Origin of the sequence: Shewanella oncorhynchi (assembly GCF_030848765.1) — a bacterium.
Taxonomy (GTDB): Bacteria; Pseudomonadota; Gammaproteobacteria; order Enterobacterales; family Shewanellaceae; genus Shewanella; species Shewanella oncorhynchi.
In genome coordinates this window covers 4152342-4210012 of record NZ_CP132914.1, presented here as the reverse complement: position 1 = coordinate 4210012, position 57671 = coordinate 4152342, and the positions used below count along the sequence as shown (strand labels likewise).

54 protein-coding genes, 1 other RNA gene and 2 pseudogenes (1 of these 57 only partly in view) are annotated in these 57671 nt (G+C 45.3%); 34 read left to right on the top strand and 23 right to left on the bottom strand.

What is annotated here, in order from left to right:
• Positions 1 to 92 precede the first annotated feature (92 nt).
• The 5 genes from RA178_RS18715 (at position 93) to aroG (ending at position 4938) form a co-directional block, all read left to right on the top strand.
• Positions 93 to 431, top strand: a complete 339-nt coding sequence (locus RA178_RS18715; RefSeq protein WP_028761800.1) for a P-II family nitrogen regulator — start codon at positions 93 to 95, stop codon at positions 429 to 431.
• A gap of 10 nt (positions 432 to 441) precedes the next feature.
• Positions 442 to 1692 carry an ammonium transporter AmtB gene (locus tag RA178_RS18710; protein ID WP_028761801.1) on the top strand — a complete coding sequence of 417 codons (1251 nt, stop codon included), beginning with the start codon at positions 442 to 444 and terminating at the stop codon, positions 1690 to 1692.
• Between the two features lie 178 nt (positions 1693 to 1870).
• Positions 1871 to 2209, top strand: a complete 339-nt coding sequence (locus RA178_RS18705; RefSeq protein ID WP_173496710.1) for a hypothetical protein — start codon at positions 1871 to 1873, stop codon at positions 2207 to 2209.
• A 128-nt stretch (positions 2210 to 2337) separates the two neighbouring features.
• Positions 2338 to 3531 carry a tetratricopeptide repeat protein gene (locus tag RA178_RS18700; protein WP_131525190.1) on the top strand — a complete coding sequence of 398 codons (1194 nt, stop codon included), beginning with the start codon at positions 2338 to 2340 and terminating at the stop codon, positions 3529 to 3531.
• Positions 3532 to 3882: 351 nt separating this feature from the next.
• Positions 3883 to 4938, top strand: coding sequence for a 3-deoxy-7-phosphoheptulonate synthase AroG (gene aroG / locus RA178_RS18695; RefSeq protein WP_131525191.1), 1056 nt, complete (start codon positions 3883 to 3885; stop codon positions 4936 to 4938).
• A gap of 103 nt (positions 4939 to 5041) precedes the next feature.
• Here aroG and RA178_RS18690 read toward each other — a convergent pair whose 3' ends face one another.
• Positions 5042 to 5218 carry a hypothetical protein gene (locus RA178_RS18690; RefSeq protein WP_105250227.1) on the bottom strand — a complete coding sequence of 59 codons (177 nt, stop codon included), beginning with the start codon at positions 5216 to 5218 and terminating at the stop codon, positions 5042 to 5044.
• Between the two features lie 472 nt (positions 5219 to 5690).
• Here RA178_RS18690 and RA178_RS18685 point away from each other — a divergent pair, with 472 nt between their 5' ends.
• The gene (locus RA178_RS18685) at positions 5691 to 7487 is read left to right on the top strand and encodes an ABCB family ABC transporter ATP-binding protein/permease (protein WP_173496711.1); all 1797 of its coding nucleotides are present in this window, start codon (positions 5691 to 5693) and stop codon (positions 7485 to 7487) included.
• Positions 7488 to 7566: 79 nt separating this feature from the next.
• Entirely contained in the window at positions 7567 to 7824 is a 258-nt protein-coding gene (locus RA178_RS18680) for a hypothetical protein (RefSeq protein WP_105250225.1), read from the top strand.
• 108 nt (positions 7825 to 7932) lie between these two features.
• Here RA178_RS18680 and RA178_RS18675 read toward each other — a convergent pair whose 3' ends face one another.
• The 3 genes from RA178_RS18675 to RA178_RS18665 form a co-directional block, all read right to left on the bottom strand.
• Complete coding sequence (locus RA178_RS18675; protein WP_105250224.1) at positions 7933 to 8142, bottom strand: hypothetical protein; 210 nt, start codon at positions 8140 to 8142, stop codon at positions 7933 to 7935.
• 151 nt (positions 8143 to 8293) lie between these two features.
• Positions 8294 to 9784 carry an FMN-binding glutamate synthase family protein gene (locus tag RA178_RS18670; protein WP_263197674.1) on the bottom strand — a complete coding sequence of 497 codons (1491 nt, stop codon included), beginning with the start codon at positions 9782 to 9784 and terminating at the stop codon, positions 8294 to 8296.
• Positions 9785 to 9795: 11 nt separating this feature from the next.
• Entirely contained in the window at positions 9796 to 10413 is a 618-nt protein-coding gene (locus RA178_RS18665; RefSeq protein WP_263197675.1) for a histidine phosphatase family protein, read from the bottom strand.
• A gap of 226 nt (positions 10414 to 10639) precedes the next feature.
• On the opposite strand from RA178_RS18665, the gene RA178_RS18660 reads away from it, so the two are divergent.
• From RA178_RS18660 to RA178_RS18650, 3 genes are all read left to right on the top strand, one after another.
• Entirely contained in the window at positions 10640 to 11266 is a 627-nt protein-coding gene (locus tag RA178_RS18660) for a DUF5610 domain-containing protein (protein WP_306683303.1), read from the top strand.
• A 124-nt stretch (positions 11267 to 11390) separates the two neighbouring features.
• Entirely contained in the window at positions 11391 to 12140 is a 750-nt protein-coding gene (locus RA178_RS18655; protein ID WP_173247453.1) for a ferredoxin--NADP reductase, read from the top strand.
• Between the two features lie 92 nt (positions 12141 to 12232).
• The gene (locus tag RA178_RS18650; protein WP_131525196.1) at positions 12233 to 12829 is read left to right on the top strand and encodes a glutathione S-transferase N-terminal domain-containing protein; all 597 of its coding nucleotides are present in this window, start codon (positions 12233 to 12235) and stop codon (positions 12827 to 12829) included.
• A 14-nt stretch (positions 12830 to 12843) separates the two neighbouring features.
• Here RA178_RS18650 and RA178_RS18645 read toward each other — a convergent pair whose 3' ends face one another.
• Positions 12844 to 13245, bottom strand: a complete 402-nt coding sequence (locus RA178_RS18645) for a hypothetical protein (protein ID WP_263171750.1) — start codon at positions 13243 to 13245, stop codon at positions 12844 to 12846.
• Positions 13246 to 13465: 220 nt separating this feature from the next.
• Between RA178_RS18645 and RA178_RS18640 the strand changes: the two genes are divergently transcribed.
• The 5 genes from RA178_RS18640 (at position 13466) to RA178_RS18620 (ending at position 20302) form a co-directional block, all read left to right on the top strand.
• Entirely contained in the window at positions 13466 to 14473 is a 1008-nt protein-coding gene (locus RA178_RS18640) for a Fe(3+) ABC transporter substrate-binding protein (protein ID WP_306683299.1), read from the top strand.
• 76 nt (positions 14474 to 14549) lie between these two features.
• The gene (locus RA178_RS18635; RefSeq protein ID WP_263181899.1) at positions 14550 to 16181 is read left to right on the top strand and encodes an ABC transporter permease; all 1632 of its coding nucleotides are present in this window, start codon (positions 14550 to 14552) and stop codon (positions 16179 to 16181) included.
• Complete coding sequence (locus tag RA178_RS18630) at positions 16181 to 17260, top strand: ABC transporter ATP-binding protein (protein WP_306683298.1); 1080 nt, start codon at positions 16181 to 16183, stop codon at positions 17258 to 17260. The genes RA178_RS18635 and RA178_RS18630 overlap by 1 nt, the downstream gene beginning before the upstream one ends.
• A 145-nt stretch (positions 17261 to 17405) precedes the next feature.
• Positions 17406 to 19118 carry a gamma-glutamyltransferase gene (ggt, locus tag RA178_RS18625; protein WP_173496717.1) on the top strand — a complete coding sequence of 571 codons (1713 nt, stop codon included), beginning with the start codon at positions 17406 to 17408 and terminating at the stop codon, positions 19116 to 19118.
• A 248-nt stretch (positions 19119 to 19366) separates the two neighbouring features.
• Positions 19367 to 20302: a Dyp-type peroxidase gene (locus tag RA178_RS18620; protein WP_306683295.1), complete on the top strand. Its 936-nt coding sequence runs from the start codon at positions 19367 to 19369 to the stop codon at positions 20300 to 20302.
• Between the two features lie 73 nt (positions 20303 to 20375).
• Here the strand turns inward: RA178_RS18620 and RA178_RS18615 are convergent, their stop codons facing one another.
• Positions 20376 to 21278 carry a LysR family transcriptional regulator gene (locus tag RA178_RS18615; RefSeq protein WP_105250212.1) on the bottom strand — a complete coding sequence of 301 codons (903 nt, stop codon included), beginning with the start codon at positions 21276 to 21278 and terminating at the stop codon, positions 20376 to 20378.
• Positions 21279 to 21384: 106 nt separating this feature from the next.
• Here RA178_RS18615 and RA178_RS18610 point away from each other — a divergent pair, with 106 nt between their 5' ends.
• Entirely contained in the window at positions 21385 to 22017 is a 633-nt protein-coding gene (locus RA178_RS18610; protein ID WP_306683292.1) for an NAD(P)-dependent oxidoreductase, read from the top strand.
• Positions 22018 to 22164: 147 nt separating this feature from the next.
• Here RA178_RS18610 and argR read toward each other — a convergent pair whose 3' ends face one another.
• Complete coding sequence (gene argR / locus RA178_RS18605) at positions 22165 to 22635, bottom strand: transcriptional regulator ArgR (protein ID WP_006080175.1); 471 nt, start codon at positions 22633 to 22635, stop codon at positions 22165 to 22167.
• 294 nt (positions 22636 to 22929) lie between these two features.
• Between argR and mdh the strand changes: the two genes are divergently transcribed.
• The gene (gene mdh / locus RA178_RS18600; RefSeq protein ID WP_105250210.1) at positions 22930 to 23865 is read left to right on the top strand and encodes a malate dehydrogenase; all 936 of its coding nucleotides are present in this window, start codon (positions 22930 to 22932) and stop codon (positions 23863 to 23865) included.
• 95 nt (positions 23866 to 23960) lie between these two features.
• On the opposite strand, the gene RA178_RS18595 is transcribed toward mdh, so the two are convergent.
• Complete coding sequence (locus tag RA178_RS18595) at positions 23961 to 24359, bottom strand: thiol-disulfide oxidoreductase DCC family protein (RefSeq protein WP_306683289.1); 399 nt, start codon at positions 24357 to 24359, stop codon at positions 23961 to 23963.
• 266 nt (positions 24360 to 24625) lie between these two features.
• Between RA178_RS18595 and folM the strand changes: the two genes are divergently transcribed.
• On the top strand, positions 24626 to 25372 hold the full coding sequence (gene folM / locus RA178_RS18590) for a dihydromonapterin reductase (protein ID WP_306683287.1): 747 nt from the start codon (positions 24626 to 24628) through the stop codon (positions 25370 to 25372).
• A gap of 58 nt (positions 25373 to 25430) precedes the next feature.
• Here the strand turns inward: folM and RA178_RS18585 are convergent, their stop codons facing one another.
• The 3 genes from RA178_RS18585 to RA178_RS18575 form a co-directional block, all read right to left on the bottom strand.
• Positions 25431 to 26129, bottom strand: a complete 699-nt coding sequence (locus tag RA178_RS18585; protein ID WP_306683285.1) for a 5-formyltetrahydrofolate cyclo-ligase — start codon at positions 26127 to 26129, stop codon at positions 25431 to 25433.
• A gap of 9 nt (positions 26130 to 26138) precedes the next feature.
• A non-coding RNA gene (ssrS, locus tag RA178_RS18580) (6S RNA) lies at positions 26139 to 26319 on the bottom strand.
• 117 nt (positions 26320 to 26436) lie between these two features.
• Positions 26437 to 26739 (bottom strand): cell division protein ZapA, encoded by a 303-nt coding sequence (locus RA178_RS18575; RefSeq protein ID WP_105250206.1) that lies wholly within the window; start codon positions 26737 to 26739, stop codon positions 26437 to 26439.
• A gap of 235 nt (positions 26740 to 26974) precedes the next feature.
• Between RA178_RS18575 and RA178_RS18570 the strand changes: the two genes are divergently transcribed.
• The 6 genes from RA178_RS18570 (at position 26975) to gcvP (ending at position 35011) form a co-directional block, all read left to right on the top strand.
• Positions 26975 to 27550: a UPF0149 family protein gene (locus RA178_RS18570; protein ID WP_105252998.1), complete on the top strand. Its 576-nt coding sequence runs from the start codon at positions 26975 to 26977 to the stop codon at positions 27548 to 27550.
• Positions 27551 to 27729: 179 nt separating this feature from the next.
• Positions 27730 to 28971 carry a 2-octaprenyl-6-methoxyphenyl hydroxylase gene (ubiH, locus tag RA178_RS18565; protein WP_306683281.1) on the top strand — a complete coding sequence of 414 codons (1242 nt, stop codon included), beginning with the start codon at positions 27730 to 27732 and terminating at the stop codon, positions 28969 to 28971.
• A 42-nt stretch (positions 28972 to 29013) separates the two neighbouring features.
• A complete protein-coding gene (locus RA178_RS18560) occupies positions 29014 to 30237 on the top strand; it encodes an FAD-dependent monooxygenase (RefSeq protein WP_306683279.1) in 1224 nt (407 codons plus the stop codon).
• A 253-nt stretch (positions 30238 to 30490) separates the two neighbouring features.
• Complete coding sequence (gene gcvT / locus RA178_RS18555) at positions 30491 to 31585, top strand: glycine cleavage system aminomethyltransferase GcvT (protein WP_306683277.1); 1095 nt, start codon at positions 30491 to 30493, stop codon at positions 31583 to 31585.
• A gap of 25 nt (positions 31586 to 31610) precedes the next feature.
• The gene (gene gcvH / locus RA178_RS18550) at positions 31611 to 32000 is read left to right on the top strand and encodes a glycine cleavage system protein GcvH (protein ID WP_011845766.1); all 390 of its coding nucleotides are present in this window, start codon (positions 31611 to 31613) and stop codon (positions 31998 to 32000) included.
• A 122-nt stretch (positions 32001 to 32122) separates the two neighbouring features.
• Positions 32123 to 35011 carry an aminomethyl-transferring glycine dehydrogenase gene (gcvP, locus tag RA178_RS18545; protein WP_306683273.1) on the top strand — a complete coding sequence of 963 codons (2889 nt, stop codon included), beginning with the start codon at positions 32123 to 32125 and terminating at the stop codon, positions 35009 to 35011.
• Positions 35012 to 35230: 219 nt separating this feature from the next.
• Here the strand turns inward: gcvP and RA178_RS18540 are convergent, their stop codons facing one another.
• The gene (locus RA178_RS18540; protein ID WP_306683272.1) at positions 35231 to 37465 is read right to left on the bottom strand and encodes an ankyrin repeat domain-containing protein; all 2235 of its coding nucleotides are present in this window, start codon (positions 37463 to 37465) and stop codon (positions 35231 to 35233) included.
• A gap of 254 nt (positions 37466 to 37719) precedes the next feature.
• A complete protein-coding gene (locus RA178_RS18535; RefSeq protein WP_126492743.1) occupies positions 37720 to 37860 on the bottom strand; it encodes a hypothetical protein in 141 nt (46 codons plus the stop codon).
• A gap of 185 nt (positions 37861 to 38045) precedes the next feature.
• On the opposite strand from RA178_RS18535, the pseudogene RA178_RS18530 reads away from it, so the two are divergent.
• A pseudogene (locus RA178_RS18530) lies at positions 38046 to 39023 on the top strand (transposase).
• A gap of 315 nt (positions 39024 to 39338) precedes the next feature.
• On the opposite strand, the gene RA178_RS18525 reads toward RA178_RS18530, so the two are convergent.
• Complete coding sequence (locus RA178_RS18525; RefSeq protein WP_306683270.1) at positions 39339 to 40025, bottom strand: hypothetical protein; 687 nt, start codon at positions 40023 to 40025, stop codon at positions 39339 to 39341.
• Positions 40026 to 40343: 318 nt separating this feature from the next.
• Between RA178_RS18525 and RA178_RS18520 the strand changes: the two genes are divergently transcribed.
• On the top strand, positions 40344 to 41159 hold the full coding sequence (locus RA178_RS18520; RefSeq protein WP_306683268.1) for a substrate-binding periplasmic protein: 816 nt from the start codon (positions 40344 to 40346) through the stop codon (positions 41157 to 41159).
• Positions 41160 to 41219: 60 nt separating this feature from the next.
• On the opposite strand, the pseudogene RA178_RS18515 reads toward RA178_RS18520, so the two are convergent.
• Positions 41220 to 41288, bottom strand: a pseudogene (locus RA178_RS18515) (DUF3297 family protein); the annotation flags it as partial.
• 269 nt (positions 41289 to 41557) lie between these two features.
• Between RA178_RS18515 and thrS the strand changes: the two are divergent.
• On the top strand, positions 41558 to 42754 hold the full coding sequence (gene thrS, locus RA178_RS18510) for a threonine--tRNA ligase (protein WP_306683266.1): 1197 nt from the start codon (positions 41558 to 41560) through the stop codon (positions 42752 to 42754).
• 189 nt (positions 42755 to 42943) lie between these two features.
• On the opposite strand, the gene RA178_RS18505 is transcribed toward thrS, so the two are convergent.
• The 3 genes from RA178_RS18505 to RA178_RS18495 all read right to left on the bottom strand — a co-directional run bounded on the left by RA178_RS18505 (position 42944) and on the right by RA178_RS18495 (position 44869).
• Positions 42944 to 43474: an SMI1/KNR4 family protein gene (locus tag RA178_RS18505; protein ID WP_263256298.1), complete on the bottom strand. Its 531-nt coding sequence runs from the start codon at positions 43472 to 43474 to the stop codon at positions 42944 to 42946.
• Between the two features lie 388 nt (positions 43475 to 43862).
• Positions 43863 to 44108: a DUF3297 family protein gene (locus RA178_RS18500; RefSeq protein ID WP_006080205.1), complete on the bottom strand. Its 246-nt coding sequence runs from the start codon at positions 44106 to 44108 to the stop codon at positions 43863 to 43865.
• 137 nt (positions 44109 to 44245) lie between these two features.
• On the bottom strand, positions 44246 to 44869 hold the full coding sequence (locus tag RA178_RS18495) for a short chain dehydrogenase (RefSeq protein ID WP_131523768.1): 624 nt from the start codon (positions 44867 to 44869) through the stop codon (positions 44246 to 44248).
• A gap of 99 nt (positions 44870 to 44968) precedes the next feature.
• On the opposite strand from RA178_RS18495, the gene RA178_RS18490 reads away from it, so the two are divergent.
• Together RA178_RS18490 and RA178_RS18485 are read left to right on the top strand one after the other, a co-directional pair.
• Positions 44969 to 45853, top strand: coding sequence for a LysR family transcriptional regulator (locus tag RA178_RS18490; RefSeq protein ID WP_306683248.1), 885 nt, complete (start codon positions 44969 to 44971; stop codon positions 45851 to 45853).
• 166 nt (positions 45854 to 46019) lie between these two features.
• Positions 46020 to 46421, top strand: a complete 402-nt coding sequence (locus tag RA178_RS18485) for a ribosome recycling factor family protein (RefSeq protein WP_306683247.1) — start codon at positions 46020 to 46022, stop codon at positions 46419 to 46421.
• Between the two features lie 31 nt (positions 46422 to 46452).
• On the opposite strand, the gene RA178_RS18480 is transcribed toward RA178_RS18485, so the two are convergent.
• Together RA178_RS18480 and RA178_RS18475 are read right to left on the bottom strand one after the other, a co-directional pair.
• On the bottom strand, positions 46453 to 46632 hold the full coding sequence (locus RA178_RS18480; RefSeq protein WP_198571902.1) for a DUF6435 family protein: 180 nt from the start codon (positions 46630 to 46632) through the stop codon (positions 46453 to 46455).
• Positions 46633 to 46838: 206 nt separating this feature from the next.
• Positions 46839 to 48503: a methyl-accepting chemotaxis protein gene (locus RA178_RS18475; RefSeq protein ID WP_105250188.1), complete on the bottom strand. Its 1665-nt coding sequence runs from the start codon at positions 48501 to 48503 to the stop codon at positions 46839 to 46841.
• 284 nt (positions 48504 to 48787) lie between these two features.
• On the opposite strand from RA178_RS18475, the gene RA178_RS18470 reads away from it, so the two are divergent.
• Together RA178_RS18470 and RA178_RS18465 are read left to right on the top strand one after the other, a co-directional pair.
• The gene (locus RA178_RS18470; RefSeq protein ID WP_263169463.1) at positions 48788 to 49018 is read left to right on the top strand and encodes a hypothetical protein; all 231 of its coding nucleotides are present in this window, start codon (positions 48788 to 48790) and stop codon (positions 49016 to 49018) included.
• Between the two features lie 258 nt (positions 49019 to 49276).
• Complete coding sequence (locus RA178_RS18465) at positions 49277 to 51466, top strand: OsmC domain/YcaO domain-containing protein (protein WP_306683245.1); 2190 nt, start codon at positions 49277 to 49279, stop codon at positions 51464 to 51466.
• A gap of 160 nt (positions 51467 to 51626) precedes the next feature.
• Here RA178_RS18465 and RA178_RS18460 read toward each other — a convergent pair whose 3' ends face one another.
• Positions 51627 to 52535, bottom strand: a complete 909-nt coding sequence (locus RA178_RS18460) for a GGDEF domain-containing protein (protein WP_105250186.1) — start codon at positions 52533 to 52535, stop codon at positions 51627 to 51629.
• Positions 52536 to 52933: 398 nt separating this feature from the next.
• Between RA178_RS18460 and RA178_RS18455 the strand changes: the two genes are divergently transcribed.
• Both RA178_RS18455 and lgt read left to right on the top strand, forming a co-directional pair.
• Positions 52934 to 53404 carry a cupin domain-containing protein gene (locus RA178_RS18455; protein WP_306683244.1) on the top strand — a complete coding sequence of 157 codons (471 nt, stop codon included), beginning with the start codon at positions 52934 to 52936 and terminating at the stop codon, positions 53402 to 53404.
• A 217-nt stretch (positions 53405 to 53621) separates the two neighbouring features.
• Positions 53622 to 54401: a prolipoprotein diacylglyceryl transferase gene (lgt, locus tag RA178_RS18450; RefSeq protein WP_306685427.1), complete on the top strand. Its 780-nt coding sequence runs from the start codon at positions 53622 to 53624 to the stop codon at positions 54399 to 54401.
• Positions 54402 to 54484: 83 nt separating this feature from the next.
• On the opposite strand, the gene RA178_RS18445 is transcribed toward lgt, so the two are convergent.
• Positions 54485 to 55402 (bottom strand): alpha/beta hydrolase, encoded by a 918-nt coding sequence (locus tag RA178_RS18445; protein WP_306683242.1) that lies wholly within the window; start codon positions 55400 to 55402, stop codon positions 54485 to 54487.
• A 412-nt stretch (positions 55403 to 55814) separates the two neighbouring features.
• Here RA178_RS18445 and RA178_RS18440 point away from each other — a divergent pair, with 412 nt between their 5' ends.
• A complete protein-coding gene (locus RA178_RS18440) occupies positions 55815 to 57176 on the top strand; it encodes an MATE family efflux transporter (protein ID WP_306683241.1) in 1362 nt (453 codons plus the stop codon).
• Between the two features lie 27 nt (positions 57177 to 57203).
• Here RA178_RS18440 and RA178_RS18435 read toward each other — a convergent pair whose 3' ends face one another.
• Positions 57204 to 57671, bottom strand: partial view of a DUF4274 domain-containing protein gene (locus tag RA178_RS18435; RefSeq protein ID WP_306683240.1) — the 3' portion only. Its footprint extends 138 nt past the window's final position; only the last 468 of its 606 coding nucleotides appear in the window; its start codon lies beyond the right edge, outside the window; its stop codon occupies positions 57204 to 57206.

Here is a 57671-nt window from a genome sequence, read left to right as displayed (position 1 = left end):
ACCAATAATAATCAATAGATTAAATTGTTGGCCTAATGATTGAATTACCTTTGATACAAGTTAATAACAATCGCGTTTTTTTGGAGGTCAGGATGAAACTAGTCAGCGCTATCATCAAGCCGTTTAAGTTGGATGATGTCCGTGAAGCTATCGCCGGAATTGGTATTGAGGGCATGACGGTGACCGAAGTGAAAGGTTTTGGCCGTCAGAAAGGGCATACAGAGTTGTATCGCGGCGCCGAGTATCAGGTGGATTTTTTGCCAAAAGTAAAACTAGAAATTGCCACTAAGGCTGAAAATCTCGACATGTTGATTGAGGCCATTACCACTGCGGCCCATACGGGGAAAATTGGTGACGGTAAGATCTTCGTCGTTGATTTAGAACATGCTATCCGTATCCGTACGGGTGAACTTGATACTGAAGCGCTATAAGGGGCTGACAATGGAAGAATTAACGAAATTAGGCGGCACAGTCACTGAACTACGCTTTGCACTCGATACCTTTTACTTTTTGATTTCTGGCGCTTTAGTCATGTGGATGGCGGCGGGATTCGCTATGTTAGAAGCGGGTTTAGTTCGCTCTAAAAATACCACTGAAATTTTAACTAAGAACGTTGTGCTGTACGCGATTGCCTGTGTGATGTATCTGTTGGTTGGCTACAACATCATGTATGTGGATAACACTGAAGGTGGCTGGTTACCGTCAATTGGCACCTTAATTGGTTCGCAATCAGCAGATGCGAGCCATGCATTAGAATCTGACTTCTTCTTCCAAGTTGTATTTGTGGCAACGGCGATGTCAATTGTCTCTGGTGCTGTGGCGGAACGGATGAAGTTGTGGGCTTTCTTGTTCTTCTCTGTGGTGATGACAGCGGTTATCTATCCAGTAGAAGGTTATTGGACTTGGGGCCAAGGTTTTATCGCTAAACTGGGCTTTGTAGACTTTGCTGGTAGCGGTATTGTGCATATGACGGGGGCGACCGCGGCGATTGCTGGCGTAATATTGCTCGGTGCGCGTAAGGGTAAATACGGGCCTAATGGCCAAGTGAATCCTATTCCAGGCTCTAACTTGCCAATGGCAACCTTAGGTATGTTTATTCTGTGGATGGGCTGGTTTGGCTTTAACGGCGGATCGCAATTAATGGTGTCGGATGCGGCGAATGCAAGCTCAGTGGCGAAAGTGTTTGTGAATACCAATACTGCAGCGGCTTTTGGTGCCATCTCAGCTCTTATCGTGTGTAAGATGATTTGGGGTAAAGCGGATTTGACCATGATCCTTAACGGTATTTTGGCTGGATTAGTGGCGATTACGGCAGATCCTCTCTCGCCTTCATTGTTAATGGCGGGTGTGATTGGTTTAGTGGCGGGCGGCGTGGTGGTGTTCTCGATTGTGGGCTTAGATCGCATTAAGATCGACGATCCCGTCGGTGCGATTTCAGTACACGGTGTGGCTGGTTTCCTCGGCTTAATGTGTGTGCCATTATCCAATGCCAATGCAACTATTACCGGACAGTTGACGGGCGCAGCGATCATTTTCACTTGGGTGTTCTGCTCATCATTTGCTGTCTGGTATGTGATTAAGATAACCATGGGGATCCGTGTGACTGAGGAAGAAGAATACAACGGTATGGATGCTTCTGACTGCGGTATTGATGCCTATCCTGAGTTTGTTACGGTCAAAAATGCGGGCTGATTAAACTTGCACATTAATGCGTGATTCACCTTGATGCTTAGCTTGGATCGAGGGATAGTGAAGCAGAGCCTAGGCTCTGCTTTTTTATGGGTAATCACTGTGATTGAAGTTTAAGCACAGGGTCATAAGCTTAATTACTGAGCCATTCTGTTTTCTTGCATAAATTAAGGAGTGTTCTATGAGATTGAATATAAAAACAATAGGTCAATTTTTGCGACTAAGTCTTATCGTCATTTCTGGCTGGATATCGGTTTCAGCCTTTGCAGGAGAAGTGATCGTTAATCGCTCAAGTGAGCCTGTCGATGCCTTTGCCGTGCGTGATCAAGTGCTCAAGGATTTTGAATGGCAGGAGTCGCTTCGTCGCCAGCAGCAAATCCAAATTCTGCAGGCTTTACCCTTAGGTTGCGTTACGGTCATGAAACCCTATCGACATTTTACCTGTGGAGAGCATAACTATCGGCCGTATGATTATCAGCAGCGTGAGTTATACATAGAAGTTGACCGACCTTCGCAATAGTTAATTCGTTAAATTATTTGCGATTATTTTCAATCGATCGCGATTATCATTTTTTTGTAACCATTTTATGTCGTCTTTTTCGCCATTTGTAATAAGCTCAAATAGGAGCTAATGGTGTGGGAGGACGTATGTCGAAACTATTCCGAGCCGTATACTTGAGTACGATCTTGAGCGTTGTATTCAGTCAATTGTTTGCTTGTAGCTCGACGACCATTGAGCCTAATCCGTCGGATCTTGAGTCGTTACTTGCCGATTCACTGTTTACCCCTGTGGCCGATATTCCTTCTGTTGCGGATATTTTTTATCTGCCACCCGAGGTCGTGACAGACGTAAAACGTCGCTATGGGATATACACTTTGTCACACAATAACAACATGTTAGCCAATGAATGGTTAGCTAGTTATATCAATGCGAGTCAAACCAATAGCGCTAACATTGATTTTCGATATAAAGATAATCTGACCCAAATTGCCCGTGAAACCTATGCCCAAAGGGCGGGTAATTGCATGTCTTTAGTGGTCATGACTTCTGCGTTAGCGGACATATTGAATGTGAGTGCTGAGTATCAAGATATTGCGATAGAACCGGTATGGGATAAGCAAGGTGATTTCTATTTAATCAATGGGCATGTGAATTTACGCTTACTTCCACCTGAAAACGCACATTCAGTTTATGTGTCATCTACCGCAGTTTTAGTGGACTTTATGCCAGAGCGAGCTCTACGGGGATACGGTAAAACCCAAGTGGATCGGCAGACCTTAATCAGCATGTTTTACAACAATATGGCGGCAGAGTCTTTGGTGAACGGTGATTTAGACAGGGCCTATGCCTTGATTAAAGTGGGTTTAAAAGTCGGCCAGTTTGTTCCTTCACTCAACACGCTCGCCATTATTTACCGGCATAAAGGTGATGAAAAGCGGGCCGAACAGGTTTATCGCTATGCACTCAAGTTTGATGCGAAAAATCTGACAACGCTTTATAACTTAGCCTTGATTTTAGGGGAGCAGGGGCGGCTTGATGAATGGGCCGAAATTAATAAAGTGCTTGAATTAGCGCGAATACGTAATCCCTATTATTACTATGACATGGGGCAGCAAGCCTATGATGAGCATCAATACGATGAAGCCTTGGCTTGGTATCAAAGGGCGTTGGCAAAAGCGGATTATCGTCATGAGTTCTTCTTCGGTTTATCTAAAACCTACTGGGCGCTGGGGGACGAAAAGCGTGCCAAACTGAATATGGATAAAGCCTTGGCTTTGAGCCGAGATGAGTCAGAGCGTCAACGCTATCAGAGCAAGTTACAAGTCATGTTACAGCATTAGCATTTGCCCGCTCTTTTCTATAGAGAGCTGGCCATCAATTAAGCTTATTACGGGTAAACATCTTTGCTTGCTAACATAGGGCGCCTAAATACACTTGCAGCAAATATGTTTATTCCTTTTTATCCGCCATATTCGATTTTGTTCATCAAGGCTGTGAGTTAGCTGGCATATTTGAATTTTGATTTTTTTTAAATATATTAAAACAATAAGTTATATTTGATTTTTTGAAATGGAGACAACTTGGTTGCATTGGCGCCTGAGACTCGATAAATTGAACTCAGTATTGCAGTTGAGATCCCTTATCGCAGCGATAGAAATAGCCTAAAACACCAGCGTTGGAGCAGTAAAATTATGTATTACCAAAATGATGATGTTCGCATTAAAGAAGTAAAAGAGTTACTTCCACCTATCGCGATTCTTGAACGATTTCCTGCTTCCGAAAAAGCCTCTGCGACTGTGTTTAATGCGCGTAATAGTATCCATAATATTCTGGCTAAGTCTGATGATCGTCTATTAGTGGTGATTGGGCCTTGTTCTATCCACGATCCCAAAGCTGCGTTGGAATATGGACAGCGTTTGGTCTCACTGCGTGAACGTTATAAAGATCAACTCGAAATTGTGATGCGAGTGTATTTTGAAAAACCAAGAACCACAGTGGGTTGGAAGGGGCTGATTAACGATCCTTACATGGATAACAGCTTTAAACTCAATGATGGTTTACGCACCGCCCGTAAATTATTAGTGGATTTGAACGACAGCGGTATGCCAACTGCGGGTGAGTTTCTTGACATGATCACCCCACAATATATGGCTGATTTAATGTGCTGGGGAGCCATTGGTGCCCGTACGACAGAATCTCAAGTACACAGAGAGTTAGCCTCGGGTCTTTCTTGTCCGGTCGGTTTTAAAAATGGTACTGATGGCACGATTAAAGTTGCTATTGATGCGATAGGTGCTGCCAATGCACCACACCATTTTTTATCTGTGACTAAGTTGGGCCATTCGGCGATCGTTTCGACTAAGGGCAATCCTGATTGCCACATTATTTTACGGGGTGGCCGCGAGCCCAATTATAGCGCGCCGCATGTCACTGAGATTAGCCAGCAATTGTTAAAAGCAAAGCTTGCCGACAACATCATGATCGACTTTAGCCATGCTAATAGTAGTAAAGAGTATCAACGTCAGTTAGTGGTTGCTGAAGATGTAGCTGGTCAAGTGGCGGCGGGAAATACTGCTATTTTTGGTGTTATGGTAGAAAGCCATTTAGTGGAAGGTCGTCAAGATCTTATTGAAGGTCAAGAGTTATGCTATGGGCAGAGTATTACCGATGCGTGTATTGGTTGGGATGATACCGAGCGTCTGTTAGCCATTTTGAACCAAAGCATTATCGAACGCCGTCAGGTTTAATTATCTGCTCGAGCGAACATAAACCGCAACTATACCTGAGTTAGCCGTTAACGATTGCGGGTTAAGTAAAAACAAAGGCGCTATCCCGGCGCCTTTGTTTTATCTATTTATTGCTTATTTCAACAATGTATTCATTTGCTTTGGCTAAGCTACCAAAGGCGGCAATAAGGTTGTTTCTACCTTTATCTTGTATCTCTGGATTGCCTGATTCGATCATCATCCACACCCAAGTTTGGATCAGTGGTAATGGCGGGTATTGAACTTTAGCGGAATCCAACATAAAGCTTCCTTTGATCTTAATTTAATTTGTTTGTCTTAATGTTCTCGCTAGAACTTGGGCGTATGAATCGCAAAATCTAGCGCGTAGAGGTTAACAAATTCTATTGATTTGTATAACCGCCTCCATGGCATTTTGGGCAAAACTGCAAAAATAATCAACAGCAGCAACTCTGTGCCAAGTCTTCTTCCATTGCACTCTTATCCTCCTACATACGGCTCTGAGGTTAAGTAAAACGGTACATGCCTGAACACAAATCAGTATAAATTCATTTATTGTGAATACGCCAGTGTAATGCGTAAGTATGATGTTTTGACTTTAAATGCAATCAAAATAGCAGCTGAGTATGTCGTGAATAAGTCTATTTGTCTGTCAGGAAAATCTGATTGATTTTATTCAGACTTTGCTAGTTTCGCTTAGCTTATGTTCGGTGTGAACTGTTACAATTGGCATAACTCATTCAAGGTTATGTCTTATGCGCCCAACGTTATATTTTGAAGGTCCAGTCGATAAATTAAACTGGCACGTCATGAAACTGCTTTGGCCTTACTTATTGGAATACAAAGGCCGTATTGCGCTGGCGATGTCATGCCTCATCATCGCTAAGCTGACCAGCGTGGCTCTACCTTTTATTCTGAAGCATTTGGTCGACACCTTAGATGCCGATAAAACCGCGCAAGCCCTCAGTGTGCCCGTAGGATTAGTGTTGGCCTATGGTGCGGTACGTTTACTAACGGCGATTACGGGGGAGATCCGCGATACCTTGTTTGGCCGCGTAACCGAGCGGGCGATCCGCCGTTTAGGCTTAGCAGTATTCGACCATTTACACCGACTTGACCTCGATTTTCATCTAGAGCGCAAAACCGGCGGCCTCTCCCGTGATATTGAACGCGGCACCAGCGGCGTGAGTTTCCTCATGCGTTTTATGGTGTTCAACATAGTGCCGACCTTGCTCGAAATTGTCATGGTGATTGGCATTTTCTTCTATAACTACGGCATTGCGTTTGCGGCAATCACTTTTGTTGCTGTGCTGGCTTATATTATTTTTTCTGTGGTCGCGACCGAATGGCGTACTGAGTATGTACGTGATGCGGCCAAGGCTGACTCGTTATCGAATACCCGCGCCATCGACAGCTTGCTGAACTATGAAACGGTAAAGTATTTTAATAATGAGAAGTATGAGTCGCAGCGCTACGATCAAGCGCTCGAACAGTGGGAAGTCGCTAAGCGTAAAAACCGTTTATCTTTGTTTGCGCTCAATGGCGGACAAGCTGTGATTATCGCTCTGGCGATGACAGCTATGATGGCGCTGGCGGCGTACCGAGTCACCTATGGCGATATGACCTTAGGTGATTTTGTATTGATTAATGCGTTTATGATGCAGCTCTTTTTACCCCTTAACTTCTTAGGTTTCGTGTATCGCGAAATTCGCGGCGCCTTAGCCAATATTGAGCGCATGTTTAGCCTGCTCGATAAGCATCCCATGATAGTCGACTCACCCCAAGCACTCGATTTTCAGCCTACTAAGGGTGAGCTGGTATTTGAAAACGTGAATTTTAGCTATGACGAGCGGCAAATTCTGCGGGACGTGAGTTTTAAGGTTGCTGCGGGAAAAAAAGTGGCCGTAGTCGGCGATAGTGGTGCTGGTAAGTCGACGCTGATTAAACTGCTGTTTCGATTTTACGATGTGGACCAAGGCGCGATTAAAATCGATGGACAAGATATCCGTCATCTGACGCAAGATGCGCTGCGACGGGCCATCGCTATCGTGCCGCAGGATACAGTGCTGTTTAACGATTCATTAGTTGAGAACATACGTTATGGTCGCCCGGGCGCGACGGATGAAGAGGTGCGCAACGCGATTAAACTGGCGCACTTAGAGCAATTTATTGCATCACTTGCCCTTGGTTGGGACACAAAGGTGGGTGAGCGCGGCTTAAAGCTATCTGGCGGAGAAAAACAGCGGGTCGCGATAGCAAGGGCCATTTTGAAGGGCTCGCCCGTGCTGGTGTTTGATGAGGCTACATCTTCACTCGATAGTCGCTCCGAGCAAGCTATTTTGTCGGCACTGCGGGAAGTCGCTAAGGGGCACACTAGCCTAGTGGTGGCTCATAGGTTATCGACCATAGTCGATGCCGATCAAATAGTCGTATTAAGCCAAGGAGAAATAGTTGAGCAAGGTAATCATCAGACTTTGCTGTTGGCAAATGGTCTCTATGCCAAATTATGGCGGATACAAAATGAGCAACAACATACTCCTCTGAGCAGTTAATAGCGTAATACAGTTCAGTCTTTATTCAGCTTCGGCTCTCTATACTCAATGCCAACACATCAATCGGAAGAGATCTGGCATGGAAAATATTACACTGAGAGCTAATATTGAAGGCAAAGAAGAAAAAGTCGCCACTGATTGGTATGCCATCATGGCGACATTGAAAAAACGTGGTGTTGATTATGATTCATTGCAACGCATTCATGCTGAGTTGAACGCGGGCCTGTTGGTTACCACTCGGCGACTTACCTTGGCTAAAGTCAATCCAGAAATGGTGCTGGCAGGTGTGATCCGCGATATGAACGCGCCGACAAGTGACTTTATGGGTATGCGTTAGGTGTGTTCGCTAGTGCTTTAGTACAGCTTGGGTGAGAACGTCCGAGAATAGAGGTGAGCCTCTATTCTTGATGCTCTAGAGAGACTCCAGAGATAAAATATGGCTGAATTAAGCTACGCCGTTCAGCTTCCCCGCTTTCCAACCTTCACATAAAAGATTCAATTTAGGTACTGACTCATCTATCAAAGTGAGTCGAATGATCTGCCCTTCGCGAAAACACACCAGTTCACCTTCGATCTCGGTCAGGCGATTACAGCTCTTACAGCTAGTGCTTACAGTTTTACTGGCGGGCAGTTGGCTTACGAAGCTAGATTTCAAAGTGTTTCCTTAAGTTCAATTGTGGGTAAGACATTTGAATAATGTCTCACGTCACGGATCTTACCTCTTTTGTGATACGCATTCAAATATACCTTATGTAAACCCTATATAGACGAAAGTTGTATTCGCCATTAACCGCGAGGGTTCGCGGCTACTTATCCATATGTGCATAGTATTTATCGAGTGAAATGGATAAACCGCTATCGAGCACAATTCGGACATGTGAAGGTTTGAGTTGTCTTGGTTCTGTCACTCCGCAAGAGTGCGCAATTAAGGCTAAGTCATGGTGTAAATTATGATTATAGTTAGCAACACGAGCCGATTTATCCCTAGGATCGAGTCCTTGTTGTAGCTTGGGATTGTGCGTTGTGATGCCCGTTGGGCAGGTATCTCTATTGCACTGTAAGGCTTGAATACAACCGAGGGCGAACATATTGCCACGGGCCGATGCGATGAAGTCTGCACCTAATGCCAAAGCCCAAGCGACTCTTGATGGCACAATAAGTTTACCCGAAGCGATGACTTTGATGCGTTTACGTAAGCCTCGTTGGATCAAGACATTAACTAGGATAGGTAAGCTTTCCTTCAGTGGTAATCCGACATAATCCATTAAAGGTTGTGGTGCAGCGCCTGTGCCACCATCGGCACTGTCTAAGGTAAAGAAGTCGGGGGCAGAGTCTTCGCCACGACGTTCGATTTCATCACATAAATCTTCGAGCCACTGTACGTCACCGAGTACGGCCTTAATGCCCGTTGGTTTACCAGTAACTTCACGTACTCGTTCAACCATATCCAAAATATCGTTCACGGATTTGAATTCAATATGACCATTAGGGCTAATAGAGTCATAACCCTGAGGAATACCGCGAATATGGGCAATTTCAGCCGTGACTTTGATCCCTGGTAAAATGCCACCTTTGCCCGGTTTAGCTCCTTGACTCATTTTAATTTCGAACATTTTGACTTCGGGATGAATGGCTATCGACTTGAGCTTTTCATCGTCTAAATGTCCTTGCTCATTACGTACACCGTATTTGGCCGTTCCAATTTGAAAGACGATATCGCAGCCACCTTTTAGATGATAAGGGCTCAAGCCGCCTTCACCTGTGTTAAGCCAGCAACCCGCCTGCGCTGCACCGTGGGAAAGGGCGGTAATTGCTGGGCGCGATAGAGCCCCAAAGCTCATGGCTGAAATATGACAAATGGCTTGAGTCGTATAGGGTTGGCGGCAATTGGTGCCAATTGTCAGTGGATGAATGGGTGTGATCTCTTCATCTTGGGTTGGGAAGGCGGTATTCATAAACATAACAGTACCGGCTGTATCCAAGGGGCGAGTCGAACCAAAGGCGATAGTTCTATCGACATTTTTAGCGGCGCGGTACACCCAGCTGCGTTCAGCACGGTTGAAGGGCAATTCTTCCCTGTCTTGGGCGAAAAAGTATTGTCTAAAGAACTCGCCTTGTTTCTCGAACAGATACCGAAAGCGACCAATTACAGGATAGTTATGTCTTACCGCTTGTTTGGTCTGCATTTTATCTGCGATATACATGTAAATAACCGCGAGTACTGCGAGTCCTATTACAATCAAAAACAGCCCTGAAAATAGATCGAGTCCCCACATAAACCAATTGAGTTCACTCATGTTATTTATCCTTATTCTTGTCCGTAACGGGTGGCGATCAAGCTCGCAGGTTGGTCATCATTAAGAGAGAGTAAAAACAGCTGGCTATAGTCATCTTCGCTGATCGCTTGGATCTCAGGTCCACCAAGGGCTTTAATGATCAGTGGGACAGTGTTTGAATGCCCAACGATGAGTGTATTGCCCTTTACAGCATGCACTTGTTCGACAATGTGTTGAATATGTCCTTCGATAGGTTTGGCTGCTTCTACTATCGTCACAGGTAAATGGCGATCCTCGGCGATGGGCGCGAGTGTTTGCTGGGTTCTTAGGTATTGAGTCGCAATAAGTTGCGACAGCGGCGTGCGGCTCAAGGCAGTGATCAGTGATGTTGCGCGCATTTCTCCCTTGGGTGATAACTGCGGGTTATTGGCTGGCGTGTCGGCTTTTTCGGCATGTCTGACTAAAATAATTAGTCTGCTCTCCGCATGAGCTTGGCTAATGGGAGTAAAGCCGAGGCAAGTGAATATGACGAGGCTTGTTAGCAGGCTAAAGCGTTTCATATTGATGACTACATTATGCTTAAAATAGTGCTTAAGGATTAGTGTAAACCCGTGAAAGCGGAAATGACTCAAACTGCGGCCTGCTGCCATGGTGTAACATCCTTTTCTATTGGCTTATGTCTAAGCTCAGCGATAGTAATGATCTGCATTGCGGTGGGTTGGCGCTTTATGCACCTTATTAAAGAATGAACCCACTTAATTTATGTGGGCCTTATCATGGCCTTGTGGTCAGATGGTACTTCAATTCTAAAAATTACTAAAGCTGGTTAAATTTTGGTCGATAATTAAGTCGACCCGAATTGAATGGATAGTCATCATGGAAATCAATAAACCCCCTCAAGTGCAAAGTACTCCTTTGCCACAGAAAAAATATGCTGAAAACACGGCGTCTAAGGGCACCGACGTGAGTGATTCGAAGGACGCGAAAGCCACAGAAGTAACCTCGAAGCAAACCGCGCAGCAAACGAGTAAGCAGCTGATGAATCAAGCGATTTTATCGGCACAGCAAGATGTGAATATCAAGTCAGGCGATCAGTCTATGGCCTTGCTTTATCGCGCAGCGATAGAGTCGATTAATAAAGAATTAGCGCCCACTATGGGCGAGAACGCGATTCAGACGGCTTACGATAATGGCGTAGATACTTCTCCAGAAGCGACTGCAGATCGTATCGTGAGTTTTGCGACGCAGTTTTTTAGCATTCACCAACAACAAAATTCGGGTATGAGTCTAAGTGATCAACTCGATAGCTTTATGGGGATTATTGGCGGTGCCATCGACAATGGCTTTAAAGAGGCTAAAGATATTCTGTCCGGCCTTAAAGTATTGCAGGGTGATATTGCCGATGGTGTCGATAAAACCTACAGCTTAGTGCAAGAGGGGCTGCAAGCCTTTAGAGATAGCTTTAACAAGAAGACTGATGAGACAGCATCGAGTCCGAGTTAATACCTCAGTATTTTCAGTTCTATATTCAGTGTTATAGTCATAAGCCCCTTATATAAGGGGTTTTTGTTGTGCAGAAAAAAGTCTATGCTGGAAGCCTATTTAACGTTTCGCTTGAGGGCAAGTTATGTGGATTAGGGGACAAGTGATAGAACGTATTGATTGGAGTGATAAGTTATTCTCATTGCGCATTGCTGCCGAGTTAGCTCCATTTATTCCTGGTCAGTTTATCAAGTTAAGTCAAATGCAAGATGATAAGCGTGTGGCTAGAGCCTACTCCTTAGTAAATTCTCCCGATAAACCCTATGCCGAGGTGCTCGCCGTTGCGGTAGAGGATGGCCTGTTATCGCCTCAATTACACAACCTTGCAATAGGCGATGAAATTGAAATTACCTCAACCGCGACCGGTTTTATGACCTTAGCTGAAATACCTAAGGGGGAACTCCAAGGGAAGCATTTGTGGTTTTTAGCCACAGGAACAGCGGTAGGGCCATTTTTGTCTATGCTCGACACCGATGAACCTTGGGAGCGTTTTGAAAAAGTCGTGCTTGTGTATGGCGTGCGCGAGGCACAGGATTTGGCATATCTTGATAAGCTGCGTAATTTAGAACGTAAATACCCTGAACAATTTTCATTAGTCTTGAGTGTGACCCGTAAACCCTTTGCCGATGCTTTGCAGTGCCGCATTCCCGAGGGGATAGTCTCGGGTGAAATCGAAAAAAAGGCAGGATTAACCTTAAACGCAGCTGACTCTCAAGTTATGATCTGCGGCAATCCGGGTATGATTAATGGTGCGCAAGCCGCTTTACTCGATAAAGGGTTAGTGAAGAATTTACGCCGTGCTCCTGGGCAAATTACCGTTGAAAAATACTGGTAATCTCAATTTTACATAGAAGGCGAGAGTAAACTTGTTTCCGTTCTTGCCCCTAAAAAGCCATAGCGTTTAATGCAAACAAAAGGAAATTTTTGATGAAGTTGTTAAGTTCTCAAGCTTCGCCCTATGCCCGTTGTGTAAGAGCCTTAATCCAGTATCTAGGGATTAACAATATTGAAGAGCAGTTAGTTAATCCCTTTGAAAACAGCGCCGAATTACTCGATGCTAACCCGTTAGGACAGATCCCGTGTCTTATTACCAACGATGGTGTAGCACTATTCGATAGTGAAGTGATCATGCGTTACCTAGATGCAGAGCTTGGCGATCGTAAGATGTTTGGGATCTCAAATAATAACTGGGTGCTGGAGTGTCAGTATTCTTTAGTCAAAGGCTTAATCGATAGCGCGGTGAAATTACGCCAAGAGCAAATGCGTGAAGAAGAAGGCGTGAGGTCAGTATTTTGGACTGCACGTTTTGAACAAGCACTGCTGCGCGGCCTTATGCAGATTGAGCTTCAAACTGTGATCACCCAAACCACGATTCAAGCACCGCAATTAGCCTTGATTTGCTTACTCGATTATGTGGATTTTAGACATCCAGAGCTAGATTGGCGTAAGGTTGCACCTGCGACAGCACTTTGGTTCAGTGAAATGCGTGATTTACCTGCATTTATTCAAACTCGTCCCCAATAATCCGCAGAGGATGCTCAACCGTCGGTTGCGCGTCTTCCTTTTGGCCTATCACGGCGATTTTGTTCACCAAAAGCGCCGAATAACTCACGAGTAACCCCATATTCTACTCTGCGATCATTGCCTAGCTGTCGCCTGTCTTCATGGTGTTGATAGCGGCATTGGCAGTTTGCCATAGTGCATTCTTCCATCGGAATTTCGGGCGCATCTTTCGATAAAAATCGTTTTCCAGAAAGCGCTTCAATCTGCTCACAGCAACTGCCGTTATTCACTATGCTCACACTGTGAAAACTGTGAGTTTTATTAATACTGGGATCTGCAACTTGAGAAGAGTGTTTATGTCTTTTGGGACTAGTATTGAGTTTGAATAAGCCAAATAGCGCAATTGCGGCTACGCCTAGCAGCAAAACAGTTAACATAACGCCTCCTGAAAGCATTTTAATCAAATTAAGGTTCAGTTTAGTTTGATTTGAGATAATCTCAAATTTTCAGATTAATGCCATTAAAAACATAAAGTTAATTAGCCGCTTGCTCTCAAGTTCCGTATCTATTACTCTTGCGAAACTGATAAGCATTATCATTAATGCGTTAGTGTTCTAATTTTGCAGAACACGTCATCACTTTGGGGAGAATTCGGTAATGAAATGGGTAACTTGCGCGGCTGTTTTTGGGTTAATGTCGGTTGGGCATTCAGCGAATGCAGATGATAAATTAACCGTTTATTCTTATCGCCAAGCTTTCTTGGTAGAGCCTATCCTGACGCATTTCACCGAAGAAACTGGTATAGGTGTGAATTTGGTATTTGCTAAAGACGGTATTGCCGAGCGTCTCGTCCGTGAAGGCCGTTTATCCCCAGCGGATCTTGTGCTGACGTCTGATTTTTCACGTTTAGTTGAATTAGTGGATAAAGATCTAACCTCTCCAGTCAAAAATCCCCTGCTAGAGAGCAATATTCCTGCGCAGTATCGCGATCCCGATGGCCAGTGGTATGCCCTGACTATGCGGGTGCGAAATCTCTATACAGCCAAGGATCGTTTAGGCCAGCAGCAATTGACCTATGAAGAATTAGCCGATCCCAAATATAAAGGAAAGATTTGTACTCGCAGTGGTAAGCATCCATACAACATAGCGTTAGTCGCATCTATGATTGCTCATCACGGTGAAGCTGAGGCAAAAACTTGGTTACAAGGCGTGAAAACTAATTTAGCCCGCAAACCTCAGGGGAACGACAGGGGGCAAATTGCCGCAGTAAAAGAAGGTGTGTGTGAGATCGCCATTGGTAATAGCTACTATTACGGCAATATGTTGCAGGATCCTGAGCAAAAGGCGATTGCCGAAGCTGTGACGCTCAACTTCCCGAACCAAGCTGACCGCGGTGCCCATGTGAATGTGTCTGGTATGGTACTCACTCGCCATGCGCCTAATAAAGCCAATGCGATCAAATTGATGGAGTTCTTATCCGCCGATGTGGCTCAAAAGGCCTATGCCGATGTGAATATGGAATATCCAGTGAAAGCCGATGTGGCACCTTCATCTTTAGTGGCCTCATGGGGTAAGTTTAAGTCAGATCAATTGCCCATTTTTAAGTTGGCAGAATATCACCAAGCGGCGGTTAAGCTATTAGATGAAGTGCAGTTTGATCTCTAGCTCCAGTGCTAGCGACAAAATGCAGATTTAGGTTATCAGCGCCAGTGATTGGCGCTGTGACTTTTTAAGGATTGACATGATTTTAGGATTAGCCAGAAGCTGGTCGCTTGCTGGTTATGCCGTGGCCGCCTTGCTGGTATTGCCACTATTCGCGTTGATATTTCAAGCTTTTCAGCCTGACGAAGCCGTGTTTGGGCACTTGATGGCAACGGTTCTGCCGACATATATCATTAATAGTTTATTGCTGATTTTCTGGGTGAGTCTGGGGGCGTTATTACTTGCGTTACCCTGCGCTTGGTTGATGGCTCGTTGTGACTTTGTCGGCAGGCGATATTTGCAATGGGCGCTATTATTGCCCCTTGCTATGCCTGCGTATATTGTTGCCTACGTCTATACCGATTTACTCGATTATGCGGGGCCAGTGCAGCGCGGTCTTCGTTCGATATTTGGCTGGGACTCACCGCAGGATTATTTCTTCCCCGATATTCGTACCTTAGGCGGTGCGGCGTGTATGTTGTCGCTGGTATTGTTTCCCTATATTTATCTCTTGGCACGTACCGCTTTTATGGAGCAATCCTTAAGTTTGGCGCATGCTTCGCGCATTATGGGCTGTTCACCGTGGCAAAGTTTTTGGCGTTTATCTTTGCCTATGGCAAGGCCTGCGCTCGCCGTTGGGGTGGCTTTAGTGGCGATGGAGACGGCCGCTGATTTTGCAACGGTTAACTATTTTGCCGTGCCTACCTTAACGACAGCCGTGTACGACACTTGGTTGGGTTATGGCAATTTGACCGCCGCCGCTAAGTTATCGGCGATTATCTTGCTGGTAGTGTTTAGCCTGATTGGATTTGAGCGTTTTGCCCGTCGTAAACAGCAGTTATTCCAAAAACAATCACGTATACAAGTCACTGACTTGTATCGACTCTCGATGACTCAAACCTTGGTCGCACTGAGCTTTTGCGGCATGCTATTGCTATTAGCCTTTCTGTTACCTTTCGGGATTTTATTATCCTATGCGATTGGTTACTTTGAACAAAGCTGGGATAAGAGTTTTTGGCAATTGAGTCTTAACAGCCTCAGTCTTGCGCTGATCACCAGTTTACTCTGTTGCTTAATCGCCTTACTGCTTATGTTCGTTCGCCGGATAAGCCCAAGACAGAGTGATGCTTTGCCCTCACGGTTAGCTTCGACGGGCTACGCCTTACCAGGCACTGTGCTGGCTATTGGGGTATTAGTGCCTTTAACTATGCTAGATTTTGCGATTAACGATCTGGCGGATCTTGTCGGCATAGCAGGTCCTGGTCTTATCCTTACAGGCAGTGTGATTGCATTGATTTTTGCTTTTTGTGTACGTTTCGTGGCAATTGCGATTGGCAGTGTTGAAAGCAGTTATAAACGCATCTCGCCATCGCTAGACATGGTGAGCCTGACCATGGGGCAAACTCCTCGGCAACTTTTGCGGCGGGTGCATTTGCCTTTACTTGCTAAGGGATTGTTTGCGGGCGCTTTATTGGTGTTTATCGAAAGCATGAAGGAACTGCCCGCTGCGTTATTGCTGCGGCCTATCGGCTTTGAGAATCTTGCAACTTATGTATTCCAGTTTGCGTCCGATGAAAAACTCGAGCACGGCGCATTAGCTGCTATTGTGATTGTACTAGTGGGTTTAGTGCCGCTTATTTATTTAAACCGTTCATTGGAGCATCACAGCTGATGACAAGTACGCTCAAGCTTAAGCAAATTCATAGCGATTATCAGGGCCAGCAAGTACTTAAAGGTTTGAGTTTAACGCTCGCCCAAGGGGAAATCCTGGCGTTGTTAGGCCCAAGCGGTTGTGGCAAGACGACCTTATTACGTGCGGTTGCTGGATTACAGGCCATAAGCCAAGGTGAAATCCAGATTAATGGCCGCATAGTGAGTGGCGATAGCCAGTTTGTACCTAGCGAGCAGCGCGGCATCGGCATGATTTTTCAAGACTATGCGCTTTTCCCTCATTTGACTGTGGCGGAAAATATCCTCTTTGGGGTGGCTAGATTGTCGGGCGCAGAACGTCAGGCACGTTTGGATGAAATGCTAGCCTTGGTCAAACTTGAAGGGTTGGCACAGCGTTATCCCCATGAATTATCTGGCGGTCAGCAGCAGCGAGTTTCGATTGCGCGGGCACTTGCCTATGAGCCGCAGTTATTGCTGCTCGATGAGCCTTTTTCCAATATTGATGCCCAAGTGCGCTACGAGATGATGGCGGAAATTCGCAGCATCTTAAAACAGCGTAATGTCAGCGCGGTGTTTGTTACTCATAGCAAGGATGAAGCCTTTGTATTTGCAGATACTTTAGCCATCTTTAATCAAGGCATCATAGTGCAGCATGGTAGTGCCGAAGCTTTATATGCTGCCCCAAACAGCCGCTATGTGGCGGACTTTTTAGGTAGCGGTAATTACTTACCTGCAGCAGTGTTTGATGGGCACAGTGTTGTCACTCCCATAGGTCATTTAACCAGCCTCACGCCATTAAATTTGCCGAGCGAGTTCAGCGGAACAGTATTCTTGCGACCACAGCAATTGACGCTCAGCGCCGATGAACAGGGCGTAGGTACTATCACTGAGCGACGTTTCTTAGGCGCCTTTTGTCATTATTGGGTCAAAATTGAGGCCGCTTCCCATGCTTATTATGTGGAGGTGCGTAGCCAAATGATGCAGCTAAGTATCGGTCAAAAGGTTGGGGTAACGACTGAGCCGCATTCGCTTGTGCTGTTTGAATCTTCAGCATATTCAAACTGTGGGGGCCCAATCTAAGCGATGAGTATTTATTCAATGCTGATATAGCATAGCCAACTAAAGTACGACATTTTTGCTTACGTTAAACTTGGGTCTATGCGGTATTGGTTGGTGATATTTTCGACCATCCTTGCTACTTTTATCCTCCGGTTTTGGAGGAATTATGATAAAAACAATAAATTCAATTTGCACCCTCGTTATTGTAGCAACGGCAATATCGTCTTCAGGAGTGATGGCCATGGATAGGATCACAGGTAAAGCCTTCGCAACGCGATCAGAAGTGTATGCAACCCAAGGGATGGCGGCGACCAGTCAGCCTTTAGCCACGCAAGTCGCTATTGATATACTCAAACAGGGCGGCAGTGCGGTCGATGCAGCGATTGCCGCTAACGCCATGTTAGGGTTAGTCGAGCCAACGGGCTCGGGTGTCGGCGGGGACTTATTTGCTATCGTCTGGAGCGCAAAAGATAAACGCCTCTATGGTCTTAATGCATCGGGGCGCAGTCCCAAATCCTTAAGTTTAGAAAAGCTTAAATCCCTCGGATTAGACTATTTACCGCCGCTTGGACCTTTGCCTGTTTCTGTACCGGGCACTGTGGACGGTTGGTATGAGCTGCATAATAAGTTTGGTAAATTAGCTATGGCTGATAACCTCGCGCCTGCCATTCATTACGCCCGTGATGGTTTCCCTGTGTCAGAGTTGATTGCCTATTACCTTGATGGCAGTGGTAAAAAACTGGCTAAATTCCCCGGTTTTAAAGAAACCTATATGCCTAATGGTAAGATGCCTACCGTAGGGGAAATCTTTAAAAATCCCGCGCTTGCTAACACCTATGAGAAAATTGCCAAGGGCGGCCGCGATGCTTTCTATAAAGGTGATATTGCCAAAAGTATTGATAAGTACATGAAATCCCAAGGTGGTTATTTAAGTTATGATGACTTAGCGAGCCATACTAGCGACTGGATAGATCCCGTTTCGGTGAACTACCGTGGTTACGATGTGTGGGAACTGCCACCTAATGGTCAAGGCATTGCGGCGCTACAAATCTTAAAAACTATGGAGCCCTTTAATGTGGCTGCCATGGGCTTTAATAGTCCTGAATATGTTCATCTATTTGTCGAAGCAAAGAAACTCGCCTTTGCCGACAGAGCTAAGTTTTATGCCGACATGGCCTTTAATAAAGTGCCCGTTACTGAGCTTATCTCACAGAAATATAACTATGATCGCGCTAAGTTGATTGACCCTACAAAAGCCGCCAAGAGTGTCGATGCGGGTAATCCAGCGTTGCAACATGGCGATACTGTGTACCTGACTACCGCTGACAAAGATGGCAACATGGTGTCACTCATTCAGAGTAATTACCGTGGTATGGGGTCAGGGATGACACCACCGGATCTCGGCTTTGTGCTGCAAGACCGCGGGCAAATGTTTGATTTAACGGAAGGGCGTTTTAATACCTACGCACCGGGCAAGCGTCCATTCCATACCATTATTCCGGCTTTTGTGACCAAAGACGGTAAACCTTGGCTGAGCTTTGGGGTGATGGGCGGCGCGACTCAGCCACAAATGCACGCGCAGATTGTAATGAATCTGATTGATTTTAAAATGAACTTGCAAGAAGCGGGCGATGCCCCCAGAATTTTGCATATGGGGTCAACCGAGCCCACAGGCGAAGTGATGAAGGATGGCGGCTACGTCAGTTTGGAATCAGGTTTTCCGGTAGAAACCCGTCGTGAGTTGATTAAGAAAGGCCATGTACTGCGTGATGGACTTGGGGAGTTTGGTGGCTATCAAGCCATTGGATTTAATGCCGAAACCGGCGTATATCGTGCGGCCTCTGAGAGTCGCAAGGATGGTCACGCCGCAGGCTATTAACACTAAGATAAATGCTAAGGTAAACTCAACACTGAGTGAACCTGACGTCATTGATTCGATTTAACTGATTGGCGAGACTTTAATGGTCTCGTCAATTTTTATGTTTAAGGGTCTGGGGTGGGATAATGCTCCGCTATTGGCATTATCATAAACAGATCAGAGCAAACTGTGCGTTAGTTAATGTCATTTTTAGGTAAAGTTGCGGATAATATTGCCGAAAATGAATTTAGAAAAAGGGTGATAACCAAATGGATATTCAAAATATGCCGCGTGAACAGTTGGGTGTGTGTGCAGAGGGGAACTTACACAGTGTCTATTTGATGTTTAATGCCAATGACAATGTCGAGTCGCAATTACGTCCCTGTCTTGCCAACGTTGCGCAGTATATTTATGAGCTGACAGATCAATATTCCGACAGTGCATTCAATGGTTTTGTTGGTATTGGTGCTAATTATTGGGATAGCCTCTATCCTACTGCTCGCCCAGAACTGCTTAAACCTTTCCCTGCGATGCAAGTGGGCAGTCGTGAAGCACCTGCAATTGAATATGATTTATTCGTGCATATTCGCAGTGATCGTTACGATATTCTGCATTTAGTGGCTAATGAAATCAGCCAAATGTTTGAAGATTTAGTGGAGTTAGTTGAAGAAGAGCGTGGCTTTAGATTTATGGATAGCCGTGATTTGACTGGTTTTGTCGATGGCACCGAAAACCCTAAGGGGCGCCACCGTCAGGAAGTGGCACTTGTGGGTGATGAGGATACTGAGTTTAAGGGTGGCAGCTATATTCATGTGCAAAAATATGCCCATAACTTGAGTAAGTGGCATAGGTTACCAGTTAAAAAACAAGAGGATATAATCGGTCGTACTAAGCAAGATAATATCGAGTATGAATCTGAAGATAAGCCACTGACCAGCCATATTAAGCGCGTTAATCTTAAAGATGCCGCTGGTAAGTCAATGGAGATCCTGCGTCAGAGTATGCCCTATGGTTCGCTGAAGGAGCAGGGATTAATGTTTATCTCTAACTGCCGCACGCCAGAACATTTTGAAAAGATGCTGCATAGCATGATGTTTGGTGATGGCGAAGGCAATCATGATCACTTGATGCATTTTACTAAGGCGATGACAGGTTCATCTTTCTTTGCCCCCGCACTGGATTTTATGCTGCAGTTCGACGAATAAGCTTTCTATAATCAAGCCGAATTAGTATCAATCGAGACGCACTTAAGCTAACGCCTAAGTGCGTTTTTTTATGCTAATGCGCGGGAACCCATTTTTTGATATCGAGCTGCCATTGCAGGGCGGTGAAATCGATAAAGGCGCGCACTAGATTTTGCTGATAACTGCGGGACAAATATACCGCCCACAAGGTTTGGCCTGGTGTCGTAAATTCGGGTAGGACTTCTTTGAGTTGACCACTGGCAAGGTATTGGTTAGCTAAGTCACAGGGTAAACGCACTATGCCATGTCCACGTAGCGCCGCACTGACCAACACTCCCATATCGTTAGCCCTAAGATTCCCTGTAACTTTGACGTGCTCGGCTTGCAGTTCTTTTAGAAAAGGCCAGTTTTGTTGCGCTGAGTGTATGAGGCAGTTGTGGGCCAACAGATCAATGGGTTCGAGGAGTGGCGTTGCGCTATCAAGATAGCTCGGCGCCGCGCAAAGTACCGCATCTATGGTCATCAAACGCCGAGCTATGAGATTCTCATCGGGTTGCTCGGTATAACGTAGCGCCACGTCGACTCTTTCATCTACCAATTGCGCAAAACTGTCCGACATCACCAGTTGAATGTTGACCTTAGGATGCATTTTAATAAAGCGATCGACGACATCAAACAGACTGTGCTGCCCTAGGCCAATAGGCGTAGCGATACGAATACTGCCTACCAGTTCACTGTTATGGCTGTGGGCACGACTCTCCATGGCAGCAACTTCACTTAAGATCCGCTGGCAAAATTGTAGCGCTTCCTCACCCTGCAAAGTCAAGCTGGCGCTGCGCGTGGTGCGGTGTAATAAGCGTAAACTCAACCACTGCTCCACTTCTTGAATATGACGGGAAACCTGCAGGCGGCTGAGGTCTAAATGTTCGGCAGCTTTGGTAAAGCTGCCACAGTTTGCGACTTCGACGAAACTGCGTATTGCGGCAATTTTATCCACATTAGTATCCTATATTGAAACAATCATGCTCAATTATTGATGTTTATTAGGTGAAAAACTGCAAGTAAACTGGATCCAATGTAAATCATCTGAGTGGGACAATGAAATGAAAATCGCAATTTTAGGTGCAACGGGTTGGATTGGTGGTGCAATTTTAAAAGAAGCACAGAGTCGTGGACACCAAGTGACAGCGTTAGTGCGTGATCCAAGTAAGTTATCCGTGGCTGACGTGGCAGTACGTGCCGTGGATTTAGAGCAGCCATTGGTCGCCGATACCTTTGCTGGCGTAGATGTCGTGATTGCCGCCGTTGGTGGCCGCGCCCAACAAAATCATGGTCTAGTGGCGAGTACGGTTCAGCATTTACTGGATGTGCTGCCTAACGCTAACGTGTCACGTTTATTGTGGGTCGGTGGTGCTGGGAGTTTAGAAGTGGCGCCGGGTGTGACGCTGGTCTCTAGCCCAGATTTCCCTGCAGCATATAAAGATGAGGCGTTAGCTCAGGGTGAAGCCTTGAAGGTATTGCGTGCGGCGCAAACGGCAATCAATTGGACGTTTGTGAGCCCAGCGGCTGAGATTTATCCCGGTGAGAGTGAAGGCCCGTACCGTCTTGGTGGCGATAGCTTCTTTACCGATGCTAATGGTCAAAGCCGTATCTCTGTAACCGATTACGCAAAAGCCATGGTAGATGAAGCCGAAAAGGGCGCTCACCCAAACCAGCGCATCAGTGTGGCTTACTGATATCGTTATAGTTGAGTTAGATATTGTGAGTTAGATATTGTGCTTGAATGTGTAACGTAATCGGGACAATGGCCAAATAACCAGCGCGGTATTGCACTTCAAAATGTATTGATAATATAGAACAGGTCAGCTCACTGACCTGTTTTTTTATTCTGCATAATTGAATAAAGATTTGATGGTTTCTAAGGTATCGGCGATATCTTGGATGCTCGATGGGCAAATGAAGATAGTGTCGTCACCGGCAATCGTACCCAAAATGCCTTCTGGTTTACCAATAGAATCCAACAAGCGGGCAATCAGCTGCGCGGCACCTGGGCTAGTTCGCACGACGATCATCGCTTGGTTGTGATCGACGTCGAGTACCAAATTCTTCAGTGGGCTACCCGCGGTGGGTACGCCTAATTCGGCTGGTAAGCAATACACCATCTCTTGCTTAGCGTTGCGAGTCCGCACTGCGCCGAACTTGCTGAGCATGCGCGATACTTTTGATTGGTTAATATTACCAAAGCCTTCAGCTTGCAAGGCGGTGACGATTTCACTCTGAGAGCCAAAGCGCTCTTCTTTTAAAATCGACTTAAAAATTCTAACAAGGTCATCCTGATTCTTGGTCGTTTGCATAATATTATTATTCGTTATTCAAAAAAACAGGCCCATTTTGAATATTTTTAGAAAAATTGTCAACAAATAACCAGATTGGTTGAATAAAAATTCACTAAGCCCCAGTGGTTAAGCGTTTGTAGGGGGCGTAAAAATCCCAATTTGAGTAATTGTTCTACATTGCTTTTACGTTATTCCGGAATTCTTTTGTCCCACGACTAAGGGATAATTGAAATTGTTGTGACATTCCAGTAATGTGGCGCCAACGCAAATTAGATCCATGTCACACATATCCGAGAAATAACGGAGATAACTATGAAAGTTGCTGTACTTGGTGCTGCTGGTGGTATCGGCCAGGCTCTTGCCCTACTGTTAAAAACTCAATTGCCTGCGGGTTCACAATTGTCTCTATATGATATCGCACCGGTAACTCCGGGTGTTGCGGTTGACTTGAGCCACATTCCAACTGCTGTTGAAATCAAAGGTTTTGCTGGTGAAGATCCAACGCCTGCCCTAGTGGGTGCTGACGTTGTTCTAATTTCTGCTGGTGTTGCGCGTAAGCCTGGTATGGATCGTTCAGATCTGTTCAATATCAATGCCGGTATCGTTCGCAACCTGATCGAAAAAGTAGCGGCAACTTGCCCTACGGCTTTGGTTGGCATTATCACTAACCCAGTCAACACGACCGTAGCTATCGCTGCAGAAGTGATGAAAAAAGCGGGTGTTTACGATAAAAACCGTCTGTTCGGTATCACGACTCTAGACGTGATCCGTTCTGAAACTTTCATCGCCGAATTAAAAGGCCTGAACGTTGCTGACGTTAAAGTCAATGTGATCGGCGGCCACAGCGGCGTGACCATTCTGCCATTACTGTCTCAAGTTGAAGGCGCGACTTTCACTGACGAAGAAGTGGCAAGTCTGACGACTCGCATCCAAAACGCGGGTACAGAAGTGGTTGAAGCTAAAGCCGGTGGCGGAAGCGCGACTCTGTCTATGGGTCAAGCGGCTTGCCGTTTCGGTCTGTCTCTGGTTCGTGGTCTGCAAGGCGAAGCTAACATCGTTGAATGCGCCTATGTTGACGGCGGCAGCGAGCATGCTGAATTCTTCGCACAACCTGTGCTGTTAGGCAAAAACGGTATTGAAAAAGTACTGCCTTACGGTGAAGTGAGTGCATTCGAAGCTAACGCTCGTGATTCTATGTTAGATACGCTGAAAGGCGATATCAAACTAGGCGTTGATTTCGTTAAATAATCTTTCGGATAATCTTTTTAGATTATGACGAATTAAAAACGGAGCCATTGAGCTCCGTTTTTTTATGCCTGCGTTTTACTCTTTCTAAAGCTCATTCAGCGGCGCTTAGTGGGAATTTGGCAGTTATCATCGCAGCGGGCTTTGCCCGTCAGTAAATAAGAGATGCGATATCTGTGTTTTGCGAATCTGAGATAGCACCAATCGGCCACAGTTTTAATCATGGGCAGGCGTAACAGTTGGATCCAGGCGCGCGTCCCTGTCAGTGCCCACGCTTTACAAGTGACATCTAACCCGAGTAACACTTCGCCCGTTGCGGTTTCGCCATGTAGAATCGTATTGGCGTAGTCTTTATTGATATGGCTGAAGCGCTCACTAAAGTCTGGCGCATTTAAATCCTCAAGCGCAATCAAGTTCTTCGGATCGCGCGCTTTCAGTTGGCGCATTTCGGCGCTACATAATGGACAATTCCCATCGTAAAAAATCCGCAGTTCCATCGGTATTACCTCTGATGACTTGATCACAATACTTGGTCTAAGCTCTTGGCTTGAGTACTTAAGCTTGGTTTTCTTCTACCCTATACGCAGAAGAAAGGGTTTTAGATCGAAGCGATTGTAGAACGGATCAGCATCTCATTTGGCTTTTTGTTAGGTTAAATTCAAATGAGTACAGTAACATCTTGGTTATTCATCAGTTTAACTTGATTGCTGATTTTTCAGTGAACAAGGTAAAGCCTGACAAATAACGACTCAAAAGGATAGGTATGACATCTCCCATCATAATCACAGGCGTGGGTAAACGCATAGGTTACGCCTTAGCCAAACATTTTCTCGCCAAAGGTCAGCAGGTGATTGGTACCTATCGCAGCCATTACGCTAGCATAGATGAGCTGAACGCCTTAGGCGCGACTCTGTATCCCTGTGATTTTTATGACGATACTCAAGTGCGATCCTTAATTGCTGAGTTAGCTAAATTGCCGCAAATTCGCGCCATTATTCACAATGCCTCTGACTGGCTGCCTGATCCTGTGCTTACAAAGAATGAGTCTTTAAAGAGTACCACTTTTGCGCCGAGCCAAGTGCTGCAGCGCATGATGCAAGTGCATGTGAGCGTACCCTATCAGTTGAACTTGGCCTTAGAGGCGCAGCTACGTGCGGGTGCTGGCGATGAAATCGGCGGCAGTGATGTGATTCATATTACTGACTATGTGGCAGAGAAGGGCAGTCAGAAGCATATCGCCTATGCTGCCAGTAAAGCCGCGCTGCACAATATGACGCTATCCTTTGCCGCCAAATTTGCGCCCGAGGTCAAAGTGAATTCGATTGCGCCAGCGATGATCCTATTTAATGCGGGTGATGACGCAGCCTATCAGCAAAAAACCTTAGCCAAAGCGCTGTTGCCGAAAGAGGCGGGGAATGAGGAGATTATCGACTTAGTGGAATATCTGCTGAATAGCCACTACGTCACCGGTCGTTGCCATAATGTCGACGGCGGCCGGCATTTAAGGTAGAGATGGCTCTAGAACGCCACTGCATGGCTGTAGAATCTAGCTTCTAGATCCTTCTTTTTCAAAATGTCAGTACCCGACTTGGGGTGATGATAAATGGCAAAGGCACATCCCAATACTCGCAGGGTAAACTCGTCACTTGCTGACAGTCGTGGGCGTAACCCATAGGCAAAGGTTTACCTTTAAGCTGCCAGTTTGCCAGCGTCCTATCGTAATAGCCGCCGCCCATGCCCATACGATTTCCCATTAAATCAAAAGCCACTAAGGGCGTGATAACAACATCTAACTCTGTCACTGGGATAATGGCGCGCACATCTAATTTAGGTTCTAAGATGCCGAATTGATTGGGTTGCATGGGGGTGTCTGCGGTGTAATGCAGGAATAATAATTGTCCTGCATTGAAGGGATGTAACCTAGGCAGATAGGTGTTTATGCCCATTTGCCACAGCGCAGCGATCAGCGGTGGCGTGGCGAGTTCGCCATCATGGGTGAGATATAATGCCACATGTTGCGCTTTGTTGGCCTGCAATGCATCGAGCATTCGCTGGCAGGCGTTTAAACTTGCTTGGGTTTGTTCTATTTCGGAGAGAGATTTACGGGCGGTGCGAATGGCTTTGCGTAACAGATTGCGCCTTTCTTTTGTATGGAGTGCGATATTTGCCGCATAGTTTGCGACATCTACGGCATCAGCGATTTCTACGGAAAGGTGCGCCGTGTCGCTTTGGGCATTCAAATGAGAAAGTTTGGAAGATGTAGACATAGAATTAAGATGCTCCCCAGAATGCCGCTACCGGTGTAGCCCTTGAACCGTAGGTTCAAGGCGGGTAAATGATTACCTCCTAAGGCTTCTCGGTACAAGCCGAGCATGCACAATGTCAGTAAAGCATTCACCCTGAGATAAAAATTATCGGCACAGGGACATTACCAGTTGGCATGCATCCCAGGGAGCAAAACGGTATTGAATCGCTAAAGCATTGGTTTATTTAAATAAGCCAGTTTAGCCATTCACTGTGCGTCAGTTGGTTTAACTCAATGAGTGTTAAATCACTAAGGTGCACAGTTTAAATCTATTTAGTTGAACGCTCAACTAAGGCACTTTCGAGGGTCGACTGCAGCAAGCTGATCCTGTCGTCCATCTGTTGCATATAGTGCTTATTTTTTTGCTTTTCTTGGAACAACTCGTGTCCAATATTCAGCGCCGCCATAATCGCAATTTCTTCACGGCTTAAGCTATTGGTTCGGGTTTTTAACGCGCTGAGTTGTTGTTCAACTCCCAACGCTACCGTACGTAAGGCATCCTCTTGACCTTTCGGGCAAGCGATAGAGTAGGTGCGCCCAAGTAGGGTAATTTCAACAGCACTGTTACTCATGTCGCGGGTGATCCTTTCGTTAGCCTCTTAGGGCGGACTATATAGGGCTGATCTTAAAAGTGCAAGGTAAGCCGCAAATGGATTGGTCTTTGACGGTTTTGTTTGCTGTTTGTGTGAGCAGTTGGATAGTTTTTTATCAGAGCGTGGCCGATTTCGCCATTATTGGGATTCAGTATTGGTTCAAGTCTTTATCTCTGCTAGCATTGCTGCTGGAAAAATCTTATTGGGATCTGATATGGCAACCCCTCCTTCGTTACGTATCGACAGCTTAAAACTCGCCTTAGATGCGGCTGAAATCGGCCAGCATCCGGTAGAAGTTCACGGTGCTTTAGTCGGTTTAATCTGCGGTGGTGTAGAGCAAACTGGCGACACTTGGATCAAGCCTTTATTCGACCTGATGAACGATGGTCAACCTTTGCCTGCGCAGTTGCACCAATTAGTGTGTGATTTGTTTAACGATTCAGTGACGCGTTTAGTGGATTTTGAATTTGGTTTCATGCCGCTGTTGCCCGAAGAAGAAGAGCCGCTCAGCCAACGTGTTGAAGCCTTGTCTCTGTGGACCCAGAGTTTTTTGACTGGCATGGCGATTATTCAGCCGAAACTGAATCAAGCCTCGGCAGAGGTACGTGAAGTGATCAAAGATTTGGCGGAAATTGCCCAAGTGGAGTTTGATGTTGCCGACGATGAGGAATCCGAAGCCGCTTACACTGAATTACTCGAGTTTGTCCGTATTGCAGCCATCATGTGTTACTCGGAGTTTGGTCCTGAGCTTCCCCATGGCGAGGCTGACGATACTGCGGTGGTGCATTAATTTACCGCAGTTGTTTAATGTTCAATAAGTTAACACAGTAGTGGCTTCATTAGATGTCAAAGGTGGGCAAACCTGCCTTTGAGTCCATAGCACTGGTGTTTTTGAGTGCATAGCATTGATGTTTACATCTTTTCTGTTTACATGCCTTAGTGTTATGCCAAAGCTTGAATGAGATCCCCATGACGGCCACAAATCACATGGATACTTCAGTTCAACACGTCGACATCGCAATTGTAGGCGGTGCGATGGCGGGGGCGACCCTAGCGTTAGCTCTCGCGCGTCTTTCTTTATCCGCAGCTCGGCCACTTTCTATCGCCTTAATCGAAGCGCACCTTCCCGATAAGCAACATCCCGGATTCGATGCTCGCTCTATTGCTATCGCCCACGGTTCTATTTTCGAATTATCCCGTTTAGGTTTATGGCAAAAGCTCGCCCATTTGGGCACGGCGATTGAAAATATCCATGTGTCGGATCGCGGCCACTTTGGCATGACAGAACTCAATGCGGCGCAGTTTCATTTAGATGCCCTAGGCCAAGTGGTTGAGCTTGAACGAGTTGGCCAAGTGCTGTTTAACGAGTTGAATAAGAGTAGTGTCAAACTCTATTGCCCCGCCAAGCTTGCCCAAGTAGAACCCGCCGTTGAAGGTCACACCTTAGTGCTCGATACGGGCGAGCGAATTCAAGCCAAACTTGTGGTCGCAGCCGATGGTTTGCAATCCAAAGTGCGCAGCAGTTTTAATTTGCCCGTGACCCAAGTGGCCTTTGAGCAAACGGCCATTATTGCCAATATTCAAACCGCCGATTTGCCAACCAATAGGCCTCACAAACATTGGGCCTATGAGCGCTTTACCCAAACAGGTCCCTTAGCGTTGTTGCCTATGGCCGATATTCAAGGTCAACCTCGCTTTTCTCTCGTGTGGGCGCTCGATGATGCGCGGGCTAAACAGATGCAAGACGCGCCTAAGGCTGAGTTTTTAGCGGCGCTGCAACAGGCCTTTGGTTATCGTGCAGGCACGTTTATCGATGTCAGCGCGCGCCATGCGTATCCGCTTAATTTGTCCTATATGCCAAGGCCAATTCATCACAGATGCGTGTTTATCGGCAATGCGGCGCAGACACTGCATCCGATTGCGGGGCAAGGGTTTAACTTAGGGTTGAGGGATGTGGTGAGTTTGCTCGAGGTGATCCAAACGGCGCTAGCTCAGGGCGAAGATATCGGCTCCGCTGCTGTGACCCATGCGTACCTTAATGCCCGCGAGCACGACAGAAACAGCACTATCCGAAATATCGAATTTTTAGTCCGTGGCTTTTCAAACCAATATTGGCCGATGGCGCTGGGGCGTAACGTAGGATTACGGCTCTTGTCTTGGTTTCCGCCACTGAAAACCCCCGTCGCTCAAAAGGCAATGGGCTGGAAATAACTCAGCAATTTACTGGTATCGCAACGCGAAAAGGATGTACCCATGTTAAGTTCACAAGCCTATGACATCGCCATTGTGGGTGGCGGCATGGTGGGACTCGCCACCGCGATTGGATTGGCGCAGGCCGATCTGAATGTTGTCGTTATCGATGCGGGCCACACAGAGGCCGTGAGCGGCGAGCCACGTTTACGGGTGAGCGCCATCAATAAGGCGAGCCAGCGCTTGTTAGAAAACTTAGGGGCATGGAGTTATTTAGACACTTCCCGCGCCACGCCTTATCAAAAAATGGCGGTGTGGGATAAAGACGGTTTCGGTAAAATTGCCTTTGATGCCAACAGCATCAGCGAAACCAGTCTCGGCGCGATTATCGAAAACGATGCCATTAGTTTTGCCCTCGCCAAACGCGCCAGTGAGTTTGACAATATCACCCATATTCAAAACCTACGCTTAGAGCGCATTGCTTTTGGTGAGCGCGAAGCTTGGTTGACCCTTGCCAATGGCGTCGATTCTGAAATAGAAAGTGTCAGTGCTGCACTTGTGATAGCCGCCGATGGCGCCAACTCTTGGGTGCGCGAGCAATGCAAGATCCCGCTGACCTTTTGGGATTACGGCCACCACGCAATCGTCGCAACTATTCGTACCGAAATGCCACACCTTGCCACTGCCCGACAAGTGTTTTTGCAGGACGGCCCGCTAGCATTTTTACCTCTGTATGAAGACAATCTCTGCTCTATCGTCTGGTCGGTGCCGCCCGAGCGCGCCACTGAATTATTGGCAATGGATAAAGTGCAATTTGAGCGCAACTTAACCGCTGCTTTCGACGGACGTTTAGGGATTTGCAAGCTGGAAAGCGAGCGCCAAGCCTTTCCATTACGGATGCGCTACGCCCGCCATTTTGCCCGCCACCGTTTAGTGTTAGCAGGTGATGCAGCCCATACTATTCATCCGCTGGCTGGCCAAGGGGTGAATCTCGGCTTTTTAGATGCGGCCAGCATTATCGAAGTGATCAGCGAATTACAGCAAGCGGGTAAAGATATCGGCGATTATGCGCAGCTGCGTGCACTTGAACGTTGGCGCAAAGCCGATGCAATGGAGATGATCGCGGCGATGGAGGGCTTTAAACGCCTATTCGAAGGTTCAAACCCAGTCAAAAAGGCGATTCGCGATCTGGGATTAAATCTGGTTGATAATGTCGCTGGGCTGAAAACAGTGTTCATACAACAGGCCATGGGCAATAAGTCGGCACTGCCTAAGTTGTGCCGTTAGCCTAGGTTGCGCTAATGTGATCAGAATTGCCGCTAATATCAGCATATTGACTGCAAGCTGCGCAAATCTGGCCTTCGCATGTAAAAAAATTACATGTTGAAGATGAGAAAATCTAATGACAATGGCTTCGGATTAGAAAAATCTCCTGTATACAAATTTGTGACGCAAGGTATAATTTCGCCGCATTTTAGACCCTAGTATCTACACCCTACACTAGGCAGAGACCTGAAAAAGGCCGCAAAAAGGGATAACAATGGCTAACAAAACTATTCTGTTTAACAAGCACTTAGAATCAAACGCTAAGATGGTCGACTTCCACGGTTGGGATATGCCCCTCAACTATGGTTCACAAATCGAAGAACACAACGCTGTGCGTCAAGACGCGGGTATGTTCGACGTATCCCACATGACTGTGGTTGATGTGATAGGTAGCGACGCTTGTGCATTTCTACGTAAGTTGCTGGCGAACGATGTGGCTAGACTTAAAGTGCCAGGTAAAGCCTTATACAGCGGCATGTTAGATGACAATGCTGGTATCATCGACGACCTCATCACTTATTACCTCACTGACACTAACTACCGCGTGGTAGTGAACTCAGCGACCCGCGAAAAAGATCTCGCTTGGATCGCCAAGCAATCCCAAGGTTTTGATGTCACTGTGACTGAGCGTCCTGAGCTGGCGATGATTGCCGTTCAAGGTCCTAACGCAAAAGCGAAAGCCGCTGCCGTGTTCAGTGCCGAGCAAAACGCCGCCATCGAAGGCATGAAACCTTTCTTCGGTAAGCAAGCAGGCTCACTGTTTATTGCGACTACGGGTTACACAGGCGAAGCGGGCTACGAAATTATCGTCCCAGAAGATGAAGCCCAAGCTTTGTGGCAAGCATTGTTAGATCAAGGGGTTAAACCTTGTGGTCTCGGTGCCCGTGACACGCTGCGTCTCGAAGCCGGTATGAACCTTTACGGCTTAGACATGGACGAAACCATCAACCCATTGGCCGCCAACATGGGCTGGACTATTGCATGGGAACCAAACGACCGTGACTTCATCGGCCGTAAAGCCCTCGAAACACTTCGCGATGCCGGAACCAGCAAACTTGTTGGTCTAGTGATGGAAGAAAAGGGCGTGTTACGCCATGATATGCCAGTATTTTTCACCGACGCAGCCGGTGTAGAGCAACAAGGCGTGATCACCAGCGGGACTTTCTCGCCAACATTGGGCTATTCTATTGCGATGGCACGTGTTCCTAGCTCGATTGGGGATACTGCGGAAGTCGAAATGCGTAAAAAACGTGTGGCTGTTAGAGTAGTGGCGCCAAACTTTGTGCGCAACGGTAAACAAGCATTTTAAAAAAACGGAACAAGGAACAAGAACAATGAGCAATATTCCGACAGAACTGAAATACGCCTCTTCACACGAATGGATCCGCAAGGAAGAAGACGGTAGCTACACAGTTGGCATCACTGAGCACGCCCAAGAGCTGTTAGGTGACATGGTTTTCGTTGAACTTCCAGAAGTTGGCGACACTGTGACTGCGGGTGAAGACTGTGCTGTAGCTGAATCAGTAAAAGCGGCGTCTGACATTTATGCCCCCATTTCTGGCGAAGTGATTGCCGTGAACGAAGCGCTGGAAGATTCGCCAGAACTCGTTAACAGCAGTGCTTACGGCGAAGGCTGGTTCTTCCGCGTAATGCCTTCTGACGAATCAGAAGTCGACGCTCTGCTGGATGCTGAAGGCTACCAAGCTGTCATCGACGAAGAATAATCGTCGACGCTAACGAAGCCCTAAGGGGCTTCGTTTGTTTTAGCGCAAGATTGACATAACAACAGTCCGTTAATCAGTACCCTACAGTTCTGAATTTCGGCAAATCTGGAACAAGGTTTATCATGACCAAGCAAACCCTCACTCAGTTAGAACAGCACGATTTATTCCTACGTCGTCATATCGGCCCAGATAGCAGCCAACAGCAAGCCATGCTGAACTATGTTGGTGCTGAGTCTCTGGACGATCTGACCGCGCAAATCGTGCCTGAGTCGATCCGTTTAAGCCAAGACCTGAGCATTGGTGATTCCTGCGGCGAAGCCGAAGGCATTGCTTACATTCGTGGTTTAGCGAAACAAAACCAAGTATTTAAGAGCTATATCGGCATGGGTTACTACGGCACTCAAGTGCCAAACGTGATCCTGCGTAACGTATTTGAAAACCCAGGTTGGTACACGGCTTATACGCCATATCAGCCAGAAATCGCCCAAGGCCGTTTAGAAGCCATTCTAAATTTCCAACAAGTGTCGATGGACTTAACGGGTTTAGATTTGGCTTCTGCTTCTTTGTTAGATGAAGCTACTGCTGCTGCCGAAGCGATGGCGCTGGCAAAGCGCGTTTCTAAAGCGAAAAAAGCCAATATCTTCTTCGTTGCCGATGATGTGTTCCCGCAAACCTTAGACGTAGTGAAAACCCGCGCTGAGTGTTTTGGTTTTGAAGTGGTGGTTGGCCCTGCATCTGAGGCCGTTAACCATGAGCTGTTTGGTGCTTTGTTCCAATATACTAACCGTTTTGGTCAAATCACTGACTTCAGCGAATTATTCGCAACTCTGCGTGCGAAGAATGTGGTTGTGACTGTCGCCGCCGACATTATGTCCTTGGTATTACTGAAATCACCGGGCGCTATGGGCGCCGATGTGGTATTCGGTAGTGCGCAGCGTTTTGGCGTGCCAATGGGCTTTGGTGGCCCACACGCGGCCTTCTTCGTTGCCCGTGACGAGCACAAACGTTCTATGCCTGGCCGTATCATTGGTGTGTCAAAAGACGCCCGTGGTAACCGCGCACTGCGTATGGCAATGCAAACTCGTGAGCAACATATCCGCCGCGAAAAAGCCAACTCAAACATTTGTACTGCACAAATTCTGTTAGCGAATATGGCGTCTTTCTACGCCGTATTCCACGGCCCAGATGGCCTGAAAACTATCGCGTCACGCATTCACCGTTTCGCCGACATTTTAGCGACAGGCTTAAAAGCGAAGGGCGTGAACTTAGTCAACAGCACTTGGTTTGATACTGTTAGCATCAAAGGCTTAGATGTTGCTGCCGTCAATGCACGCGCACTGGCTGCTGAAATGAATCTACGTTTCGATGCCGATGGTATTGTGGGCGTGAGCTTAGACGAAACCACGTTGCGCACAGATATCGAAGCCCTGTTCGATGTGATCTTAGGTGCCGGCCATGGTTTAGATGTTGCCGCGTTAGACGCGCAAATCGTGAGCCAAGGTAGCCAATCGATTCCGGCGACACTTGTGCGCCAAGATGCGATTTTAAGCCACCCAACCTTCAATCGCTATCAAAGCGAAACCGAGATGATGCGTTATATCAAACGTCTCGAAAGCAAAGACTTAGCACTTAACTACTCGATGATTTCACTGGGCTCTTGCACCATGAAGTTAAACGCAGCGGTTGAAATGCTCCCTGTGAGCTGGCCTGAATTTGCCAACATGCACCCATTCAGCCCACTGGATCAAGCCAAAGGCTTTACTCAGTTGATTGAAGAGTTGTCGACTTGGTTAGTGAACATCACAGGCTACGACGCTGTGTGCATCCAACCTAACTCTGGCGCTCAAGGTGAATACGCTGGCTTATTAGCCATCAAGAAATACCATGAGTCACGCGGCGATGCGCACAGAAACATCTGTTTGATCCCGCAATCAGCCCACGGTACTAACCCTGCATCGGCGCAATTAGCTGGTATGCAAGTGGTGGTGACGGCCTGTGACAAGCAAGGTAACGTCGATTTAGAAGATCTGAAGACGAAAGCTGCCGAAGTGGCTGAAAACCTGTCTTGCATCATGATCACTTACCCATCGACCCACGGTGTGTATGAAGAATCTATCCGCGAAATCTGCAACATAGTGCATCAGCACGGTGGTCAAGTGTACTTAGATGGCGCCAACATGAACGCTCAGGTCGGCTTAACGTCTCCTGGCTTTATCGGTGCCGACGTATCACACCTCAACCTGCACAAAACCTTCGCGATTCCACACGGCGGCGGTGGTCCAGGTATGGGCCCAATCGGCGTGAAAGCACACTTAGCCCCATTTGTTGCGGGCCACGTTGTGGTGAAACCGGGCCGCGTGAGCGACAACAACGGCGCCGTATCAGCCGCACCTTACGGTAGCGCGGGCATTCTGCCCATCAGTTGGATGTACATTAAGCTGCTTGGTTCAAAGGGCCTGAAAAAGTCGACCCAAACTGCGCTGTTAAACGCTAACTATGTGATGAAGAAGCTGTCGGAACACTACCCAGTATTGTTCCGTGGCCGTAACGATCGCGTCGCGCATGAATGTATTATCGACCTACGCCCACTGAAAGAAGCTTCAGGCGTGACCGAAATGGATATCGCTAAGCGTTTGAATGACTACGGTTTCCACGCGCCAACCATGAGCTTCCCTGTTGCGGGAACCCTGATGATTGAGCCAACGGAATCTGAGTCTAAGGTGGAACTCGATCGTTTCATCGACGCTATGGTGTCAATCCGCGCTGAAATCGCCAAAGTGGAATCGGGCGAATGGCCAGCGGACAACAACCCGCTGTACAACGCACCGCACACTATGGCCGATATCATGGACCCAGAGTTTGATACGCGTCCATACAGCCGCGAAGTGGCCGTGTTCCCAAGTGCAGCAGTACGCACGAATAAGTTCTGGCCAACCGTGAATCGTATTGATGATGTCTACGGCGACCGTAACTTGATGTGTTCGTGTGCACCATTATCAGACTACGAGTAATTAATAATGGCTACTTGGCCTAGATAATTCGGCGTCAGCCAACACTTTTCGCTACTCATTGACACCAGTCAACTCCGTGGCGAAAAGCATCGGCTTCCTTGCCTTATCGTCGGCAGTAACGCCATTATCATTCTTCGGCTTCAGCGAATTTGAAGCATAAAAAAGCGACCGAAAGGTCGCTTTTTTATTGCCTGCCGCAGGCTTTCTCATGCTCACGTATTAGATAAACAGATTATTAGGGTGTTGCAATGTATCTTTTATATACTCGATAACATTTTTAGCTTTAAAGTACTCCGCGATATCAAGACAGTTGATTGCTTTTTTCTTAGAGTCAATGCCTAGTGGAAGGACGTAGACTTTCCTCCAATCTCCACCGTGCTCAATCATCAGTTTAAACAGGTTAACTTCGTCGTTTTCTGCTGCAAGCATTAATGGGGTATAATTCATTCCGTTTATTGAATGTGCTTTATTAACGTTAGCTCCATTTTTGATCAATATCCTAGCGATCTGTCTGAGTTTTGAGGGGTTTTTAGGATATCTCTCCATCATGATTTCATACACGATTTTGAATATTTTATTCTCTCTGCTCGAAAGACTCTCTTGGCGGACTATTTCTTTTCTATTTTCAAAGCCTGCATACATTGGTTGTAAACGATGTATGTTTTCCTCGGTTATATGTCTATTAAAGTATTCTACGCCCGCATGTCTATTTTTAACTTGGTTAATTAGACCAAGGACATAGTAGAGGGGCGTAATCCAATCTAGGCCACCACGCAAATCAATATTAATTTTGTCATTCATCGACAGAATTTTTTTTACAATATTTGGATTTCCTGTTGCAACAGCGGCAAAAAGGGGGAAATTAATTTTTCTTATGGTGACAGCATTAATGATCTGTTCTGAATGAGACTTCTTGGAGATTAGCTCGAAAATGCGGTCGTCCATTGAAGATGTAGGGTCAGTAAAATCCATCTGTGCTAAAGACATCAGTAGTGGTGAGTCATTTACTTCAGATAAAACGTTAACACTAGCACCTTCGTCAAGGAGTTGGACTACATCTTCGACTTTGTTCTTCATGCAAGCGTAAATTAGTGGTGTTGTTTTCCTTTGGAGCCCACCCTCCATGCCAATGGTTATCTGTTTCTTGGTTAGTTGGTTTATTAACGTATCTTCCACTTCGAAAATCATACCAACCAGAAAAGGATAATCAGGATATGTTACTCCTGGATAAGCTAGTTCATTAGTAAACTGTTGTGTGAATTTATACCTTAAATCTTCGATTTCGTTACCAGCAAAAAGCTCGATTTTATTTTTCCCTTCAACCTCTGTTTTTGCAGGAAGATTATCTAAACCTAATAAAATTGCTGTCGATTTTAGCTTGTTTATAAATATCTTATCGGGTCTTTTTTGATATGCCGCAACTAATAATGCTTCTTTGATAACGATCTGGATTTGATATTTAGAATGTCCCCTGTAGAGTAATTTTTCGAATGCTAATTTGTATTCATTATTCGCTGCTTCCAGTTGCCCATCAAGCGTTAAATGGTGAGCATTAAATTGGTGGAATGTGTAATCAAGCGCGAGACAGTTATCGAATTTGGATAGCTTCTCCTTCAGGCAGCCAAGAAGGTGGGACATCTGCAATTTATCATTATCAGTTTTTATAAATTTCATTGTGTTTTTAAACACTTCACAAATTTGTTCAATATGACGTTTTACACATAGGAAATTATGCTCATTTTTACTGTGTTCCATTTTGAAAATATTGCTTATCTCGCCAAAACTCATCATTTCACGATTTGATTTTGGGGTGAAGTGAGCATTGAATCTTGAGCAGATGATGCCCCACTTTATTGCCTGCCAATCATCCTGTGTAAGATCTGCTACTGATGAGTATTGCTCTAATGTTTTTATGTATTTTAAAGATGGAAACTCTTTTCCTTTAAGCCAAAGTGACGCGCGATCCCTCGCTTCTTTGGTTGTCATTAGTGACAGCAATCGGTTTGCAGCGTCTTGATCATATAAAACCAAATCTACGTTATCAGGTAAGCATATAGGTTGGTGATAATTATCTTTTTCCCAGAAACTAAATAAAATTAAAGTGTTGAAAAAATTAGTTTTTTCAAAGATACAATTAGCTTGGTCAACTGATAGACCACCTAGTGGATGTTGATCAATCCATTGAAAATATCGTTTAAATAGGCTTTCTAAGAATATTGATACTCTTGCCCAAATCTCATCGCCAAAAATTAAGCGTATGGGAGAAGTGACAGTAAGTTCTTTAAGATCTTCAAACTCACCGATATGAATCTCTACTTTCTTACAGCTATCATCTAGTTTTCGAGCATATTGGGGTGATAGATAAGACTTCGTGTCAAAAGCGTTAGCTAATTCTCTCAGTAGTGCCTGCGCTGTTGGATATGGAGTAGAGCGAGAATTTTCAACAAGTTTCATTTTTGATAATCCTTTCGATGTCCTTTCTAAGGTTTTTATATGCACGGCAATCACTTGGAGTTACGGGTACTGTAATGCGTTTACCTGATTTTGAAAATAAGCGACTATGTTTTTTGCCTTTAGAAAATACCCAATGATGTTTTTTATGACCCACGCAATGTAATTTTGAATATCTTTATCGTTGCTAATGCGCTTCATATAGCTTTCCTTTTAAAGGGGATAGTGCGCTCTCCCCTGAGGTTTGTTAATCCTGCTTACTGACCATTTTTCTCTGCTGCACGTTGAGCACGTCCAACAAAATGATCTTTAGGAATTTGCCCCCCTTGTTTTTTGGCATTAGCACTTTGGATACGTGCTGCATCGTCTTTGGTCATAGGTGTTTTTTGATTAGACATAGGATTTCCTTTCTGTCTGTTAAGTGGAGATTCGATATTAGGAAATGAATGTCTCTAGGTAAGCAGGGTGATTGGAGAGAAAATTTTTGATTGATTTATTTGAGTAAATCGTGCCACCCACTTTAAATCGCGTGTTTTTGGGTCATCTACTAGACTCAATAAAGTATTTATGTGGAGAGCATGTTATGCCGCGCCCTAGAAGAACTCAGGTTAGTGTTGAAGATACTCCCTATTACCATTGCTGTAGCCGTGTTGTTCGGCGTGCATTTTTATGTGGAGATGATGCCTATTTAGGGAGAAACTATGACCATCGCCGTGGTTGGGTTGAGTCACTACTGTTTGAACTTGACGCAGTTTTTGCCATTGATGTGGCGGCCTTTGCGGTGATGTCGAATCATCTGCATGTGGTGCTGCGGGTGGATATCGACAGTGCTAATCGTTGGACTGACCGCGAAGTGCTTGAGCAGTGGCATAAGCTGTTTAAAGGTGATGACTTAACGCAAAAATTCGCCAAAGGTGAGTTAGTTGAAGCTCACGAGGTCAACAGATGAAGGCATTCAATCGCAATTTACCTCAGCCGATTATGCGATATTTCATGGTTTATGCGCTGCCTTAATGAACCGATAGCAAGACAAGCAAATCAAGAAGATAACTGTACTGGTCGTTTTTGGGAAGGACGCTTTAAATCCCAAGCCTTACTTGATGAAGCCGCTGTGTTAACCTGTATGGCCTACGTTGATTTGAATCCGATTAGAGCCCAAATAGCGGATACGCCAGAACAATCCGACTATACCAGTATTCAGCTGTGCATTCGGGCCGTATTAAAAGGTGAACAACCTAAAAATCTACAGCCTTTTATCGGTAATGAGCGCGAGAACCAGCCCAATGGCATTGCGTTTTCCTTAACGGATTATCTCGAATTAGTGGATGATACAGGCCGAATCATCTGCAATGATAAACGTGGGGCAATAAGTGAAAATAGCACTAAGTTACTGACAAGATTAAATATCCCCAAAGATAATTGGCTTAAGCTCACTACCGAGTTTGGCAGGTTATTTCATGGCCCAGTGGGAACGCTGCAAGAACTGACCGAATACTGCGAGCACTTAGAAAAGCGACGACGGCATTTTGCGACAAGCTGTCAGCACTTCAGCATCAACTGATAGCTACTTGATATCACTCCAATAGGAATCACCTTCCAAGCGCAATGGGATGATTTTCCATGTCTGAAATACGCCATTTTTGAACGAATTAGCTCAATTTATTATCTCAGATGCACTTCTTGACACGTTTGATGGCTCTCGTTTAAGCAATTTTAGCCAGTGCAGACGTAGGCAGCCACAAGTAGGTTATGTTGTTGATTTATTATGGATGGCTATTTATTTTAATTTGGGTTGGTTGGTATAAGGTTTTGTTTTATAGGTCTAATATTCACTTACCCTATAAGTTACGCTTTTAAATTGATTGAGATAAAGATTCTAAGGTGAGACGATTTTTATATTCCCAATAATCGACAGTGTAAAATCTGTATAGGTAGGTGTAAATCTTGTTGGATTGCCTACAACAGGAACTAATACCCCGGTGACGACGGATGTGGCAACAGCTATTCCAGTTGGATCTATTAGCGGGCCTTTGAATTTTACATTTGACTCAGTAAAGCTCATACCCGTGAACTCTGGAGTGGTATGAATAATGATATATTTTGTATCTTTTGGTAACGTAAAATGGTTTCGAAGGACGTTATCATTAAATTCAAATTCGTATCTTGGTTTGACAAGTGACATATATTTTTTTTGATTGTCAAAGACTGTGATTACCGGGTAGAACAAATAAAGTTCGCCTGTCTTCGTTGATGTAACATAGCTTTCAATGACTAGGTGATTATCATTGATGGGGACTGTTATAACCTTAGCTAACGAGCTGTAAGAACCAAAGTTAATAAAAGTTCTATGATTAGGCGTGAATTGAATTAATTTGTTTTTTAACTTTTCTGTTTCGTCAGCATCATTAAGTAATGTAACATCATTTATCGATATTTTATTGGTTAAACTTAAAGCCTGCTCAACTTCAATTAAAGATACTTTAGAGTTTACCCGTTTATTTACTTGGCAAGCCGAGACTAATAACGTAACTGTTAGAAAGATGATTGTATGATGTATATTCATATTCGAACTCTCTATAATTCGTTTAATTCCAAGTCCCGATTATTCATTTATTTCAAGTTAGGTTACTAAAAGTAAGTAGAGTCTAGGCGAAAAAGATAGAGGTTTCAGATACTCAATTTACTCATCCCTAAATGGCGTGCTCGATGATTGAGTTCGAGTTTGCCCTGCATTTTCCTGAGTGATCACACTTTAACCCGCTCTATACGGTTTAATCAATGATGTTTATCACAATTACAGGCTGGGTCTATGTTTTATGCACTTTAGTTTTCGATTTTTTGAGTTATGCTAAATGCAACATATAAATTTGCGGGTATCTCTATGTATTTTAAAAGTATCTTTGTTTCGTTGCCTTCTGTCTACGCAATTTTGTGTGTGCTTGGTTGTGGTTTTTTCGCGGGCATCATTGTCGCCGCTGAGCTGCAATCGGCTACTTTTTCTAACGTGTTGCGTGCCGATTTTCGGCATCGTCCTCCTGAGATGGTGCTTGATGAGCGAACTAATACTATGACGAGTCCGTTAAAGGATATTCTTGAGGAAGCGGCGGCTAAGGTCGGTTATCGCGTCGAATGGAGCGCGCGTCCTTTTGCTCGCAGCATTCATGAGTTGCGGGTAGGCACGGTCGACATTGTGCCGCGCACGATACGAGACGAAGAGCGAGAGGCATTTGTACGGTTTCTTGGTCCTATCGGCACTCAGACTCGCGATATTTTGTTTCTCGTAAAAGCCGGCGAGGAAGGACGGATTAAGTCCTATGAGGATTTGTATCAGGTTACTGTAGGGGTTAAACGGGGCACAGTTTATTTTGAGCGTTTTAATACGGATCCCGCGCTACGTAAAATTGAGTCTACCGATGATGAAAACATGGCTCGCATGTTTATCATGGGGCGTTTCGACACTATGGTGGTGCTCGATCGTGCCGCCATTGAGAATGCCTTCAAGCATCTCGGTTACGATCGTTTTAGCTATGCCGATTACCGTCAGTCGAATCGGATCGAACATTATTTTGGTATGTCCCGTAACTCTACCCATGCTGCTATTTTCGATGAACTTAATCGGGCGCTGCTTGATATGGCTGCATCGGGCCGTGTAAAACAGATTTACCAGGCCTATGGTTTAGCCGCAGAAGTAGAATAGGCAAACAAAACGGCCAATATTAATTGGCCGTTGTTATGATCCAGCTCTTTGCGCTAAAGCTTAACGATAAAAGGCTTCAACTGTGCCTTTTACTGTGAGCAAAAGAGGTTGGCCGCGACGGTCTAATAATTCATTATGGATGGCCATTTATTTTGTTTTTATTTTGTCTGCCATTTATTTTTTTTATAAACAAAATGCTTGCTGCGATAGGGATGATTTGTTATTACTGGCGCATGAAAAAAATATACGTAAGCGCAATTAACACCACCACTACCACCACGAGAATTCTCGGGGGGTAGTTTTTTGCGTCTTTAAAAAAACCCTCTGAGCGAAATCGCCAGAGGGTTTTTTTATACCTTGGTTTTGTATTTCGCTCAGATTTTACTTAGGAGAGAATGATGAAAACACATCGCGAAATTGCAGAACAACTTGACCTATTTCACTCTGAACCACAGGCGCCGGGTATGATTTTTTGGCACCCGAATGGCTGGGCGTTATTCCGAGACATTCAAGAGCACATGAGGCGCGTGTATCGCCGAAATGGTTTTGAGGAAGTGAACACGCCTGTTTTTATGAAGAAGGAGTTATGGCAAACGTCTGGGCATATGGACATGTTTGCAGAGAACATGTTTTTCGGTGGCGGAAAGGAAAACATGGATGAATATGTGTTAAAACCTATGTCTTGTCCTGCCCATATTTTGCTGTTTAAGCGCGGGGTACATAGCCATAGAGATTTGCCACTGCGACTATTTGAGTTTGGCTTAGTGCACCGTAATGAATCCTCAGGCTCGTTAAATGGTTGCCTGCGCGCACGCCAGTTCACTCAGGATGATGCCCATGTTTTTTGCTGTTGGTCTCAGGCAGAGGAGGAGATACGTGGTTTTCTCCAGCGTGCAAAGCAGGTTTATGGTGATTACGGCTACCATAATTTAGACGTAAAAATATCGACTAAACCTGAGAAGGCATTAGGCAGCGATGAACAATGGTGCCGAGCACAAAAGCTACTGGATTCAGCCTGTCAGATTGAGGGCTTTGATGCCGAGTATCAAGCTGGCGAAGGGGCTTTTTATGGTCCCAAAATTGAATTGTCACTGACAGATTCTATGGGAAGACGCTGGCAGTGTGGCACTATCCAGTTTGATTTCAATTTGCCTGAAAGATTCGATGTTCACTACACAAATGAGCAAGGTGAATTCGAACGGCCAGTGATTATGCACCAAGCTATGTATGGTTCTATCGAGCGTTGGTTGGGGATTCTCTTGGAAGTCTCACAGGGTAACCTGCCGGATTGGTTGCATCCCGTGCCTGTTGCTATCGCTTCAGTGAATGAGTCAAACAGCCAATTTGTCCGTCAGTTAGCCGCACTATGTTTAGCACGAGACATGCGAGTGTTGATTGATATCAGTCAAAACTCAGTTGCCCGCAAAATGAAACGTTTTCACAAGCAAAAAGTGCCTTATATCTTAACGGTTGGGGATAAGGAGGAGGCTGAAAATAGGGTTTCAGTTAAGTGCCGCAAAGACGGTGTTATGACACACATCCCTCTTTTTGAATTAGCTGACTACCTCGCGGATAAACTAGAATGCAAGCTATAACGTAAGGAAGACTGTGTTTGTTATCTAAGGCTAGCTAGGGTTCCCACGGCTAGCCTTTACTCATTTTATGATCCCGCTCTTTGCGCTAAAGCTTAACGATAAAAGGCTTCAACTGTGCCTTTTACTGCGAGTAGCAGTGGTTGGCCGTGGCGGTCCATGATTTATTGCGGATGACCATTTATTTTTTGTTTAAATTTTTTCAAAGGTAACATTTTTAGGAGGGAAACTATTAGGTAATGATCCTGATCTTATTTTTCTTAACAATAAACCAGTCAATAGAGAGGTTATATTTTCATCAAAATATTCTACATCTGGCGATCTAGATGCGATTATTGCAGTGCCCCATGTCTCACTGTCTTTTAGATCGGAAACAACCCAAAATATGCAATCACCATTATCCGTTACGCCTATTGGTAAAAGGCCATTAATTTCTGGATAGAGGTTATATTTAAAATACTCTGGGTCTTCATTATTAAGGTAATTGAAATCCTCAATGATTGATTTCTTCTGCTCAAAAAAATCAAGGTCACAATTCGTAGTAAATGGATTGAATATCGCTATAAAATCGGCAATTCTTCCTGTGCCATAACGATTAATAAACGCAATGTAATCCCGGGGAAAACTAAGACCTTCATCTATAGAAGGCCAAACGTTACCAATCCCAGATTCATTAGGGATGTTAGGGGGAACTAAAATGCTATTTAATACAGATAGGGTCATGATCTACATTCCACGAGGATTAAGAAGAGTAATGCTTTCAAAGAAACCACCACTACCTTGAGCATTCACTGTTATACCTGCCGGTATTCTGGAAGGACCTTTATATATTGGAGTTACCGAGACATCAACTATTTCTCCTCTCTCTCTAACGCTTTTCTCTAGCGAATCCCCAAATAAACTTAATGATATTCAAATAAGTAGGCATGCATAATGCTATTTGCTTTAATCCATTTCGCCAAAAACCGACTAGATAGCTGTTCCGAATAGTCGTTCACTTCACTGGTGCAGTTTCAGCAAGTAGTATTGAATTAGTATCATTTGCTGCTGGGCAAACAAAAACGGCCAATTAGATTGGCCGTTTTTATGATCCAGCTCTTTGCACTAAAGCTTAACGATAAAAGGCTTCAACTGTGCCTTTTACTGTGAGCAAAAGAGGTTGGCCGCGACGGTCTAAGGATTTGCTTGGTACTTTTACCCAACCTTCACTGATGCAATATTCTTCGACATCAAAACGCTCTTTGCCGTTGAGCTTAATACCGATATCGTGCTCGAAAATTTCTGCCACATGGTGTGGGCTGCGTGGGTTAACGGAAAGGCGATCCGGTAAAGCAGGTAATGATGTTGTGTCGGTCATGGTCGTGATCTGTCGTTGTCTATAGTGAAAAAGCGTGCGCTATTGTAGGCAATCCCAGCGCAACGCTCAAGACTTTAACAGTGACTGATTACGCGCCTTGCGTTACAAGGTTAGGTTGTCCTGTTAGGACACTGCTGTTAAGACACTGTGCCGCAGCTGGAAAAGGCTTTCAGCACTCGGCCGTTTTCTCTGCCCATGACTGAGCGCAAATAAACCTTGGCTAATGTGTCGGCATTGATTGCACTAAAACCGGGGAAATAGTCCTGATAGCTCGCTAACGACTCGCTTAATACCGTTGGGCTGACAATGTTTATCCGCTGCTGCGCAGGTAATTCACCCGCGACGGCGGTAACAAAATGCTCAAGTGCGCCATTGATTGTGGCGGCACTGATGCCATCTTTTACTGGGACATCGGCAATAATGCCACTGGTCAGTGTAAAACTGCCCCCAGCATTGAGGTATTGGCTACCTATTTGCACTAACTGTATTTGCCCCAATAACTTACTTTGGAGCCCTGTGTACCAGTCTGCTTGGGTCATAGCGTTGAAGGGTTTAAACACGACATCACCCATGGCCGAAATCATTGCATCGACTTTACCGATTTTTTCTAGCCCTTGATGGAGTGAATGTTCATCCCGAATGTCTATCAGGACATCCCCCGTTGTTCGCCCTACCTGAATAACTTCATGCTGAGTTGAATGAAATAAGCGGACTATGGCTTGTCCGATTGTGCCTGATGCACCCACTACGACTATTTTCATGACATGCTCCTAAATTGAATACGAATTAAGGATAGTCTGGTTAATTAAATAGAAAAAGCGCATATAATCACCACATTGTTTCGTTAATAGGTTTAATTGATGAATCTCACTCATCTGCAGTCATTTATGCTGGTTGCCAAAATGCACAGTTTTAGCGCTGCGTCTGAACAACTCGGGGCTTCTAAAGGTTTAGTATCGCGCCATGTTAAATCCCTTGAAGATGAAATGGGTTGTCAATTACTCCACCGAACCACTCGGCGAGTATCAATGACCGAAGCAGGGCATGCGTTATATGGTAAAGCCTGCGAAATCGAGAGGCTGGCCAATGAAGCTGGACGTTTAGTGCAGGATTTAACGCAGGACTCCTGTGGCACTTTAAAATTCACCGCTCCAACGGAACTGGGCAAAAAATTGCTGAGTCCTATGCTGCTTCAGTTTATTGCTGAGTATCCTCAAGTGAAACTCGAACTGTGTTTTGAGCAGAATATTCAAGATGTTGAGTTCGGCAAGTTTGATCTCGCCTTAAGAACAAGCATTGCGCACAGCGATAATCTGGTCGCCAGATATCTTGGCAGAATTCGCCATGTCTTAGTGGTTGCGCCCGCACATCCCGCCGCAGAGGTTCGTCACCCTGATGATTTACGCCATTATCGTCTATTGTCTTCGGGCGAAACACAGTGGGTGTTTGAACCGCTCGCAGGGGACAGTCTCACGCTCACTTTTGAGCCTGCACTGTGCAGTTCAAACTATGCCACTACACATCTTCTTACTTTGAGTGGTACAGGTATCGCTAGCCTGCCTTATTATTTGGTAGAGGAGGATATCGTTCAGCACAAACTCACTTTGCTTGTTCCCCAATGGCAATGTTATCCACATGAGTTGTATATGGTTTATGCCAAGCAGAGCCATTACCCAAAGAAGCTGCGCGATTTACAACATAAGCTACAAACTTGGTGTGAAACTCACTCAAAATATGTGGGTTAATGAGTCAAAGCGTCATCGCATCAAATCTTATCCGGCAGAGGGCGGAGCTTTTAGAATAAAGTGAGGCAGAGTACACTGCCGCGCATTGAATTTTTGTATTTGAATCTAAAGTCGAGCAGGCTTTTACCCATGCAGGCATAAAAAGAGCGGCGATTAACCAAGCGTTATGAACGACGACATTAGTATCTCGCTGCCCTCGCTGATTCATCGAATTGGACGGGAGGCGGTTAAACAAGCTCAAGCGATTGCAGCCCAATATGATTGCGAGCTTAAGCGTGTGCGGCGTTCAAGGAATTGGTGCATTGTTGGCGCGGCGATCAAGATCCAATCCTGCACCGCTCGTTTACAAGCCGAGCAGCTAGTGATGGTAGATGGAGCATTTCGTTATCTTATTCAAAAGCTTGAGTCAGCCTTGCTGCAACATGCGGACAAACTTGAACCATTAGACGCTAAGCTGATTCGGCTTATCACAGACAACCCTGTGATTACCTTAGGTGAGTTGATGCAATTGACTCAATGCACAGTCACAGAGGCCAGATTGGCACGTTTTCAAGCTGACTCTTGGTAGTTTGTCTGCTGAGTGTTTTTGCTTTGAAGGTTTATTTATGGTTTGTTGTTTCTAACACTTTTATTTGATTTTCAATTTGCTCGGCTTCAGCGGTCAGCATTGAGTAGGATCTAATATCGCCTTTTCTCTGGGCATGCATAGCTTGTTCAAGCTTGGCGTTATATTGCTGAGTTAATTTTTTTAAGGGATTTTTCTTAAATATTGAGAACATGGCCATTTCTATTGGATTGGGTATTTGGACTTATATACGTAGGCAATGGGATTTAAGTTTTACTTTTTGAAATTAAAAAATCCCACAATCTCACAATCCTCAATTCCACAGCCATCGGCCTCAGTAAGGCTGAGACCTTATCTTACATTTGCAGCAAACTAATGGGTTGCTATGTCTTATTTAGCTTACAACCCATTGAAAATATTTTAAATCTTAAACTGACCGACGAGCTTACCTAAGTTAATACCTTCCTGTGACACGGTCTGGCTGACTCTGGCAGCATCTTCGCTGGAATGGAGTAACTCATTCACTATCTCTTGGATGGCGAACACATTACGGTTGATTTCTTCGGTTACAGAGCTTTGTTCCGTGGCCGCCGTCGCAATTTGGGTGCTCATGTCGTTAATTGCCGTGACCGCCGATGTCACTGAGCCTAGGCTTTCAGAAATTGCACGGGAAGAGTCTACCGAGCGCACGCAGCTTTGCTGACTTTCTTCCATCGTTTTTACTGCCAGTGCGACAAGCTTGTGCAGTTCAGTTAGCATCTCATTGATTTCCAAAGTGCTTGATTGCGTTCTGCTCGCTAAGTTACGCACTTCATCGGCCACCACGGCAAAGCCTCGGCCCTGTTCTCCGGCGCGGGCCGCTTCGATGGCGGCATTTAATGCTAATAGGTTAGTTTGCTCAGCAATACCGCCAATCACTGATAGCACGTTGTTGATTTTTTTAGACTGTTCGCTCAAGGATTGAATACTGCCCGCCGCATTGTTGATTTGCGCCATGAGTGCCGAAATTTCTTCTAAAGAAGCATCGACGCAGCGCTGGGCATTGGCTACATCGCCAGTGGCGGCGTGAGTCGCTTCAGCCACTTGCGTGGTATTTTGCGCTACTTCGCTGGCGGTGGCTGACATTTCAGTGATGGCGGTAACCACTTGATCAGTTTCATTGTTATGGCTGATGAGTTGGCTCGACATGACTTTGGTTTGATCGTGAATCGCGTTGGCGGCGGTTTTAACTTTAGCCGTCGCGTTTGCCACATCGCCTATGATGGTTTGGAGTTTATCGACAAACAGGTTAAAGGATTGGCCTAGTTGTGCAATTTCATCTTCACCTTTCACAATAAGACGTTTGGTTAAATCGCCTTCACCTTTAGCGATATCGTTTAAGTTATTCGCCATATTTTTAATTGGTGCGACCATACGTTGGGCGGTGATCAGAATAACAACGGTAGTAATCGCGGCGAGTAACAGCGCAATTAACAGAATGGCATAGGATTTTTCGATCATCTGCTCAGTGACCGTCGCACGATAATCCTCAACGACAGTGTCGATATCATCGATATAGACTCCCGTGCCTAGCATCCAGTCAGTGCCAGGGATCATCATGGAGTAACCGATTTTTTCAATTTGCTCATTGGTATTGGGTTTTTGAAAGTAGAACGAGAAGTTACCGTCCCCTTTTTTAGCGGCATCGAGTAAACCGACAATGATTTTAGTGCCGCGGGGATCTGTCATATCAATTTTATTTTGCCCTTCGAGGTTGGGCATGACGGCATGGAACAGGTTTTTACCTTGGGAGTCGTAAATAAAGAAGTAACCAGAACTGCCAAAACGGATATCACGGAGTGCTTGGTTTACATTGCCATTTTCTTTTAAAGACAACTGATACTGCACTATTCCTGCGGCAATTTCAGTGGCTTCTTTTATTTGTGTTTTACGTTCACCGATGAGCTTAGTTCTAAAGGTCGTCACTTCATCAGCAAGGGCGTCTTTTTCGACATAGTAAGAAACTGTCATGAGTACGAACAAAGTAAAAATTAAAGGGAATAACGACAACAGCAGTAATTTATTACGTAGGCTGAAATTAGACATGCTTGACGACTCCATGATGAACATCTCTTTTATTGCAGGGCAGTATAGCTAATTTCCCGCATTCTTAAGTGTTTAAGTTAACAAAAATGTAATGGAAATCGATAAAATGCGCGCTGTTGATTTATTCCAAAATCGTTAACTATGCTGTGAATCTAGGCCTTTCTTTTGATCTTTATCAACACTATACGGGCCCAATGAGTTCACTATATTAGCTAAAATTGATGCAAAATTAGCTAGAGCTGGTGCAGCCGGTGCAGATAGTGGCAAATAGTAAGGGCAGGGTTGTGACAAATGAAAAGTTGATCCTAACGCTGAAAATCTGCATTAGTGTGGGTATTTGTCTTATTGCGCTGGGCATCTACTTGCATAACTTTAATGAAACTGTTGAGGCGATGGGCGTGCAAGGGATTATTCTCAGTGCCATGTGTGTTGCCTTTGGCATGGCCTTGTCATTACCGACTAAGATGTATTTAACCTTCCTGTTGGTTAAGCGCGAAACTGAAAAACATCCATAATGTGTTTTTGCACAGAGTGTTACTCTGCGACTCATTGGTTTCCTCGCCTTCTTGATACTCAATCTAAGTACTCGCTTAACCCTGCTATTCAACCCACCAAGCTCAGCCGCAAATGGCCTGATTATGGTTTTTAACATAATTAACCCAAGACTAATGGGCCAAAAACACCGATAATTCCCCCTTAATGACTCATTACCAATGACGCGACTTGGTCGATGGGCTGCTACAGACTCGCATATTTAGTGGAAATCATATTCAATGGAAATCAAAGTTAATTTTCTCGACAATCTTAGACTTGAAGCCAAGTTTGATGATTTTACCGTGACCGCCGATCAGCCAATCCGCTACAAAGGTGATGGTTCTGCCCCTAGTCCGTTTGACTATTTCTTAGCGTCGTCAGCCCTGTGTGCGGCCTATTTCGTGAAGGTATATTGCAAAGCCCGTGATATTCCAACGGATAACATTAGACTGTCGCAGAACAATATTGTCGATCCAGAAGATCGCTACAACCAGATTTTCCAAATTCAAGTTGAGTTACCCGATGATATTTCGGAGAAAGATCGCGAAGGTATTTTGCGCTCGATTGACCGTTGTACGGTTAAAAAAGTGGTGCAAACGGGCCCAGAATTTAAAATTGAAACCGTTGAGAACCTAGATTCAGACGCCAATGCCATGTTGATGGGCCAGCCTAGTGGGGCATCGAGCACCTTTATTCTGGGGAAAGATCTGCCGCTGGAGCAAACCATTGCCAATATGACGGGCATGCTCGCCGATCTTGGAATGAAGATAGAGATCTCATCATGGCGCAATATCGTGCCGAACGTGTGGTCACTGCACATTCGTGATGCGGCTTCGCCAATGTGTTTCACCAATGGTAAAGGTGCGACCAAAGAAAGCGCGCTGTGCTCGGCACTCGGCGAGTTTATTGAGCGGTTAAATAATAACTTTTTCTATAATGATCAATTCTTTGGGACTGAAATCGCCAATAGCGAATTTGTGCATTATCCCAATGAAAAGTGGTTTGTGTTAGAGGACGATGATGCGCTGCCAGCGGGTATTCTCGATGACTATTGTTTAGAGATTTATAACCCAGATGACGAGCTGTGCGGTTCGCACTTGATTGATACTAACTCAGGTAATATTAAGCGCGGTATCTGTGCGATTCCTTACACCCGTAAATCTGACGGTGAAACGGTTTACTTCCCGTCGAACCTGATTGAAAACCTGTTCTTAAGCAATGGTATGAGTGCGGGTAATAACCTGCAAGAAGCGCATGTGCAGTGCTTGTCAGAGATTTTTGAGCGTGCTGTAAAACGCCAAATCATTGAGCAAGAAATTGTCCTGCCCGATGTGCCTATGTCTGTACTAGAAAAGTACCCAAGCATCCTCGCGGGCATTAACGGCTTAGAAGATCAAGGCTTCCCGGTAGTGGTCAAAGATGCCTCACTCGGCGGCCAGTTCCCTGTGATGTGCGTCACCCTGATGAACCCGAAAACTGGCGGCGTATTTGCCTCCTTTGGCGCGCACCCAAGCTTTGAAGTGGCGTTAGAGCGTAGCTTAACTGAATTGCTGCAAGGCCGTAGCTTTGAAGGCTTAAATGATGTGCCAAAACCGACCTTTAACAGCATGGCGGTTAGCGAGCCAGAAAACTTTGTTGAGCACTTTATTGATTCAACAGGAGTGATTTCATGGCGCTTCTTTAGCAGTAAATTTGATTATGAATTCTGCGAATGGGATTTTTCTGGCACCAGCGAAGAAGAAGCTGACGGCCTGTTTGGGATCTTAGAAGCGTTAGGTAAAGAGGTGTATATCGCTGAGTTTACCGATTTAGGCGCATCGGCGTGCCGTATTTTAGTACCTGATTATTCGGAGATTTATCCAGTTGATGATTTGATTTGGGATAACACCAACAAGGCGCTGGCATACCGTGAAGATATCCTAAATCTGCATTCGTTAAGCACTAAGCAATTGGCTAATTTGGTCAACCGTTTAGAAGAAAGTCAACTCGATAACTACACGGATATTCGCACCTTAATCGGCATTGTATTTGATGAAAATACTGTGTGGGGAAAACTGACGATTATTGAGCTTAAGATCCTGATTTATTTGGCACTCGGTGCACACGAAGACGCGATTGAGCTGGTCGGTGAGTTCCTACAGTTTAACGACAATACCGTTAAACGTGGCCTGTTCTACCAAGCCATGAATGCTGTGCTGGAAGTGACCTTAGATGAAGAGTTAGAACTTGATGATTTTATCCATAACTTCAACCGTATGTTCGGTAAAGAAGTGATGGACAACGTCGTTGGCTCAGTCACAGGAAAAGTGCGTTTTTATGGCTTAACTAAGACCAGCATGCAGCTCGAAGGTATTGAGCCGCATTTAAGATTGATTGAAAGCTATAAGAAGTTGCATCAAGCCCGTAAAGCTGCGAAAGACCTGAATTAATTCTGTTAGTTGGCATTAGCTTAATGTGTTTAAAAGCGAACCTTTTGGTTCGCTTTTTTGTTTGTTGCTCTTTTGATTCGCGCTTCTTATGAGCACTTGTGGCTATCACTTATTAAGGGCGCTTGTTATTGCTATGTGTTGTTTGAAATGTTCAGCCCGCTTAGGCTGTATTTGATATAACTCGATTTTTACCGTTACGTTTAGCTTGATACAAGGCGGCATCGGCCCGCTTAAGCGTTTCTTCATAGGACTTATCCAATGGTTCGATAGAGGCGACTCCAATGCTTACGGTGGCAAACAAGCCATTGACCGCATATTTTTGCAGTTCAGTGTAAAAGCAATCGCAGAGGTATTCTGCAAATTCAACCGCTTGCGAATGCTCTACCCCAGGTAGGGCAATCACAAATTCATCGCCACCAAAACGATACGCGCTATCGGTTTTTCTAAATTGAGTTCGGCAGGTTTCGGCAACTGCGATGATGATTTGATCGCCTGCATAGTGACCCAACTGATCATTGATGGACTTTAAGTGGTCTAAATCGAGGATCAAGATTGAGGTGGGAATACGGTGGCGCTGAAATATATCGAATTGGAAGGTTAAATCACGTTCTAAGCGGCGACGGTTATAAAGCCCTGTCAGTTGATCGGTATCGCTGAGCTGACGTAGTTGCAGTTCAAGCTCATGCCGCTTGGAAATATTACTGGCGACCCAAAGCACCACTGGCTCATCATCAACCAGAAAGTCTAGTGCTTGAATGCGTCCCTCAAACCAAATGGGTTGTTCTGGGCCTATATCGGGTAAGCCTTTGACATCTTTATTGCTCAATTCATATTCTTCGATCAGTAATTTTCGGCTGGTTAATGCACTTTCGATAACCTGTAAAAAGTATTTGAGTTTATCAGCCTTTAACACATCGCTAAGATACAAGCCAATTAGACCACTACCATCGTGGTAATAACGGTCATCTTTACCACCGAAGACGGCAATGTATTTACCACTTTTTGACAGAACAAAAGTAGGATCAGGAAGTGCATCAAGGACTAAAGCCATTTCTTCTATTTTGATCATTGATTAAAATCCCTGTGGAAAATCACCCAACCTTAAGTCCGCGTGTCCAAGTTATCATAGATAAACTACTCTTTGGCGCTTTAGCCGCGAATGCATCCTGCGAACTCATTACAATTTAGCCGCTTTTGTGGGTAACAACAAACCCTAACAATATGCCGTACAATTTATTTGTCGTCGCGATTTTACCAAGGCATCAGAGCGTTCGATGGCGCAGAGTTGTATCCCTGTTGAGGCTTAAAACCTAAGCCTTGCGATCGTATCGAGTCAGTCGTGATGTCTTGAACTTTAGCGTTTGTGCTTATGTTCAAAAAGCTTCATTGCGGTATTTAGTGGACAGATGATTTTCGAGTAGAATCTAGGGCCTTAATTGTGGTTTTAATTTTACACAGGGATTTATAATGCATACTGCAGATGATTTTATTGAACATTTAGCGCTAGAGCAGCATGTTGAAGGCGGTTATTACCGCTCATCCTATCGTTCAGAAACGGCATTTGATCAGACTCGGGCATTATGGAGCAGTATCTATTTTTTGCTGCGTACGGGAGAGGTTTCCCATTTCCATCGTCTGACAGCTGATGAAATGTGGTATTTCCATGCGGGGCAATCACTGACGATTTACATGATTGATCCTAATGGGGTGCTAACGACGGCGCAATTGGGGCTTAATTTAGCTACGGGCGAGCGACCACAGTTTTTAGTCCCTAAGGGCTGTATCTTTGGTTCAGCCATGAATCAAGATGGTTTTTCATTAGTGGGCTGTATGGTATCGCCTGGTTTTACCTTTGATGATTTTGAGCTGTTTAACCAACAAACTTTGTTAGCCCAATATCCACAGCATAGTGGCATCATCCAACGTCTGAGCCGTTAGGGGGGGCGCTAAAGTCAGTTAAATTTAGCCAGTTGATTCGTTAAATAGTAACTTGGCTGACATTGCCTCATTCGGCTAAACCAAGGTCGCTCTGAGTCATTAAATTTGACTCAATAGTAAGATATCCCCGCGACAAGGCTTGTCTATTGGCGTTTAACCACGTAAAACATGCTTTTTGGCGTACCTCTATGTACCAAGTGTTATGGAGTAATTGAATTTGGAACACTTAGTGTGGGAGCTCGATCCTGTATTAATCTCGTTTATGGGACTAAAAATACATTGGTATGGAGTCCTGTTTGCTGTTGCTATTACTGCTGGTTTTCAGGTGATGAAGCAGATTTATATCAAGGAAAATCTCGATCTTGAGTCCCTTGATAATTTACTGATTTATTGTGTGGTTGGCATTATTGTGGGCGCGCGTTTGGCCCATTGTATGTTCTACGATCCGACTTATTACTTTGCTCATCCGCTTAAGATCTTGGCGATTTGGGAAGGCGGACTCGCTAGCCATGGTGGTGGTTTAGGCGCGATTCTGGCCTTGTATTATTACCAACGTAAAGTGAAGCTACCCTTCCTGTTTTTGTTGGACAGACTCGCTATCGCCACTGCCATTTTTGGCTTTTTTGTGCGTATGGCAAACTTCGCCAACTCAGAGATTTTAGGCGATCCTACGACTCAACCTTGGGGCATTATATTTGCCCGTGTCGACATGTTGCCAAGACATCCAGCACAGCTCTATGAGGCTTTCGCTTATTTAGCTATCTTTATTGGTCTGTATGCTTTGTATCAATACACGCAGATTAAACAAAGACATGGGGCTATTTTCGGTCTGTTTCTGGTGTCGGTGTTTAGTGCGCGAATTGCGATTGAGTCGATTAAAGTTAGCCAAGCGGCTTACTCTGAAACTTTCTTAAGTGCGGGACAACTTCTGAGCTTACCGTTTTTAGCCGTAGGTATAGTTTTGTTGTTCTTGGCGTATCGAAAGAAAACCGTTTAAATCTGAATATCAAACGATTAAAAAAGGCTTTCTATCTAGATAGAAAGCCTTTTTTATGAATGAATTAATCATCAAGTATGACGTTAGGCTGTCTTCACAATATTACTCACTTGCACCATGGCATCCCGAGCGGAACGGCTCACGCCCGAGAGTTGGAAGAAACCATGGATGACGCCAAGATAACGACGGCAGTGGGCATTTACGCCAGCCTCTAATAGATTCCTAAATAGCTGTTCACCTTCATCGACGAGTGGATCGAATTCGGCGGTGATGATATGGGTTTCTGGTAAGCCTGCTAAGTCATCACGGCGTAGTGGACTGGCTTCTGCATCGGTTCTGGGGTGCCAATCTAAATACAGATCGAAACCTGTTAGCAAGGTATCGCGGGTGATGATGTATTTCTCGCCATTGTCGCTATAGCTTTGGCTCTTCGCGGTGGCATCGAGCATAGGATAGATAAGCACTTGTTTGTGTGGCAACCATTGCCCTTTGGCTTTTAAACGCAGGCAAGTGACTAGGGCTAAATGGCCGCCAGCGCTGTCGCCCATTAGGGTGATATTGGTGCTATCACCGCCCCATTGGTGGCAATGTTGATAGATGACTTCTGCTGCATGGCAGGCATCGTCGTGGGCAGCGGGATAAACATGTTCTGGGGCGAGGCGATAGCGAACGGCGATCACCAGTGCGCCAGAATCATTGGCGAGTTTTCGCAGTTGTTGATTATGGGTTTCAACGCCGCCACTGACAAAACAGCCACCATGGTAGTAAATGACGATAGGTAAATTGTTTGCCGCCGAGGGTTTGAACAGAGTTAATTCTGCGCCATCGATGGAAATAGATCTAACCTCGAACACCTCTTCAGGCTCACCCGCGAGTACAGTGCTGGCGATATAACCTTGCCTACGTTGCTCAATGGTTTGCTCTCGCACCGATGGGCAACCCGCCGCGATAAACTCGCTAACCAATTGTTTAATTCCCTCTTCTAAATAGAGTTGGCTCATTTAATACTCCCTCAATTTTTAGTGCGCTCGGCTGTTCTGCAATGGGCTGAGTTTATCGGCAGCTTAATTGAATTGGTAGCCTAGATTCACACTCAGCCATGAGCTCTATCATGATTGCGGAAATTAACTTTGATATTAACTTAGTAATGAATACGGTTGCAGTCGGCATCTTTTTCACTATTACAGATTGAGTTGTAGTGTGTCTTGTAAGAAAATTACCAACTTAATTGACTGTCAGGCTTAATGCGCTTAAATGTCCGCCTAATTGTGCGTTCGATAGCACTTTGATGTCTATTTGTGAAAGTGGGTTTCAGTCTCTTGGCTAAAATATAGGTTGCCAAGATGCTGTTTGAGCGACACATTGAGCCAGCGATCACACTCGTTATTCGTTCTCTATTTGCAGGAATCTTTCGTGGCAAAAGCACCCAAAACATTGCAACAGCGCATGGGCATAGTTGCCCTGACGTGGCCGATTTTTATCGAGACCTTGTTGCAATCTCTGCTTGGGATCAGCGATATCTTTATGCTGAGCCATTATTCCGATAATGCGGTTGCCGCGGTGGGACTCACGACTCAACTGATGTTCTTCATGATGGTCATGTCCATGATGGTGAGTACGGGCGCAAGTATTTTGATTAGCCAAAGCAATGGGGCAGGCCAACCGCAGCAGGCTGTCGATATCGGGGTGGCGAGTGTCGTATTGAGTTTGGTATTAGCCTTGGTCATGGGCGCATCTATGTTCTTTGGTGCTAAGGGCATTATCGGCTTATTTGCGCTTGAGCACGATGTGGCTGGTTTTGGATATGACTATTTAGTGATTTGCGGCAGCTTGAGCATAGGGCTAGTGATGAACATTGCCTTCGCCGCTATTTTGCGTAGTTACGGTTTTACCCGCTCGGCCATGTTAGTCACCTCGAGCACGGGCTTAATGAACGTGATCGGTAATTATATTGCCCTGTATTCACCCTTTGGTTTACCTGTTTATGGGGTAACAGGGGTGGCGATATCGACAGTAACCAGCCAGATCATCGGTGCGTGTATCATGCTGATGGTGATCCGGCATAAGCAAATTCCGCTGCCACTGCAACGACTTAAGCTTTTACCGCGCAGCACTTATTGGAGTGTGATGCGTATTGGCCTGCTCAATGCTGGCGAGATGCTGTCTTACAATGTTGCTCAGATGACCATCATCTACTTTATCAGCCAGATGGGTACTTTATCGCTCACGGCCTACACCTATGGCTTGAATATTAGCCGTTTTATCTATTGTTTTGCGGTAGCACTCGGGCAGGCGACGCAAATTCAGACCGGATACTATGTGGGTAAACAATGGTTCGATGAAATCACTACTCGGGTGCAGCGTTACTGTTTGGTGGGCTTTGTGGCTTCACTGACCATAGTATTAGTCTTCTATTGGCAGCGATTCGTTATTGTCGGCTGGTTGAGTGAGAACGAAGAAGTCATCCAACTGACGGCGTTATTACTGGCAGGTTCAATCGCGCTCGAAACGGGGCGGGTGTTTAATCTGGTGATTATTTCGGCCTTAAAAGGCGCGGGTGATGTGGCGTTCCCTGTGCGGGTAGGCCTCTTTAGTATGTGGGGTATTGGGGTATTTTTTGCTTGGTTCTTTGGCTTGCATTTAGGTTATGGCGTGTTGGCTGCTTGGCTTGCCGTCGCGGCAGATGAATGGGTGCGTGGATTGATTATGGTGCAGCGTTGGCGCTCGGGTCGCTGGCAGCGTTTTACGCGTATTCCGCCAGTAACCCCAGCTTAAACTGTTCTGATATCAAAAGGTCAGCACTTATTGGTTGCCCCATTTGCCCGATTTCAGTAGTTCATTTTTAAATTGTAGATACCTTGGGTGCCCTTCATCAGTTTCGATTTCCATAGTGCTATAAGGGGCAAAAATAGTCCCTGGAATTTGGCATCCTCTAGTAAGAACGTCTTCTAATGAGGGCATGAAACATTCTTTAATCGGGTCAAAATGGATTTTATAACTGGCATAGCCGCGCGCAACAAATCTATCGGTTATGGTTTTGAATAGCTGTCCAAAAGGTGTGTCGAGCGTCTCCGGCGTGGAGTAATAAAAGCCTTGTCCGTACCAGTAGAGTAATAAGGCGGTACCTGCATCGCAGAGTGGATGTTCGATAATCGCCCTGACCATGTTTGGGTCATGATCGTCCCAATTCAAGTTCCCCGCGACAAAATGCAATTCCTCCATACTTTGTAAGTCACTGATACAGGTGATTTGCGTCGCCGCTTTGCCAAA

Excerpts from the sequence above, each read along its gene's own strand:
- RA178_RS18715 (WP_028761800.1), top strand. The coding sequence starts at position 93 with ATGAAACTAGTCAGCGCTATCATCAAGCCGTTTAAGTTGGATGATGTC.
- RA178_RS18710 (WP_028761801.1), top strand. The coding sequence starts at position 442 with ATGGAAGAATTAACGAAATTAGGCGGCACAGTCACTGAACTACGCTTT.
- RA178_RS18705 (WP_173496710.1), top strand. The coding sequence starts at position 1,871 with ATGAGATTGAATATAAAAACAATAGGTCAATTTTTGCGACTAAGTCTT.
- RA178_RS18700 (WP_131525190.1), top strand. The coding sequence starts at position 2,338 with ATGTCGAAACTATTCCGAGCCGTATACTTGAGTACGATCTTGAGCGTT.
- aroG (WP_131525191.1), top strand. The coding sequence starts at position 3,883 with ATGTATTACCAAAATGATGATGTTCGCATTAAAGAAGTAAAAGAGTTA.
- RA178_RS18690 (WP_105250227.1), bottom strand. The coding sequence starts at position 5,218 with ATGTTGGATTCCGCTAAAGTTCAATACCCGCCATTACCACTGATCCAA.
- RA178_RS18685 (WP_173496711.1), top strand. The coding sequence starts at position 5,691 with ATGCGCCCAACGTTATATTTTGAAGGTCCAGTCGATAAATTAAACTGG.
- RA178_RS18680 (WP_105250225.1), top strand. The coding sequence starts at position 7,567 with ATGGAAAATATTACACTGAGAGCTAATATTGAAGGCAAAGAAGAAAAA.
- RA178_RS18670 (WP_263197674.1), bottom strand. The coding sequence starts at position 9,784 with ATGAGTGAACTCAATTGGTTTATGTGGGGACTCGATCTATTTTCAGGG.
- RA178_RS18665 (WP_263197675.1), bottom strand. The coding sequence starts at position 10,413 with ATGGCAGCAGGCCGCAGTTTGAGTCATTTCCGCTTTCACGGGTTTACA.
- RA178_RS18660 (WP_306683303.1), top strand. The coding sequence starts at position 10,640 with ATGGAAATCAATAAACCCCCTCAAGTGCAAAGTACTCCTTTGCCACAG.
- RA178_RS18655 (WP_173247453.1), top strand. The coding sequence starts at position 11,391 with ATGTGGATTAGGGGACAAGTGATAGAACGTATTGATTGGAGTGATAAG.
- RA178_RS18650 (WP_131525196.1), top strand. The coding sequence starts at position 12,233 with ATGAAGTTGTTAAGTTCTCAAGCTTCGCCCTATGCCCGTTGTGTAAGA.
- RA178_RS18645 (WP_263171750.1), bottom strand. The coding sequence starts at position 13,245 with ATGTTAACTGTTTTGCTGCTAGGCGTAGCCGCAATTGCGCTATTTGGC.
- RA178_RS18640 (WP_306683299.1), top strand. The coding sequence starts at position 13,466 with ATGAAATGGGTAACTTGCGCGGCTGTTTTTGGGTTAATGTCGGTTGGG.
- RA178_RS18635 (WP_263181899.1), top strand. The coding sequence starts at position 14,550 with ATGATTTTAGGATTAGCCAGAAGCTGGTCGCTTGCTGGTTATGCCGTG.
- RA178_RS18630 (WP_306683298.1), top strand. The coding sequence starts at position 16,181 with ATGACAAGTACGCTCAAGCTTAAGCAAATTCATAGCGATTATCAGGGC.
- ggt (WP_173496717.1), top strand. The coding sequence starts at position 17,406 with ATGATAAAAACAATAAATTCAATTTGCACCCTCGTTATTGTAGCAACG.
- RA178_RS18620 (WP_306683295.1), top strand. The coding sequence starts at position 19,367 with ATGGATATTCAAAATATGCCGCGTGAACAGTTGGGTGTGTGTGCAGAG.
- RA178_RS18610 (WP_306683292.1), top strand. The coding sequence starts at position 21,385 with ATGAAAATCGCAATTTTAGGTGCAACGGGTTGGATTGGTGGTGCAATT.
- argR (WP_006080175.1), bottom strand. The coding sequence starts at position 22,635 with ATGCAAACGACCAAGAATCAGGATGACCTTGTTAGAATTTTTAAGTCG.
- mdh (WP_105250210.1), top strand. The coding sequence starts at position 22,930 with ATGAAAGTTGCTGTACTTGGTGCTGCTGGTGGTATCGGCCAGGCTCTT.
- RA178_RS18595 (WP_306683289.1), bottom strand. The coding sequence starts at position 24,359 with ATGGAACTGCGGATTTTTTACGATGGGAATTGTCCATTATGTAGCGCC.
- folM (WP_306683287.1), top strand. The coding sequence starts at position 24,626 with ATGACATCTCCCATCATAATCACAGGCGTGGGTAAACGCATAGGTTAC.
- RA178_RS18585 (WP_306683285.1), bottom strand. The coding sequence starts at position 26,129 with ATGTCTACATCTTCCAAACTTTCTCATTTGAATGCCCAAAGCGACACG.
- RA178_RS18575 (WP_105250206.1), bottom strand. The coding sequence starts at position 26,739 with ATGAGTAACAGTGCTGTTGAAATTACCCTACTTGGGCGCACCTACTCT.
- RA178_RS18570 (WP_105252998.1), top strand. The coding sequence starts at position 26,975 with ATGGCAACCCCTCCTTCGTTACGTATCGACAGCTTAAAACTCGCCTTA.
- ubiH (WP_306683281.1), top strand. The coding sequence starts at position 27,730 with ATGACGGCCACAAATCACATGGATACTTCAGTTCAACACGTCGACATC.
- RA178_RS18560 (WP_306683279.1), top strand. The coding sequence starts at position 29,014 with ATGTTAAGTTCACAAGCCTATGACATCGCCATTGTGGGTGGCGGCATG.
- gcvT (WP_306683277.1), top strand. The coding sequence starts at position 30,491 with ATGGCTAACAAAACTATTCTGTTTAACAAGCACTTAGAATCAAACGCT.
- gcvH (WP_011845766.1), top strand. The coding sequence starts at position 31,611 with ATGAGCAATATTCCGACAGAACTGAAATACGCCTCTTCACACGAATGG.
- gcvP (WP_306683273.1), top strand. The coding sequence starts at position 32,123 with ATGACCAAGCAAACCCTCACTCAGTTAGAACAGCACGATTTATTCCTA.
- RA178_RS18540 (WP_306683272.1), bottom strand. The coding sequence starts at position 37,465 with ATGAAACTTGTTGAAAATTCTCGCTCTACTCCATATCCAACAGCGCAG.
- RA178_RS18535 (WP_126492743.1), bottom strand. The coding sequence starts at position 37,860 with ATGTCTAATCAAAAAACACCTATGACCAAAGACGATGCAGCACGTATC.
- RA178_RS18525 (WP_306683270.1), bottom strand. The coding sequence starts at position 40,025 with ATGAATATACATCATACAATCATCTTTCTAACAGTTACGTTATTAGTC.
- RA178_RS18520 (WP_306683268.1), top strand. The coding sequence starts at position 40,344 with ATGTATTTTAAAAGTATCTTTGTTTCGTTGCCTTCTGTCTACGCAATT.
- thrS (WP_306683266.1), top strand. The coding sequence starts at position 41,558 with ATGAAAACACATCGCGAAATTGCAGAACAACTTGACCTATTTCACTCT.
- RA178_RS18505 (WP_263256298.1), bottom strand. The coding sequence starts at position 43,474 with ATGACCCTATCTGTATTAAATAGCATTTTAGTTCCCCCTAACATCCCT.
- RA178_RS18500 (WP_006080205.1), bottom strand. The coding sequence starts at position 44,108 with ATGACCGACACAACATCATTACCTGCTTTACCGGATCGCCTTTCCGTT.
- RA178_RS18495 (WP_131523768.1), bottom strand. The coding sequence starts at position 44,869 with ATGAAAATAGTCGTAGTGGGTGCATCAGGCACAATCGGACAAGCCATA.
- RA178_RS18490 (WP_306683248.1), top strand. The coding sequence starts at position 44,969 with ATGAATCTCACTCATCTGCAGTCATTTATGCTGGTTGCCAAAATGCAC.
- RA178_RS18485 (WP_306683247.1), top strand. The coding sequence starts at position 46,020 with ATGAACGACGACATTAGTATCTCGCTGCCCTCGCTGATTCATCGAATT.
- RA178_RS18480 (WP_198571902.1), bottom strand. The coding sequence starts at position 46,632 with ATGTTCTCAATATTTAAGAAAAATCCCTTAAAAAAATTAACTCAGCAA.
- RA178_RS18475 (WP_105250188.1), bottom strand. The coding sequence starts at position 48,503 with ATGTCTAATTTCAGCCTACGTAATAAATTACTGCTGTTGTCGTTATTC.
- RA178_RS18465 (WP_306683245.1), top strand. The coding sequence starts at position 49,277 with ATGGAAATCAAAGTTAATTTTCTCGACAATCTTAGACTTGAAGCCAAG.
- RA178_RS18460 (WP_105250186.1), bottom strand. The coding sequence starts at position 52,535 with ATGATCAAAATAGAAGAAATGGCTTTAGTCCTTGATGCACTTCCTGAT.
- RA178_RS18455 (WP_306683244.1), top strand. The coding sequence starts at position 52,934 with ATGCATACTGCAGATGATTTTATTGAACATTTAGCGCTAGAGCAGCAT.
- RA178_RS18445 (WP_306683242.1), bottom strand. The coding sequence starts at position 55,402 with ATGAGCCAACTCTATTTAGAAGAGGGAATTAAACAATTGGTTAGCGAG.